The organism is Luteibacter sp. NPDC031894 (assembly GCF_050273135.1).
In the GTDB taxonomy this organism is placed as follows: domain Bacteria; phylum Pseudomonadota; class Gammaproteobacteria; order Xanthomonadales; family Rhodanobacteraceae; genus Luteibacter.
The window spans coordinates 793166-844447 of record NZ_JBNNMV010000002.1 but is presented as its reverse complement, the minus strand read 5'-3'; the positions used below and the strand labels follow the sequence as shown (position 1 = coordinate 844447).

The window sequence follows — 51282 nt, the reverse complement described above, 5'->3', positions numbered from 1 at the left end:
GCTGTCGCCCTCTGAACATTTCGTCCCGAGGTGAGCCGCCCATTCTATATCGTTTTTCCTGTCCGTCAACACCCTCGTGAAGCTTTTTTCGAGGTCGCCGACGGTGGCGATACAGCTGCCGTAGCGTTCGTCGTTCGACGTGGGCCGCTGCGGGAGCGCGAATAATACGGATTCCTAGGAGTCCCGCAAGACCTTTTGTGAAGTTTTTTTGAAACCGCCGTCAAATCAGGCGGATGCGGGCGAAGTTTCGCTTGCCCACCTGGAGCACGCCCTCGAATCCGGCGGTGAAGACGCGCGACGCGTCCTCGACGATCTCGCCGTCGATGCGTACCGCCCGCTCCTTGAGCTTGCGGTTCGCCTCGGAGTTGCTGGGCGTGACACCCGCGGCGGTCAGGAGCGCCGCCAGACGGAACCCGTCCCCTGGGGCCGGGATATCGGTCAACGGCAGGAGCGAGGTGTCTCCCTCCCCTCTCACCACCGCATGCCAGCCGGCGATCGCCTGCTCCGCCGCCGCCGCGTCGTGGAAGCGGGTGGCGAGCTCACGGGCCAGGCGCAGCTTCGCGTCGCGCGGATTGAGGACTCCCGAGGCGATATCCGCCTTCATGCGGGACAGTTCATCGAGCGACACCTCGAAGCTCAATAGCTCGAACCAGCGCCACATGAGCTCGTCGCCGATCTTCATGGTCTTCGTGACGATGTCGATCGCGGGCTCGTTGATACCTATGTAGTTGCCCAGCGACTTGGACATCTTGTGGACGCCGTCCAGGCCTTCCAGCAGCGGCATGGTCAGGACGATCTGCGGCGGCTGGCCGTGGTGCTCCTGCAGGGCACGGCCCATGAGCAGGTTGAACTTCTGGTCCGTGCCGCCGAGTTCGACGTCGGCCTCGAGCGCTACGGAGTCGTAGCCCTGGACCAGCGGATAAAGGAACTCATGGATGGCGATGGGCTGTTCGCCCTTGTAGCGCTTGGCGAAGTCGTCACGCTCGAGCATGCGCGCCACGGTGTGCTGCGCGGCGAGCCGGATCATATCGGCGGCGCCCATCTTGCCAAACCACTCCGAATTGAAGCGCAGCTCCGTCTTCTCGCGGTCGAGCACCTTATAGACCTGCTCGGCGTACGTTTCCGCGTTGGCCAGCACGTCCTCGCGGGTCAGGGGCTTGCGCGTGACGTTCTTGCCCGTCGGATCGCCGATCATCCCGGTGAAGTCGCCGATCAGGAAGATGACCCGGTGCCCCAGGTCCTGGAACTGGCGCATCTTGTTGAGCAGCACCGTATGGCCCAGGTGGAGATCGGGGGCGGTCGGATCGAAGCCGGCCTTGATACGCAACGGCCGGCCGAGCTTGAGGCGCGCCTCGAGGTCTTCCTTCTTGATGATCTCGTCGGCCCCTCGGGCGATCGAGGCCAGGGCGTGCTCCAGCTCGTTCATGCGTTCTCTCTATGGGTAGGGTCTTCCGACCTTCACAAATGTCTGTGAAGAGGCCGTGTCGGTTAATTGTGCGTTAACCGCAAGATGCGATGCAAAGCCTTGATGGGAAAGGCGTTGACGGCCTTTGCACAGGGCCGTTATGGTACGCGACAACACGGGGCGAGCGGGTACAAGAAAGACAATGAGTGAACAGAACAGAGGCGCGCACAGCGCCCGCAAGCAAGCGATCCGGCGCAAGGCGCAGCGCCGTCATTCACATTTCTACGACACCCGCGCCCACTGGTCCTTCAGCCGCAACGCTTCGTCCGAGCCCTTGAGCTGGACGCGCGAGCGCTGGATCCTCGCCGGTACCGCCTTCCTCCTCGTCATCCTTTCCGCGCTCGTCATTCCCGCCTGGGCGGGGGCGATGAAGAAGCAGTCACTGGTGCCCGTCAAGCCGACGGTGCATGCGGTGGTACCGCTCGCCGTGCCCCGGATGGATCCCGCCGCCGCCAAGCCGCTCCTTCCGGTCGAAGAGTGGCAGACCGTGCAGGTGCAGCCGGGTCAGACCCTCGCCGACATCTTCCTCGCCCAGGGCCTGTCGATGACCGACCTCCAGCACGTCATCGACGGCGCCGGCGGCACGAAGGCGTTCCACCGGATCAACCCCGGGCAGGAATTCCAGTTCCTCCTGGGCGGCGACCACGTGTTGAAGGGCGTCCGCTTCGATCAGGACGAAGCCAGCATCGCCACCCTTCGTCTCGATGGCCCGTCGCCGAAGCTCACCGTCCAGCAGCGCGACGTGCAGCGTCGCGAACACATCGCCCACGGACAGATCGACAGTTCGCTGTTCGGTGCGGCATCGAAGGCCGGCATGAGTAATGCGATGGTCCTGAAGCTCGCCGAGGTGTTCAAGTTCGACATCGACTTCGTGCAGGACCTCCGCGTAGGGGACAGCTTCACCGTCGTCTACGACGACGTCTACAGCGACGGCGCGTTCCTTCGCGAGGGCGACATCGTCGCCGCTGAATTCGTGAACCAGGGCAAGCGCTATACCGCCTACCGTTTCAAGAACACCGACGGCAAGGTCAGCTACTTCAGCGAGGAAGGCCGTCCGCTCACCGGTTCCTTCCTGCGTATTCCGGTCGACTTCACGCGCATCTCGTCGCAGTTCAGCGCCGGCCGCATGCACCCGATCCTCGGCAAGATGCGCGCGCACAAGGGCGTGGATTACGCCGCGCCGTCGGGCACACCCATCCATGCGGCGGGCGACGGTGTCGTCAAGTTCCGCGGCTGGATGAATGGCTACGGCAACTTCGTGGTCATCCAGCACAACGCGTCGATCAGCACGGCTTACGGTCATATGTCACGCTTCGCCAAGCTGCGCGTCGGCCAGCGCGTCAGCCAGGGCAGCACCATCGGCTACGTCGGCATGACCGGCCTCGCCACCGGCCCTCACCTGCACTACGAATTCCGCGTCAACAACGTGCAGCGCGATCCGCAGACGGTCACGCTGCCCAAGCCGGAGCCGCTGCCGGCCGCGCAGCTGGCGAAGTTCAAGAAGGAAGTCGTGGGCCCGCAGCTCGCGCGTCTCAATCAGGTAGACAGCAACGTCAAGCTCGCCCGGAACGACTCCGGCGCCAACGGCCGCGACTGAGTCGTGGCCGATACCAGGGACGGCCTCTACCTCGGCCTCATATCCGGAACCAGTGCCGACGGCATCGACGCAGCACTGGTTCGTTTCAGTGAAGGACGCCCCGCGCTCGTCGCGGGCCTGACCCATCCCTGGGATGACGCGCTACGCAACACGATCCTCGCCGTGGCCCAGGACGAGGTCCGCCTCGACCTCGACGCGTATGGCCGGCTCGATGTGGCGGTGGGTACCGCTTTCGCCGACGCCGCGCACGCCGTGCTCCGGAAAGCCGGCGTCGCCGCGGGCGACGTGACGGCGATCGGTTCGCATGGCCAGACGATCCGTCACCGGCCCTCGGGCGATCGCCCTTTCACATTGCAGATCGGCGATCCATCGGTCATCGCCGAGCGCACTCGCATCGATACCGTCGCCGACTTTCGTCGCGCCGACGTCGCCGCGGGTGGTCAGGGAGCGCCTCTGGTGCCCGCCTTCCACGCCACGGTGTTGCGCCCTGAACGCGGAGCGCGCGTGGTGCTCAACCTCGGGGGCATCGCCAACGTCACGCGGCTCACGGCGGACGGCGATGTCACCGGATTCGATACGGGTCCGGCGAACGGACTGATGGATGCCTGGTGCTTGCGCCACCGCGGCGAAGCCTTCGACCGCGACGGGCGTTTCGCGGCGTCCGGGCGCGTCGACGACGAACTGCTCGCGCAATTGCTGGACGACGCGTACTTCGCCTTGCCACCGCCGAAGAGCACGGGCCGGGAGCATTTCCACCTCGCGTGGCTCGACATGCATCCGCGGGTGGCGGACCTCACGCCAGACGATGTGCAAGCGACCCTGCTCGCCCTCAGCGCCCGGTCCGTGGCGGATGCCATCACGCGTTACGCCGCCGATGCGGTCGACGTCATCGCCTGCGGCGGTGGCGTGCACAATGCCGTGCTGATGCGCGCGATCGGCGCCTTGCTGGAAGGCCGGCCACTGCACGCCAGTTCGGCGTTCGGCATCGATCCGGACGGGATGGAGGCGATGGCCTTCGCCTGGCTCGCCTACCGGCGTCTTCGCGGCGAACAGGGGAACCTGCCGGCGGTGACCGGTGCCAGCGGATCAAGGTTGCTTGGCGCTGTCTACGCCGCGCCCTCCTCGCTGGAGCGGCTCCCCCTGAGGTAGGCGCGTCTTCTCAGAACGATTCGGACGTCTTCGCCGGGCGCAGCGCGGCGTCGGCCAGTGCCGAGGGCGATGCCTGGGCGAGGGCGGCGAGGGCTTCCTGGAACGCGGCCTGCTCTTCGGCATCCCATGCGCCCGTGAGGTGCGCGATGTCGCCGGGCTCGAGCAAAAGCTCGTTGAACACGTCGCCGGGACTCAGGCCGAGCCCATAGCGCAACGCGTGCAGGATCACTTCATTGATCGACCAACGGCGTTCGCGAGCGAGTGTCTTGATCCGCTCGGCCATCTGCTCGTCGATGTGTCTCACCACGATATCTGGCACGTGCGTGACCTCCTCGCGCATGCCCCCTGTGGCGGCGATCTTACACAGTTTTGGCAGATTGCAAAGATCGTCCGTCCGGCCTAGCCCTGTCATTACGTCATTCCGTGAGGGAGTCCACAGGGCGCGGCATGCGCCGCCACAGCAGGGCCAGGACGATCAGGGTCGGCACGATCGAAACGGTGCTCAGCACGAAGAGCGAGGGGTAGCCGGACTCCTTAACCAGGAACCCCGAAAAGCCGCCGATCAATTTGCCGGGCAGGTTTGCCAGGGCGCTTAGGAGGGCGTACTGCGTCGCGGTGAAGCTGCGATTGACGAGGCCCGACATGAAGGCGACCAGCACCGGACCGGCAAAGCCCTGCGCGAGGTTATCGCCCGACAGCGTCGCCACGAAGGCCCAGGTCTGCCCCGGGTTCACCGCCATGATCAGGTACAACATGTTGGACAGCGCAACGCCGATGGCGGAAACCACCAGCAAACGGCGCATCTCGAAACGGGTCACCGCCCAGCCGCCGAGCAGCGCACCGACGATGCCGACGACCACGCCATAGCCCTTCGACACTTCCGCGATCTGCAACTTGCTGAAGCCGGCGTCGAGGTAGAAGGGGTACGCCATCACCCCAAGCATCTGGTCGGGCAGGCGGAACAGCGCGACGAAGAGCAACAGGCCGAGCGCCAGCGCAAGGCCGTAGCGGGACAGGAAATCCTGGAAGGGACGAACGAAGCCTTCCGTCACGGCCTGCCGCAACGGCAACCGCTCGCGTACCCGGTGCTCCGGCTCTCGCGCCACCAGCACCGTGACGATGGGAATGGCCAACAGCGCACAGATGGCCACGTAGCCGCCTTGCCAGCCGAAGAGGTCGGCGACGATGAGGATGCCCGCCCCACCGGCGATGAGTCCCAGCCGATAGCCCAGCGTATAGGTGGCCGCGAGGGCGCCTTGCGCTTCCTGCGGCGCGATCTCCACGCGGTACGCGTCCACGACGATGTCGATGGTGGCGCCCGCCAGGGCGGCGACGAAGGTCACCGCCATGAAGCGAGGAAGCGACACCTCCGGCGGCATGGCGGCCATGCCGAGCAAGCCCGCCCCCAGCAGTAGCAGGGCGAACATCAGCCAGCCCCGGCGCAAGCCTAGGCGACCGAAGAGCGGGAGCCTGAACTTGTCGACCAGCGGCGCCCACAAGAACTTGAAGTTGTAGGAGAAGGTGACGTAGCTCGCGATGCCGATCGCCCCATAGTCCACGCCTGCTTCCTTCAGCCAGGCGGACAACGTGTTGCCGACCAGGAGGAAAGGCAGCCCGGAGGCGAGGCCGAAGAACAGCATGGTGACCGCGCCCGGCTGGGCGAAGGCCGCGACGATGCCGCGCCAGCCCTTGTACCGTGCGGGTTCCGCCGCTTCGCTCACTCGGCGTAGTCCACGGTGAAGGGCGCATGGTCGGAGAAGCGCTCGTCGCGGTAGATCGAGCAGTCACGCAGCCGCTCGCGCAGGCCCGGGGTGACGATCTGGTAGTCGATGCGCCAACCCACGTTGTTCGCGCGCGCCTGGCCGCGGTTCGACCACCAGGTGTACTCGACCGCGTCGGGCTTGATGGCGCGGAAGCTGTCCACCCAGCCGATCTCCTTGAACAGCAGGTCGAGCCACGCCCGCTCCTCGGGCAGACAGCCGGAATTCTTCTGGTTGGAGGTCCAGTTCTTGATGTCGTTCTTCGTGTGCACGATGTTCCAGTCGCCGCACAGCACGTAGTCGCGGCCGCTCGCCGCCCATTCGCGCAGGATGGGCGTCAGCCATTCCATGATGCGGAACTTGTACTGTTGGCGCTCGTCGCCGGATGACCCGGACGGGATGTAGAACGAAACGACGCTGAGGTTGCCGTAACGCGCCTCGATGTAGCGCCCCTCGCAGTCGAAGTCCTCTCGGCCCAGCGACACGCGCACCTCGTCCGGTTCGCGCCTGGAATAGATCGCCACGCCGCTGTAGCCCTTCTTGCTGCGCGCGTCGTGATAGAAGCAATGGTGTCCGTCCGGACGGAACATCGGATCGACCAGCTGCGATTCCTGGGCCTTGGTTTCCTGCAGGCAGACGATGTCGGCGTCCTGCTTGCGGAGCCATTCGAACACGCCCTTGGTGGCGGCGGAGCGGATACCGTTGGCGTTCAGGGAAATGATGCGCATGGGACCTTGCGATGGCGTTCGACGATCCGCCCATCATAACCCGCGCCTGCCGAGTGGCCGCCGGCGGCCTACAATGCGCGTGATGAATCCCTCCGTGCATGTCCGATCTGTCGACGACTCCCTCCGCGACGCCGTGCTCGCACTCGTCGTGCATCCCGAGCAATTGTCCTTCGTCGGCCACGTCAGCGATTCGCTGGCCGACGTGCACGTGTGCCCTGAGAGCGAGGCTTTGGCCCTGCTACACGAAGAGGCCGTCGTGGGGTACGTGCGGATCGACCGCCGGGCCACGGCCCTCGGCGACCACCCGCTGGCCGAAGGCGCGGTGGCCCTGCGCAGCTTCCTCATCGACGCGTCGCGGCAAGGCCAGGGGCTGGGCGGCGCGGCGCTGGAGGCGATTCGTCGCTACGTCACGGTCCGCCATCCCGACCGCAAGCGAATCCTCCTCACCGTGAACGTGCGCAACGCGCAAGCGGTGCGGTCGTATCTTCGTGCGGGATACCGCGACAGCGGCGAGTTGTACCATGGCGGCCGCGCGGGACCGCAGCACGTGCTCTGGTGCCCGCTTTCCCCTACGCATCCCTGAGAGACCGCCTGTGCACGATTACCAGCGCGAATTCATCGAACTGACCCTAGCCCGCGACGTCCTCCGCTTCGGCGACTTCACCCTGAAGTCCGGCCGCAGCAGTCCCTACTTCTTCAACATGGGCCGGATCGATTCGGGTGCGGCGCTGGCCCGGCTGGGGCGCTCGTACGCCGCCGCGGCGGCGCGGTCGGGCGTGCCCTTCGACATGCTCTTCGGTCCCGCCTATAAGGGCATCGCCCTTGCGGCGGCTACCGCCATCGCGCTCGCGGATGACCAGGGGCGCGATATCCCGTGGGCCTATAACCGCAAGGAAGCCAAGGACCATGGCGAAGGCGGGACGCTGGTCGGCGCCCCGCTGCGTGGCCGCGTACTTATCGTCGACGACGTGATGACCGCCGGCACGGCCGTGCGCGAATCGCTCGAGCTCATTCGCGCCCAGGGCGCGGAGCCCGCAGGCGTGCTGATCGCGCTCGACCGCCAGGAGCGGGGCCAGGGCGAGCTTTCGGCGGCCCAGGAGGTTTCGAGCCGGTACGGCATCCCCGTTATCGCCATCGCCAGCCTCGCCGACGTGCTTTCCTATGCGGGAGAGCGACCGGAGCTCGCCGCCGAGCACGACAGGCTCCTCGCCTACCGCGAGCAGTACGGCGTGAAGGCCTGAGGCAAAACAGCGACTGCGTCACGGGCCCGGCGCCGCTTACCGGACGGGCACAATACGAGCACGCGTGCTGGCTATACTCCGCCCACAGGAGGGGACAGCATGCGAGCAGCGCGATACATCCTGGCGGGGGCGGCCTTGTGCATCGGCACGGTCGCCTTAGCCCAGCACAATACCAACAACAACAACGCCTACCGCTATCGCTGGAAGGACGGGTCGGGACAGTCGTACTTCAGCGACAGTCTTACGCCCGAGGCGATGAAGGCGGGGTACGACGTGGTGAACGCCCACGGCCTGGTCGTCCGACACGTCGATCGCCAGCTGACGCCGGAAGAGCGAACGGCGGCGAAGAAAGTCGCCGAGCAGAAAGAAGCCGCCGAACGGGCGCGCCAGCAGCAGCAGCGCGAGGACGCGCAGATGCTCAATGCGTATCCCGACGAGGCCGCGTTCGCCGCCGCCAAGAATGCCGAGGTGGAGAACTTCGAGCAGGCGGCCCGCACCACGCGGCTAAACCTCCAGGGGCAGGAGAAGGCTCTGGCGGACCTGCTCAATCGCGCCGGAGACCTCGAGCGTGCGAAGCAGCCGGTTCCGAAATATCTTACCGACCGCATCACCGAGCAGCGCAACACCGTCGCCGCCCTCCGGGGCACGCTGCAGCGCCAGCAAGCAGCGAAGGAAGCGGCGCGGTCGAATACCGACGCGCAATTGCGCCACTACCGTGAGCTGAAAGCGGCAAACGACGCGCGCTGAAACGCCTGCTTCTCGGCAGGCGCTCCTCAGAACGGTAGCGCCAGGCTCCTGTCCACCGCCAGCAAGCGCTGGCGGAAGGCCTGCTTGATTCGTTCCAGCGATTTCGCACTGTCCGCGTCGAAGCGGAAGATCAGCGCCGGTGACGTATTCGACGGACGCACCAGGCCCCAGCCGTCATTCCAGTCGGCGCGGATGCCGTCGATGGTCGTGACCCGGGCATCCTCGAAAGTCGCGGAAGCACGGAAGGCCTCCATGAAGCGGAAATGCGCGCCTTCGGCCATCGGCAATTTGAGCTCCGGCGTCGACACGCTCTTCGGCAGCGCATCGAAAAGTTCCGCGACGCTGCGCTCCTCCGGGTCGCCGGCGACGATCTCCAGCAGGCGTGCCGCCGCATAGATGCCGTCGTCGAAGCCGTACCAACGATGGTTGTCGGCGAAGAAGAAATGGCCGCTCATCTCGCCCGCCAGCGCGGCGCCGGTCTCCCGCATCTTCGCCTTGATCAGCGAATGTCCCGTGCGCCACATCAACGGTACGCCCGCCGCTTCCTGGATCACGGGGCGCAGGTGGCCCGTGCATTTGACGTCGTAGATCACGGTTGCCCCGGGATTGCGCGCCAGCACGTCCTGTGCGAACAACATGAGCAAGCGGTCGGGGTAGACGATCTCGCCAGACTGCGTCACGACACCCAGGCGATCGCCGTCGCCATCGAAAGCGACGCCGAGGTCGGCACCGATCGTGTTCACGGCGGCGATCAGGTCCGCCAGGTTGCGCGGGTCGGACGGATCGGGATGGTGATTGGGAAAGCGCCCGTCCACGTCGCAGTACAACGGGATGACCTCGCATCCGATGTCCTCGAGGACGCGCGGCGCCACTTCGCCGGCGGCGCCGTTCCCGGCATCGACGACTACCTTGAGGCGCCGCTCCGCGGCGACGTCACCGGCGATGCGGGACACGTAGGCGTCCACCACCGGCTGCTCACGCCACGTGCCACCGCCATCCGACGGGAGGCGTCCTTCGGCGATGCGCCGATGCAGGTCGACGATCGCGTCTTCAGCAAGGGTCTCTCCGCCGATCACGATCTTGAAGCCGTTGTATTCCGCAGGGTTGTGGCTGCCGGTGACCGAAACGCCGCAGCCCGTTCCAAAGTGGTACGCGGCGAAATACACCAGCGGCGTCGGCACCATGCCGAGATCGATGACGTCGATGCCCGCGGCACGCAGGCCATCCGACAAGGCACCCGCCAGCTCCGGTCCGGAGAGGCGCCCGTCGCGCCCGACGACGATCTCGCGCAGATCGCGCTCCAGCATGCGCGCGCCGATCGCCTGGCCGATGCGGTGCGCGACGCCCGCGGTAAGCACCGTACCCGCGACGCCACGTATGTCATACGCGCGGAAGATCGACGGATCGACGGTTTCCGGCTCGCGCGGCGGCGGTGCCGGCGCGGGTGCCGCGCTCGCGGCCGCCGCGGGGAGGCGCGGCTTGCGGGCGACATCGGCGACAAGTATCTCTTCTTCCGGTTCGGCTTCGGGAAACACCACCGGTCGCCGGCGCATCGACCACAGGAGGGCTCCACCGCCGCCCAGTCCGACGAGGGTCAGCAGGATGGCCAGCGCTTCCGAATGGGGAATCACGATGAAGGCCTGCGGCAGGGCGGCGAACACATACAGCGACGTGCCGGCCACCTGCTGACCCTCGCCATCGAGCTCGGCCGAGCGCGACCCTCGCGAGAGCAGTGAAAGACTGTCGCGCCCATCGCCCTGGCGCAATTCGAGGCGGCCGCCGCCGGGCGATGCCGTGTCGAAACGCCTGGCGATGTCGTCGAAGGGATATTCCAGCCAGATCCAGGCGCGCACGCCGGTGCTGCCCGCCACCGGCTCGACCATCGTGAGGCGTCGTTCGCCGCGGTCCAGGGACGTGGAGGCGAGTGGCGCACCTTCACTGCCAAGGGCCGCCATCAACTGAGCCGCCTTCGCGTAGCCAAATTCGCGATAGTTCGCACGCACGACCTCGTCGAGGCTGCCGCTGTACGCCTCCACGGCGCGCGCCGCCGGCAGCGCCGCGCGCAGCTGCGCGGCAACGGCTGCATGGTCGTCGATCGCCGCCAACAGGCCACCATCCGACAACGCACGATGAACCGCCTGGCGTTTCGCCGCGACCAGTTCGCCGAGGTCGCGCACGGCCTGCCGTTGTGCGGCGCGCGTGCGCTCAGCCGCAGCGCCTTCGTCGGCGATCAGCCACGCCTGCCACGCGCAGAACGCGCCCGCGACGAGCAGCAACGTCGCGCCCGCCAGGGGCAGCAACCGTCGCGGATCGACCCCGGGCAAACGCCCCTCCCCTCCCTCTTTCCGAGCCATGGTGCCCCTTGTGTCCTCGGAGAATCAGCCTACACCGGTCGAACCGAATCCTCCTTCGCCCCGCTGCGAAGGAGTGAAGCCATCCACGACGCGCAGGCGCGCCCGTCCCACCGGTACCAGCAATAATTGCGCAATCCGGTCGCCCGGCGCGATGGTCACATTCCCGTTTCCGCGATTCCAGCATGAAATCATGAGCGGCCCCTGGTAGTCGGCGTCGATGACGCCGACCAGGTTGCCCATCACCAGGCCCTGCTTGTGACCCAGGCCGGAGCGGGGAACGATAAGGGCGCACCAGGCCGGGTCGCCGATGTGTATCGCCATCCCGGTCGGGACGAGCAGGCTGTCGCCGGGTGCGAGGACGACCGGCGCGTCCACCGCGGCGCGCAGGTCCATGCCGGCGCTGCCCCCCGTGGCGGGCTCGGGCAAGGGGATGCTGTCGCCCAGACGCGGGTCGAGGATCTTCAGTTCGATGTCGATCAAGGCGTGGTTCCGGAGGCGGAGAGGAAGCGTTGGGCGATGCGCGCGACGAGCCGCCGGGCCAGCTCCGTCTTCGGCATGTGGGGCAGCGATTCATCGCCGCCGGCCCAGTACAGGTGCAATGCGTTGTCCGCCACTTCGAACCCCTTCCCGTCACCGACCTCGTTGGCCGCGATCATGTCGATGCCCTTCCGGCGCAGTTTCTCGCCGGCGTAGCTGGCGAGTTCGCGTGTCTCGGCCGCGAAGCCGACCAGGTACGGCCGCTCGGATCCGGCCGCCAGTGCCGCGATGATGTCGGGATTCTCCGTGAGCTCGAGGCGAAGGGGCGTACCCTCGGCCTTCTTCAGCTTGTGCTCCGCCATCTCGTTCGGCCGGTAATCACCTACCGCCGCGGCGCCGATATAGATGTCGGCGCCGCGAGACGCGTGGACCACGGTGTCGTGCATCTGTCGCGCGCTGCGCACATCGATGCGCCGTACGCCGGGTGGCGACGGAAGCGTGACCGGCCCGGCCACCAGGGTCACGTCGGCGCCCGCATCGCGCGCCGCGGCGGCGACGGCGAAGCCCATCCGACCGGAGCTCCGGTTGCCGATAAAGCGCACCGGGTCGATGTCTTCGTAGGTCGGCCCGGCGCTCACCACCACGCGGCGGCCACGCAGGGGCTGGTCGCCGAAGGAGGCGACGAGGATGTCGCGCAGTTCGTGTGGCTCGAGCATTCGCCCGGAGCCGATGTCGCCGCAGGCCTGGTCGCCGTCGGCGGGGCCCAGGACGCCGATGCCGCGTACGCGGAGCGTGCCCACGTTGGCCTGCACGGCGAGGTTCGCCCACATCTGCTGGTTCATCGCCGGGGCGACATAGACCAGCGCGGCGGTGGCGAGCACCACCGTGGAAAGGAGGTCGTCGGCGAAGCCGTGGGCCAACCGCGCGATGGTGTCGGCGCTTGCGGGCGCGACAAGCACCCGCTCGGCCCAGCGGGCGAGTTCGATATGCCCCATGGCCGCTTCACCCTGCTCGTCCCACAGGCTCACGCGCACTGGCTGCCCGGAAAGGGCCTGGAACGTGGTGGGCGTGACGAAATGGGTGGCACCCTCGGTCATCACCACGCGCACGTCCGCCTCGAGGTCGCGCAGACGGCGCACGAGTTCGCAGACCTTGTAAGCGGCGATACCTCCGGTAACGCCGATGAGGATGCGACGCTGGCGTAGGCTCATGACGTGAACGGCGCTCGTTGGGAGGCTGGTTAGCTTAGCGGATTCCTTGGGGCCACTTCGTCCGCGTTTTCAGAATCGTTCTATCGTCAGGCACCCCACTGCAACCCTAACTTGTGTGTTGCGCCGCGATCCGCCAGCGGCACCGACAAGGCAAGCCGATGAAGTCCGGGCCCGACGATCCCTCCGCCGTCCGTGAAGCGCCGTTGGCGCCTCCGGCCTATGGTTCACAGCCCATCCGCAGCTGGGCTGCGCACGAGCGACCGCGCGAGCGCCTTTATTCCCATGGGCCTGCCGCGCTGTCCGACGCCGAGCTCCTCGCGGTGCTCCTCGGCAGCGGAAGCGCCGGCCGCGACGCCGTAAGTACCGGCCGCGCCCTGCTCGCCCGCGCAGGCAGTCTCGGGCGCCTGTTGGCCGAGGCCAAGGAGTTGCCGCCCATCAGCGGCTTCGGTCCGGTAAAGCGGGCACGCCTCATCGTCACGCTCGAATTGGCGCGCCGCGCGCTGGGCGAGGGCCTGGTCGACCTGCCACGTATCGACAGCCCGCGTGACAGCGCCCAGTATCTGCGTGCCCGCATGGTGCACCTGCGCCACGAGGTCTTCGCCTGCCTCTTCCTCGACACCCGGCACCGCGTGCTGGCCTATGAAGAGCTGTTCCGCGGCACGATCGACGGCGCCAGCGTCTATCCGCGCGAGGTCGTCCGGGCGTGCCTGCGCCACCACGCCAGTGCCGTCATCCTAAGATTTTATGTCGGCTTAGCCCGAGCGTTTCATCTATTCATCTGATGTCCATGGCTTTTTTTCTGCGACGGGACCAAGCCGACCAGAACTACAGTGTTACATAACCTGGGCAATGTGGCTCGACCCGCTTCCATAGGCGAAAGCTATGCCCTATATCTTTCGTCGATCCTTACGAGAGGGGAGTCGGCGCCAAGATCTTGTGCCGTCGACCGTCACACGGTTCACGGCGGGCACCGTCTCTTCGCCTCTTGCCTTACCACCGACTTTAGTTAGCGATAGGGGGAATCATGTGGCCGCGTAACCAGTACACAGGGGTGGGTGGAGGCCGATACACGGGGGTTGGTGGGGGCCTTTACACCGGTGTCGGAGGTGGCGCCTATACCGGCGTAGGCGGTGGTATGTATACGGGAGTCGGAGGCGGTATGTACACCGGAGTAGGCGGTGGACTGTATACCGGGGTAGGCGGCGGCCTTTATACAGGCGTGGGCGGGGGGCTCTACACAGGCGTAGGCGGAGGCCTATACACAGGCCCTGGCGGCGGGCTCTACACGGGCCCCGGGGGTGGGATGTATAGCGGTGCCGACGCAAGGCCGTACACCAGCAATATTCCTCCCTGGCCGGTATTTGTCCGGTATCTACTGGATAACGGGTATGAACGACAGGCAGAACTCATATTGAGGTACCTGCGCCCGTTCCTTAAGTAGCGTCGTCGAGTTGTCATCCATCCTGTCGGACGGTCGACATCACCAAAGCAGACAGTGGGCGACTTCCGATGTGCCGAAAATGCGCACGTCACCGGCGAACGAAGATTCGGTGAGTGATTAAGCTCTACGCGACAAGCGGCGAAAAGCGTAGTGCCAAGACAGGGTGAGCCATGTCTACGTTAAACTCGCCACCAACAGCCCGCATGGATGCGACACGGCCGTCGCGGCGCGGGCAAAAGGACACAGTATGATTGCCTTCCCGGTATGCGAGCTCTTGAGGATAAATGGCTATCCATCAGACTTATCCATCACTTCGTGGCATGCAGTGATGACTGCGGAAACGCCCTGGATCGCGCCGTCGAGCATGCGCGCGTAAGGTCCAGTGATGTCACCCGACGCTGCATCCTTCACATCTAAGATGTGCGCCTTCGCGGTCGCGTGATCTGCTTGAGCGTATGGCCGAAAGCGTGAGCAGGAGTAGCACGTTACAGTCGGCCAGTAAGTGCAGTCTTCGACCTGCAAACATACTCCTAGATCCAGTATCGGCCTGCCCTTCCGTCTGCTGGCGTCAGCGGCGTCCCGTTGGATTATCCTACCTCGCCATCTCTCAGCTGCCAGTTCAATCTCAGCTGTGCTAAATCCGTCGGAGCGCACCATGTCCTCGACGTCCTTGCTGTATAGAAAATAGCTCTTTAGGGAAGCTGTGGACTTGTGGTCCATAGCTTCTGCTATCTCTTCCGCGGAGCAGCCCTGCATCACCAATGACGTCGCCTTCGTCCTGCGCATGCGTGTGGCGGATATTTTGAGTCGCGCCTCGCGACCGCCTCGATCATCCGCGACCGCCAACTGAACGGTGGTATGGCCTATCTCTAGTGATATTTCACCACCGGTCGAATGAAGAAGATATGGAGCAAGGCTCTCATGACCTGACAGTTCAATGGTTCGGAGACTCTCTCTCGCATGTGGAAAAATTGGACGATTGACCTCATTGATGTTGACTATCCGGAGGGTGATCTGCGCGCGATACAGCAGCCTATTAGCCTCGGATTCGCTCTCGCACCTGTACTCTTCCAGCGCGGAATGCGCTGCGTTTGATAAGTATCTCCTACGAAAATTTCCAACTGCTCGTCGTCGCTTAGACCGCACCTTCCCTTTCACGCTCGGAACGTCGAGGTATGGACCGAGCTCGTCTGTTCGTAGATCGCTCCATATAAGAAGCGCCATTTGGATAGGTCTGATGCCGGTATCTCTGGCTACGAGCAGCAGCGCCCGCTCCCTTGACGTTAGTGCGTCCGAAGTTCGTATGGCTTCGTCAATAGCGGCAACCTCAGATACCGTAAATGGGGCATCTCCAGGCCGACGTAGAACCCTAACGAGGCTATATGCACATCTAAGCGAACTTCTCGCGAAGCGGAGGGCCCTCGCGTCGAACCCAGGAAAACCCATGGCCACGCCGTACTCGAGGAGCCCTATCATCCCCTCTCTCAGGTCTGGTCCAGCTGCGGTAGCCGCCTCGGAGTCCACCATCGCGGTCCATTCATGAATGGCATCACCGCCGCAGTCACCATCGAGTCGCACCGGTATAAGTGCGGCCGCTCGCAGGACCATTATTAAAGGTCTGACACGTATCGCTCTTTGGATCCGCCATATTGCAAATGCACGGATAACCCATTCTATGTACACATCGTCGGTAAAACGGTGGCCCCACGGAACCACCTGTGCCCCGATGCATATATCTTCTATTCTGAGCTCAGCCACCCATTCTCCAGACGGCTGTATAAGGGTTACGATTTGCCCATGAGGCGTCCTGACTTCGGATGGAAATGGAGGTATCGAGAATCCGCATCGTGCTGCGACGATTTTCTGAACCGCTTGGTCGTTTGCATCGCTCATAGCTAGTCCACGTTGGAGTCGGGACGACGAATTCTGTGGCCGAGTCGCTCCACCATCGCGTCCCGCGCATAGTGAGTCGCCATACTCCCAGTGGGTGACCAGCCCGCCAGGTAATTCATTGCCTCGATCACCTCCCGCAGATCTTTTGCACCTGCGAAGGACCGAATGAAGGAATTGGCTGCAGCCTTCCGGAATGCGTGAGGGTGGATACGTATGCTGGGGGTGCCCCTGGCGGCCAGCGCGACCCTCAGAGATCCAAACACTGCATTGATCGATTTGACAGATAGCCGCTGGCCGTCTCTAGAGCTTATGAATAGGAAAGCGGATGGATTATCTCTGCGCGCTAAAATTGGTCTGTATAGTTCGAGATAGACCGAAATTGCCATTGCTAGTCGCGCGTCGATTGGCACCGCTCTCCCTGCTGACTTGATTGCGGCACCGTCATGACGCTCCATGCCTCCGACTCGCCCGGCTTGAATCGTAATGGCTGCCGCTTCGGTTAGGTCAACATCATTAACCCTTAGAAGAGCAATTTCTGCGCGCCTCGCCCAGCAGGCAAAGGCTGTTAAACATATGCAGTAGTTCCGCCACTTGATCGCCAGTCGGCTGGATGCTTCGAGAGAGTCCGGCCGGGATGATTCCAATATCGCGTCGATGGTTGCTTTGGACAGATTCTCGGTAGGCCTGCCACGGGCAGGCTCGCGGTCGATTTTAAGTCGCCGCAGAAAACGAAGGTGTCGCGCAGCGCGCATCTCGAAATCCTTGACCAGAGATCGGTCAACGCTTCCGAGGTCAGCAAACAGCGAAAATCCGTACTCCACGAAGGACGTGAAGGAAGCTATGCGACGCTCGAACGTGGCCAGCGTTACGGTCTCGCCATGGCACGTCGTCGACATGAGCCGAATCAGGACAGCCACGGCGTTAGGTTGCACCGCCACGCCTGTCCGCAACCTGCGCACCAGATCTACGGACTCAATTTCTTCGCAAGCCAGTATACGCATGAAGTCGAAAAGATATGACCTCACCGTGTTGTATCGGTGTGTTTGACTGAGTCGATGCGACCACAGGTTGACGAGGATGATCAACGGTCCCAACGAATCTGTGCCGCTTGGAAAGATCTGCGGCACGAGTGAACCATCTGACAAACGAAGGTCATCAACACGCAGGTGACGAGGGCTCATAGCTATACTCATGGTCCATCGATCTGCCTGCACCGTACTCCTGCGTGCCCCCTAAACAACTGCATTGGATTCGCTGAAACCGACGCGTTTTCGGTGCTGTCATAACTGACTATATTTGCAGTTCAGACTTGCATTAAGAGCATGCATATATGCACAGCTTTGCTTTAGGGCGTAATAGTTCGATGACGAAACAGGCGATCATCTCAACCTGCTCAGCATCGGATGTCTGTGCTTCGATCCGATGAGGTACAGATGCCCGGTTGAAGCTAGCTCCCCGGTTGTGCTTAGCTGATCACTCTGACGTCGGAGGGTCTCGACGATGACTGAGGCTACTTTGGGGCGGCAGATATGAAAGTAGGTGAACATGCTGATGGATCTAAACAGCCAACGAACAAACTTGTAGATGGCGCATCATCCATCACGTGTGCCACCCATGAAGGTGGCGCTGAGGCGGACGCAATTTATCGCGAGCCAATTGGTGATTTGGCCGTCATCATTGGGCGTGCACTGCCAGGACCATACAGCCTTCCCTACATACGAATTTCGCAGCAGTCCTTGCACGAGATCTCTACGCTCGCGAAAACTCGCATCTCGTTTCACTTCGTCGCGCTGTTAGCGAAAGATCTTAACGTTGAGAGGGATGCGCTCGCCCGCTATCTAGATATATGCCCCCGGGCAGCGCAGCGTCACAACGGTCATCCCACGAAACTGAGTGTGGGTGAGAGCGAACGCGCGATTGGGTGCGCTGTTGTGATTGGGCAGGTAATGAAAATGGTAGGCGTGGACAAAAGCCCGATGTCGCCCGATATCCTAAGGTGGCTGGGAGGTTGGTTAACTAGTCCGCTCCCAGCACTCGGCTCGCGTAAACCGATATCGTTCTTCGACACCATGGCGGGGCAAAGTTTGGTCACGGGCCTACTGGCATGCATCGAATCAGGCTCCTTCGCTTGACCGAGGCTCTTTCTCGCCGGCAAGTGCTGCGTCCGGCTCGGTCAGCCCAAGGAATGCCTCCGCATCACCCCGAAATCGGAGTACCTCTGCGGATAGCGACAGGTTGCGGTCCTGCGCAATGACGGTCGCGAGCTTCAATTGCGCGGTGGTGGGAGCTTTGAGGTCCGGATCCAAACTTCGCTCTATTGCTGCTGCGACTGATTCGGACAGCCGCTTGAGCGCCGGTGAACCGCGAGGGGTGCTGGCTATGCGCTCGAGTTGTTTGGCGAGCGCAGCATTAAGTCGACTGTTCAAGTCGATTGAAACTACCCAACGTCCATTAAGTGTTATCTCAAAAGCGCGCCGCATTAATACCGCCCCGGTGGATGATACTTAAAGATAGCCTACTTTTAAGAGCGTAGAGATAGAAGTAGCACCGACGTACGGTCGCGGGCATGGAATCCCCGACCCCAACGGCCAGACTCGGAAAAGCTATTCGCCGCCATAGGCAGGCTCTCGGCATGAGCCAAGACGCCTTCGCCGACGGTATCGAGATGCACCGCGCCTACTTCGGGGCAATCGAACGCGGGTCAAAAAATGTGACGATCGCGACACTCATACGTGTTGCGGAGGGCCTCGGCGTATCGATGTCAGACCTGATGCGCGACGCCAAACTCTGATGAAACGCTCTCACGTGCGGACATAAGGCCCATAACCACCCCTCGGGCATAGCCGAACCAAGCGCGGCCGACCTGGACATCACACGAACGCTGGTGGATGCCCTGGCCCTGATGGATATCCGCGTGCTCGATCACCTGATCGTCGGTCACGACCAGCCCGTGTCCCTCGCTGAGCGAGGCCTGCTGCACCGGGCATAAAAAAGTGACGGCGCGAGTGCCGCTCGCGCCGTCGTGGGTCACCATTCGAGGGAGGGGGCTGGTAACCCGCCGTGCCGCTGGCCGGGGAGACACCGGGCACGTGGGGAATGATGACAACCCGCCATGACAGCAGAATGACGCGCTGCCGCAATGCGAATGTTCGCGCCCGCCAGCGACTTATGCACATTGGCCGGTTTTCACACTTGGACGTCACAGTTCCTGTCCACGCGCAGATCACGCCCCTAACTCGTTGAATTGGAAGACTACTGATCGTTACGAGGTGATGTCAGTCGGCCAGCCTACTGACGCGGCGCCTGAAGGGGGCGTATTGCCCACAGAGTTATCCACAGGCTGGAGACGATGGCCCGGGATGTCGGACCGGCCCCATCTGATAAGATTGCCGGTTCCATCGCCGCATCGCGCATCCCGTGAAACAAGAGCTGAAACAATTGGTACTGCAGGCCATCGGCGTCCTGCGCGAGTCCGGCAAGCTGCCGTCCGACTTCGTGGCGCCTGTCTTCGTGGTCGAGCGTACCCGCAGCCGTGACCACGGGGACTTCGCGACCAATGCCGCGATGATGATGGCCAAGGCAGCGGGCCGTAAGCCCCGCGACATCGCCGCGGACCTGATCGAGGCGATCCCGGCCTCCCCCTTGATCGCCAAGGCCGAGATGGCGGGCCCCGGCTTCATCAACTTTTTCCTGGCACCGGCCGCCTTCCATGCGGAAGTCGAACGCGCGCTGGGCGAGGGTGACCGCTACGGGCACAACCGGGACGGAGCCGGCCGGACGGCCGGGGTGGAATTTGTCTCGGCCAACCCCACCGGCCCCCTGCACGTCGGCCATGGCCGGGCCGCTGCCATCGGCGACAGTCTCGCCCGACTGCTCCAGGCTGCCGGCTGGAAAGTCTTTCGCGAGTTTTACTACAACGACGCTGGCGTGCAGATCGCCAACCTGGCGCTGTCCACCCAGGCCCGTGCCAAGGGGATCGCCCCGGATGGTGCGGGCTGGCCCGAGGGCGGCTATCGGGGCGACTACATCGCCCAGGTGGCGCGCGCGTTCCTCGCGAAGGAGTCGGTGGAAGCGGATGGCGAAACCTTCGTCGCCAGCGGCGACGCCGACAATCTCGACGACGTGCGCCGCTTCGCCGTGGCGTCCTTGCGCCACGAACAGGACCTCGACCTCCAGGCGTTCGGCGTGACGTTCGACGTCCATTACCTCGAGTCGTCGCTCTACACCGAAGGCAAGGTGGACGAGACCGTGCGCGAACTCGTCGCCCACGGGCACACCTATGAGGAAGGCGGCGCGCTCTGGCTGCGCTCCACGGATTTCGGTGACGACAAGGACCGCGTCATGCGCAAGTCCGACGGCACCTACACCTATTTCGTGCCGGACGTCGCCTATCACCGGACCAAGTGGCTCCGCGGCTACGAGCGCGCCATCACGGAACTCGGCTCGGACCACCATGGCTCGCTTGCCCGTGTGAAGGCGGGCCTCCAGGCGCTGGACACCGGCATCCCGTCGAACTGGCCGGAATACGTGCTGCACCAGATGGTGACGGTGATGCGCGGCGGCGAGGAGGTGAAGATCTCGAAGCGCGCCGGTTCCTACGTCACCTTGCGCGACCTCATCGACGAAGCCGGGCGGGACGCCACGCGCTACTTCCTGATCGCGCGCAAGGCCGATTCGCAGCTGGTGTTCGACATCGACCTGGCTCGCTCGCAGAGCAACGACAATCCGGTCTACTACATCCAGTACGCGCACGCCCGCGCCTGCCGCGTCTTCCGTGAGCTGGCCGATCGCGGCCTGGCCACCGACCGTGGCAATGGCCTCGCGCAGCTCGGTCGTCTCGACACCGAACACGAGTCGATCCTGATGGTCGAGCTCTCGCGCTACCCGGAGATGGTCGAATCGGCGGCGGCGAACCTGGAACCGCACCTGATCGCGCAATACCTGCGTGAACTCGCGGGCGCGCTTCACAGTTACTATCACGAGCACAAGTGGATCGTCGACGACGCCGACCTGCGTGACGCGCGCCTCGCCCTCGTGGCGGCGACGCAGCAAGTGTTGAAGAATGGTCTGGATCTGCTGGGCATTTCCGCCCCGGAGAGCATGTAATGGCAACACGTAAGAAGGGCAAAGGCCGCCAGGCCGTCCGCAATGGCTCGAGCGGCATGCCGGGTTGGAGCTGGGCGCTGATCGGTATCCTCGCCGGCGCCCTGCTCATGGCATTCGCGATGCGCGGCACCTGGATGCCGATGATGCGCCAGCACGAAGGCCCCGAACCGAATCCACAGGCCACCGCGCAGAAGGGCAGCGATCCAGGCGTGGTCGACCAGACGGAAGCGGAGAAGCCGAAGAAGCCGTCGTACGACTTCTATTCGGTGCTGTCGGAGAAGGAAGTCCGTATTCCGGACGCCGAGATCCGCGCGCAGGCGAGCGCCGAGGCCCAGCAGAAGCAACAGCAGCAGCAAGCGGCACAGCAGCAGGCAGCGCAGCAGGCCGCTCTGGCGCAGCAGCAGGCCCAGGCCAACGCCGCCGCGGCGAACCTGCCGAAGGCCACCACGCAGACGGTCACGGCCGTGCCGGCGCAGCCCGCACCGGCCGCCGCGTCGGGCAGCCCCGGTTACCTGCTGCAGGTAGGTGCCTTCCCGAGTGCCGCCGATGCCGAAGCGCTCAAGGCCAAGCTGGCCTTGCAGGGTTTCGTCGCCAACGTGCAGTCGGTGAAGGTCGGCGCGCAGACATACAACCGCGTCCGCCTCGGGCCGTTCAAGTCCGCCACCGAGCTGGAAGGCACGAAGCAGCGCCTCCAGTCGGCCGGCATCAGCGCGATTGCGCTGAAAGAAGGCGGCTGATTTGTGTAGGAGCCGCTATAGCGGCTCCTACAGGAAAACAGTTAGCTACTGCTTTCGCTTCAGGCGGATGAGCGCCGAGATGTCGTCGTCGCCGTAGCCGCGCGACATCAGTTCGCCGAAGTCGGCCAGCGACTGTTCGATGATGGTCCGGTCGGTACCCGCCTCGCTCGCGATGCCTCGCACGATGCCGAGATCCTTGTGCAGCAGGGCTAGCTTGAAGCCCACCGAAAACTCGTTGCGCAGCATCGTGGCGCCGCGTTTGTCGAGGAACCAGTTGCCCGCGGCGCCAGCCGCGAGCGTCGGAATGAGGCGTTCCGGTTCCAGACCGAGGGCTTCGCCCAGGGCGAGCCCTTCCGTGACCGCGTGAGCGATGCCGGCAACCAGCACCTGGTTCACGGCTTTCGTGGCCTGCCCACTGCCGACGCCACCCATGTGCGTCACACGCGCCGCATACGCCTCCAGCACCGGCCGTGCGCGTTCAAGCACGGCGGCATCGCCGCCGACCATGACGGAGAGCTTTCCGTTCTTCGCGCCTTCGACGCCGCCCGACACCGGCGCATCGAGGAAGTCGGCGCCGACCTCGGCGAGGATCCGCGTGGCTTTCGTCGCCGTGGCGGGCGCCACGGTGGAATGGTCGACGACGATGGCGCCCTTCTTCAGCGCCGGCGCCAGTGCCTCCACCACGCCGATCACGTCGGCGTCCGCACTGACGCAGAGCGCAATGATGTCGCATGACGCCGCGATGGCGGCGTAGCCCGGCGCCTCGACGCCCAGTTCCGCGGCCAGTGCGTCGGCCTTGCCCTGGCTGCGGTTGCCCACCGAGGACAGCAGGCCCCTGGCCTTGAGGTGTCCGGCCATCGGCGCGCCCATCGCGCCAAGTCCAATGAAAGCGGTCTTCAGAGTCATCGTCATTCCTTGATGTGTGTGGTCACCGCCCCCGCGGTTTCCGCGAGGTAGGTGTAGCCAGTGAGGCCCTTGTCGAGGGCCGCCGAAAGCGTCTCCGCTTCCGCGCCGTCGATACCGGCGGCGGCGATGCGGTCGCTATAGGACTGGCGCAGGGCCTTCACGTCGTAACCGACGTAGTCGAGCATGAGGTCGGTCGTGTCGCCGCGACGGATATGCGCGAACTCATAGCCGTCCGCGGTGGCGCGCACGTTCACGGCATCGGTGTCGCCGAACAGGTTGTGGATGTCGCCCAGCGTCTCCTGGTATGCGCCGACCATGAAGATGCCGAGACGGTAGGACTCATCGTCCTTCAACCCATGCAAGGGCAGGCTCACGTCCACGCCTTCCGCGTCCACGTAATGGTCGATGCGGCCATCGGAATCGCAGGTGAGGTCGGCGATCACGCCGCGCCGCACGGGCTCTTCATCCAGGCGCGCGATCGGCACGATGGGGAAGATCTGGTCGATGGCCCAGATGTCGGGCACCGACTCGAACACAGAGAAGTTCACGAAGTACTTGTCGACGAGCTTCTCGTCGAGATCGTCCAGCGCCTGGCGATGCGCGCGCTCGGCGGGCAGCAGGCGGGGCCGCACCGCGTTCGCGATGGCGTAGAACAATTCGTCGAGCCGCGCGCGATCGCGCAGGTCGAGCTGGCCCAGCGCATACAGGGCCTGGCCTTCCGCGAAGTGGTGTTGCGCCTCGTGGAACAGCTCGAGCGCCGGCCGATGGTCCAGCTCCGCGTGCGTTTCGCGCAGGTGGCGCAGCACCGAAGGCTCTCCGGCGCGTTCGGGAGGGATGGCGCCGAGCGGCACCGGCTCGACCTCGCTGACGTTGACCACCATCACGGCGTGGTGCGCGGTCATCGCGCGGCCGGACTCCGTGAAGATGGTCGGCGCCTGCATGCCCTGCTCCGCCACCGCTTCGGCGAGGGGCTGCACGATGCTCGCCGCGTACTGCTCGAGGCTGTAGTTGATCGAGTTGTAGCTGCGCGACCGCGTGCCCTCGTAATCCACGCCGAGGCCACCGCCCACATCGACCACATCGATCGGCACGCCGAGGCGGTGCAGCTCCACGAAGTAGCGAACGGCCTCGCGCATGCCCGCCGCGATGTCGCGCACGTTCGAAATCTGCGAGCCCATGTGGAAGTGCTGGAGGCGCAGCGTGTGCTTGAGGCCGGCTCCATCCAGGCGGTCGATCAGCTCCAGCACCTGGCCCGGACTGAGGCCGAACTTACCCTTGTCGCCGCCGGTGTTCTGCCACTTGCCGGCGCCGATGGACGCCAGGCGAACGCGCACGCCGAGCAGCGGTTCGACGTCCAGCGCCTTCGCCTCGGCGAACACGTGGTCGAGTTCCGAGAGTTTCTCGATGACGATGTGCACGCGCAGGCCGAGCTTGCGCCCGATGAGCGCCAGGCGGACGTACTCGCGGTCCTTGTAGCCGTTGCACACCACCATGCTGCCCGGGCGCGCATGGGCCAGGACCGCCATCAGCTCCGGCTTGGAACCGGCTTCCAGGCCGAAGCCCTGCTCGCCGGCGGCCACCAGCTCGCTGACGACGCCGCGCTGCTGGTTCACCTTGATGGGGTAGATGGCCGTATAGGAGCCGGCGTAGCTGGCATCCGCGATGGCCTTGCCGAAGGCCCGCTGCAAGTGGGCGAGCCGGTCGGCCAGGATGTCGGGAAAGCGAACCAGCAGGGGCAGGCGCAGGCCTTCCGCGGTCGCCTTGTCGACGATCGCCGGCAGGTCGAGGGCCGGGCCCTCGTCGCCGCGGGGGCGGATAAGCAGGTGGCCGTCGGCGGCTACGTCGACGTAGCCGTTGCTCCAGTGCGGGATCGCGTAGGTCAGTTTGGCGCGATCGGTGGTCCAGTTCGTCATGGGGGTGACGATCTCCATTGATTGTGTCGAGTCCCCCACGGGGAGGGGCGCGGAACAGTCGCAGCGGCGAACCTTGACCTGAAGCTGGCCTGGCGGCCGGGAGCCTCGCACGCCGCGGGGCCGACCAGACGGGGTCTGCGCTTCCCGACCAGGCGGGCGGCAGACCGTCTATTGTAGCGGTCCCTCATGACATCCGGGTATCGGCCGGCACGAGCCAGCCAGACCCTACGCCCCGACGGGACAAGGACTTGGCCGCGATCCGGCCGGGGGCGGTACAATCCACCGTTTGGCCCCCTACCCGTTTCAGGAAAGCGTCATGTCGCAGCAGCAGCTCAGCTGGTTCACCGAAGCCCACCAGGCGTCGGGCTCCTCCATCGGTTTCCGCGTCGAGCGCCTGTTGCACGCCGAGAAGACCCCGTTCCAGACCATCGAGATCTACCAGACCACCGACTGGGGCAACCTGATGGTGATCGACGGCTGCGTGATGCTCACCGGCCGCGACAATTTCCTCTATCACGAGATGATGACCCACCCGGCGCTGTTCACCCACGCCCGGGCCAAGCGCGTCGTAATCATCGGCGGCGGCGACTGCGGCACGCTTCGCGAGGTGCTGAAGCACGAGGAAGTGGAGACCGCGACCCAGGTCGAGATCGACGAGCGCGTCACCCGCCTGGCCGAACAGTATTTCCCGGAACTGTGCGACGCCAATAACGACCCGCGCGCCGAGCTGCTCTTCATCGACGGCATCAAGTACATGGCGGAAGCTGAGCCGGAGTCCATCGACCTCATCATCGTGGACTCCACCGACCCGGTCGGTCCGGCGGAAGGCCTGTTCAACGCCGCGTTCTACACCAGCTGCTACAAGGCGCTCCGCCACGGCGGCATCCTCGTGCAGCAGTCGGAGTCGCCGCTGGCGCACATCGAGCTGATCAAGGCTATGCGCTCCGCCATGCGTACGTCGGGCTTCAAGGCCGTGCGCACGCTACCGTTCCCGCAGCCGTGCTATCCGACCGGCTGGTGGAGCTGCACGATGGCGCGCAAGGATGGCGACCTCTCCGGTTTCCGCGAGCGCGGTGCCATCAGCAAGAACTTCCCCACGAAGTACTACAACGCCGACGTGCACAAGGGCGCCCTGGCGCAGCCGGAATTCATGCGCGAGCAGCTGGGCGACTGAGCCATTCCGACGAGATGTCGAAAATGGAAGGGGCGCCTTGGCGCCCCTTCTTTATTTCTCGACCTTGGCCGGCTCCCAACCCACCGGGGCCTCCGGCGGCATGCCGTAAGCACGTAGCGCCGCCAGGATCACGCTCATTTCCGTGCCGCCGCTGCGCGCCAGCGACAGGAGTTTCTGCGCCGTGGCCTTGTCGCCCTGCGCCTGGATGTTGAGCTGCGCGAAGCGCTGCATCTGCCAGACAAGGTTGAGCCGGGCATGCTTCGCTTCCTGTTGATCGGCCTCGTTCGCGGACAGGGTCTCGCGCAGGTGCAGGCCGAGCGAACGGCCCAGCGGGCTGCTCCCCCACTCGAGCACCTTCGCCAGCTTCAGGCAGTCGCCGACGATCGCGGCATCCGCCTTGTTGTCCTCGCAGTACTTCGCGGTGGCCTGGAAGCCAGGCACCGGCTGTGCGCTGGCGAGGCCGAACACGATCACCATCTGCACGCCGGCCGCGCCGGAGCCCTGCAGGGCGTTGAACGTATCGGCGGGAGGCGGCAACTGGCTGACCGACCTGGCGAGCGCCTTCAGGCTGGCGCCCAGGTAGTCGTCGTAGAGCTTGGCATTGGCGGCCCGGCCGAGGTCGGCGCGGACGGCGTCGCTGGCATTTGCGTGCTCGTCCATCCCCAGCTTCAGGAGCCAGACGGCAGCGTTGTCAGGCGCCTGCTTCTGCAGCTCGGCGAGCGCGTCCGCGTTCGGACAGGTGCCACCCTTCGCGTCGCAATCGGCCAGGCGCGCCCACGTCACCTGCGGGCCGGCGTCGGCGTTTCGTGCCGCACGCTCGAGCAGGGAGTGGTAAGTCAGCACCTCCGGCGGATTGGCCAGGGGGCGCGCAAGGAGGGCGGCGCCGAGCAGCGGCTCCGCCTCTGTCCGCAGGGCGAGGACGCTGGCCAGGTCCTTCTGGAACTGCAACAAAGCCTTGGTCTGGTCCTTCTGCACGACGGGACCCTTGGCCGGACCCTTCGCGGCACCCGGCCAGGGATCGGCGGCCAGGGCAGGCAGGGATAGCAGGCTCGCGAGGGCCAGGACTGCGATGCAGCGTCCGCGCATGGGCCATCTCCATTAAGAAAACCGCAAGGATACGGTTCGACCATGAACGGAAGCTGCGCTGGAACGGTGCGTTGTCCAGCGAGGTTGTTACTATCGGAAGTGCACGCGGGGGGCACCAGGCTTGCTCAGATCTACCGCACCGATCAATCCTGCGACAGAACAGGAGTTTACCGTGGACCAATTCGCCCTCTTCGCCAGCGAGCGCGCCGGCTTCTTCGTCGGCTGGGGCACGCTCACGCTGATCAACGCCGGCCTTGCCCAGGGCAAGAACCGTAGCGGCCTGCTCTGGTGGCTCCTTTCCCTGTTCCTCGGCCCCCTCGCCACCCTGATCCTCGTCGTGATGCCCAAGGTGCGCGCCAAGCTGTTCTAGGCGACGGGCTTGGCCCCGCGCGCCGCGGGTGTGTAGGCTAGGGCCACTCCCAAGGCAGGTGCGCGCGAATGCTTACGACGCTCGTGGCAAGCAGCAAGGGCGGTTGCGGAAAGACCACGCTGGTGACCCAGCTCGCAACCCATTGGGCGCAGGCGGGAAAGCAGACGGCCGTGATCGACGCGGACCGACAGCACTCCAGCCTCCGCTGGGTCGGGCGCCGACCCGAGAACGCCCCGGCCATCACCGCCATCGAAGGCAGCCGTCGCGCCTTCGATCGCCTGCCGGGCGACGTCGAGAGGGTCATCGTGGATACGCCCGCGGGCGTGGACGAAAAGGACCTCGAGCCCTACCTCGAGCGCGCCGACGTAATCGTCGTGCCGGTCCTGCCCTCGCACTTCGACCTGGATGCCACGCTCGATTTCCTGAAGGTGCTCAAGGGCTTCAGTCGGGTGAAGCGCGGCAAGTTGCCGGTGGGCCTGGTGGGGAATCGCCTCAAGCCGTGGACCAACGCCAGCCAGGCCGCCCTGGCCGAACTCGGTGAGCGCGCGCCCTTTCCCGTGGTTGCGGAACTTCGCGACTCGCAAGCGTACGTATTGCTCACGGCGCTCGGTAAGGGCATCTTCGATTACCACTCGGAAAACGTACGCGGGCATCAGGACGACTGGGCGAAATTGCTGCGCTGGATCAAGCGCAGTACCTAGGGCCGTCATGGGGCGCGTCATCGATCACGCCACCTGAGGTGGCCCAGCGGAGAGACGACCCATGCACGAACTCATCCTGTTACGCCACGCCGAGGCCACTCCGCATGGCAAGGACGGCAAGGACGACCGCGAGCGACGCCTGACCGAACACGGTCAGAGAGAAGCCCGGGCCGCCGGTGCATGGCTGTCCGAACACCACGTCACCTACGACCTCGTCCTCTGCTCGCCTTCCGAACGGACGAAAGAGACCGCGGCACTCGCCCTTGGTCAGAAGGAACCCACCTACGAGGACGGCATCTTCGACGCCACCGTCGGCGAGCTCTATGACATTCTCGACCGGCATGGGGACGCGGAGCGCGTCGTGCTCGTCGGTCACAATCCCGGCCTGGAACAACTGGTAGCCTTCCTCGTCGACGGTCGCTCCGAGGACCATCGGGGCATGCCCCCGGCAGGCATCGCGCGGATCACGTTCGACGGCCCGTTGGAGCCCGGCAAGGGCAAACTCACGGATTTCTGGTCTCCTCCGAACTGAGCCTGCTCGAATGCACCACCTGCTGACGGCGATCGTCGTGCTCCTGGCGGCGGCGCCCGTGTCCGCCGCCGACCTGCGCATCGATGCGGTGCGCTCGCGCGCCGAATTCAGCGTGCGCCTGCTTTGGGTCAGCACCGTCACCGGCAGCTTCGAAGGCATCCGCGGGCAGTTAGCCATCGACCCGGCGGCGCATACCGCCGTGGTCAGCGCCGATATAGACACCGAAAGCGTGCGCATGGATTCGGCGCGATTTCGGCGCTGGGTCCTTGCGCCGGAGTTCTTCGACGCCGAACGCCACCCCCAGATCCACTTCGAGTCGTCCCCCCTGCCGCTGCCCCTGCTGAGCGAGGGCGGCGACGTGGCAGGCAGGTTGACGCTGCGCGGGGTGACCCGGCCGGTGACCTTCCACCTCGAGGCGAACGACTGCCGCACGCAGGCCCTGGCGGGATGCGTGCTCCAGCTGAAGGGCAGCATCGACCGCACCGACTTCGACATGCGTGGCCGGCGCGGCGCGCTGTCGGACCGCGTCAACCTGGGCATGGCGATCGTCCTGACATCGCCCTGAGGGCACGGATCCGGCCCGGACTCACGTGCCGTTGCGACTCGTCGCCTATCATCGCCGGCATGCGCCGCTCCTTCATGATCCTGATACTCGCCGCCACGCTCGCCGCAGGCGGCTGTTCCTTGCCCCCCGCGCGCATCCAGAAAGCCGAGGCGGTGGTGACTCTCACCGTGGACCGGCAGGACACCTGCGACCCCTCCGACTCGAGCCACTGCGCCACCCCTTCGCCGCTCATCGACGCGGCGCTCGAGGCAGACGCGGCCTCGACGGATACGAAGCCGGTGCACGTGGCCACCCTGCTCGAGGATGGCGAGACCGCCATGGCCGCGCGAATCAACCTGATCCGTGCCGCGCGGAAGAGCATCGACGTCCAGACCTACATCTGGGAACAGGACGACGCCGGCAAGCTGGTCCTCGACGAGCTCATCCGGGCGGCACGGCGTGGCGTCCACGTGCGCATCCTCGCCGACCAGCTGTTCTCCTTCCGCGATCCGGGCCTGCTTGCCGCGCTGGCGCGCGCCAGCGACCGCATGGCCATTCGCCTGTACAACCCGACGTTCCACAGCGCGCGCACGCCACCGCTGGAGTTCGCGGCCGGCGTGCTTTGCTGCTTCTACAAGTTCAACCAGCGCATGCACAACAAGCTGCTGGTGGTGGACGACCTCATCGGCATCACCGGCGGGCGCAATTACGAGGATCGCTACTTCGACTGGGACGCGACATTCGACTACATCGACCGGGACGTGATGGTGGGCGGCCCGGCGGCGCAGCAGATGGGCGCGAGCTTCGAGCAGTTCTGGACGCATAAGCGGTCCGCGCCGCTCACCCACCTGCGTGACGTCAATCGGGAGCTGCTCGCCGATACCGACGACCCGCGACACTGGAATCCGCCGCGTTACGAGCAGCCGGAGCGCGTCGCCCAGATGATCGCCGACGCGACGGACCCTGCGTGGATCGACGAGCACCTGATGCGCAACAGCTTGCGCATGAACCGCGTGGAATACCTCTCTGACCTTCCCGGCAAGACCGACGAGCCCAAGCGTCGCGAGGTACGCGCGCTCACCCGCCATATCATCGGCCTGCTGCGCAACGCGAAGAGCGAGATCGTCCTGCAGACGCCCTACCTCGTCATGAGCAAGCCGGCGCAGAAGATCTTCAGCGGGCTGCGCCTCCGTCCGGACCCGCCGCGCGTCGTGGTGTCCACCAACTCCCTGGCCTCCACCGATGCGTTCGCGGTGTATGCCCTCTCGTACAAGCACCGCAAGCGCTACCTCACGGATTATGGCTTCGAGATTTACGAGCTGAAGCCACATCCGTTCAATGCCGATCCGGACGCCCTGGAAAGCAACACGAGCGTCGCCACGCCATCGCTGGAAGGGTCGATCGCGGGCTCCCCGGCGGATGGCGGGCGCGCTGGCGGACGCGGCCGACGCTCCGGCCGCGGCGCCGGCCCGGACAGTTCCGGACCGCCCTCGGAATCCTCCAGCTTCCTCGGCATCGGCAGCCGCGCCAGCCGCGGCGCGCGCAATCGTCCCGCGCCGCTGCTGACGGCAGGCGTGCGTTTTGGTCTGCATGCGAAGTCCATCGTCGTCGACGACACGTTCGCCATGGTCGGCACGCACAACTTCGACCCGCGTTCGGACCACTACAACACGGAGTCGGGCGTCATCGTGTACGACAAGCGTTTCGCCGACCGGCTGCGCGATTCGATCATGCAGGACACGGAGCCCGGTAACGCATGGGTCATCGCGCCACGACAGAAGACGATCCCCGTGCTGTCGTCCATCAATGAATTCGTCGGTGACGTATCGGAGCGCCTGCCGTTCTTCGACCTTTGGCCGTTCCGCTACGCCACCAGCTACGACTTGAAGCCGGGCTGCATACCGATGCGCTGGACGGATCCGCGCTTCTTCGAATGCTACGAGGCGAAGGGCGACTTCCCCGAGGTGGACGTGTCGCTGAAACTGATCTACACGCGGATGATCACGGCCTTCGGCAGCTCGGCCGCGGGGATCTTGTAGGGCGGATCAGTTGTTGCGCGTCAGCTGGAAATTCACCGGCAAATCGGCGGTATAGCGTTCCGGCCGATCGTCGGCCGCGGCGAAGCGCCAGCCGCGGACGGCTTCTTCCGCCGCGCGGTCGAGTGACTCGTCGCCGCTGGAGCGCCCGACAGCGACACTCGTGACATCGCCGTCCGGCGTCACCGTCACGCTCAAAACCACCCTGCCCTCGCGCTGCGCGCGCAGCGCGGCCATCGGGTAACGCGGCGACGGCATGTATACCGGGACGAGCGGGTCGGAGGTCGCGACATCGCGCGCGCTCGAAGGATCGGCCTTGCGAGACACGGCATGTACCGGCCGCACGCTGGGCGCCACGTTGCTGGCCAGGCGAACGGACGGAGGTGCGACGCTGGCCGGCCGTACGGCCGGCGGCGCCACGTTCGATACCGTCTTTGAAACCAGCGCCGGCGCCGCCGTAGGCAGCGTGACTTCGGCCAGGCCACGCGTCTTCGGCGCGCGCTCGTACGTGAGCGCGGTCAACCAACTCGTGCCGGCGATGCCGACGAGGAGCGCGAGCCCGCTGAGGGAGGTACTGGTGCGCAGAGCAAGCATTCAGGGGCGTTCGAGGATGGCCGTGACGCCCATGCCACCAGCCGTGCAGATGGAGATCAGCCCGCGGCCCGAGCCTTTCTGCTCGAGCATCTTCGCCAGCGTCGCGACGATGCGCGCACCGGTCGCCGCGAACGGATGTCCAGTCGCCAGACTGGAGCCGTTGACGTTGAGCCTGGCCGGGTCGATCGATCCCAGCGGGGCGTCGAGGCCCAGGCGCTGACGGCAATAATCCTCGCTCTCCCAGGCCCGAAGCGTGCACAGGACCTGGGCGCCGAAAGCCTCATGGATTTCGTAGTAATCGAAGTCCTGCAAGGTAAGGCCCGCCTGCTTCAGCATGCGCGGCACAGCCACGGTCGGCGCCATGAGCAGCCCTTCTCCGTGGACGAAATCCACGGCCGCCACCTGCGCGTAGGTGAGGTACGCCTGGATCGACAGGCCACGCGCCGCCGCCCATTCGTCGCTGCCGAGCAGCACCGCGGCGGCGCCGTCGGACAAGCCCGTCGAATTGCCGGCCGTGAGCGTGCCCTGGCCGGACGTTTTGTCGAAGGCAGGCTTCAGCGTGCCCAGCTTCTCCAGGGTGGAATCCGGACGGAGGAAGCCGTCGCGCTTCAGACCGCGGAATGGCACGACCAGGTCGCCGAAGAAGCCGGCCTCGTAGGCCGCCGCGAGTTTGCGATGGCTGGCGAGGGCCAGTTCGTCCTGTTCGAGCCGGCCGATCTTCCATTCCTTCGCCATGAGCTCGCAATGGTCGCCCATCGATTTGCCCGTGCGCGGTTCGGCGACGCCAGGAAACGACGGCTTCAGTTCCTTGAGGGCGAAGCCGCGGGTGGCGACCTGGAGCTTCTCCTTCAGTGTCTTCGCGCGGTTCAGCGCCAGCAGGCGCTTGCGCAGCTTCTGACCGTAGACGATGGGCACGTCGCTGGTGGTGTCGGAGCCACCCGCGATGCCGGCCTCGATCTGGCCCGTGGCGATCTTGTTCGCGATGAGGATGGCGTTGTCGAGCGAGGTGCCGCAGGCGCGCGCCGTGGTGATGCCCGGCGTCGTGGGCGCCAGCCCCGAGGAAAGCACGGCCTCGCGGGCCAGGTTCCAGTCCGAGGAGTGGCGGATGACGGCGCCCATGGCGACCTCGCCCAGCTCGGCGCCATGCAGCCCGAACTTTTCCACCAGTGCCCCGAGCACCTTCACCGACATCCCGAAGTTGCCGACGTCGGCATAGGCGGTGTTGTTGCGGCAGAAGGGGATGCGGACGCCGCCGACCACACCCACGCGCTTTTGCGACTTTTCCATGCTTGAGAAACTGTCCAGACCGAGGGGCGCCCGCGGGCAGCCGAGTGCGAAGAAGGGATCGCGGACGCCGACGATCGCCGACGAACGCGTATCGGCAAGGCTAACCCGCATCCCCGCCCGGCGAAAGCCCGCCGGGGCCGGATGGTAGAATCGCATTCCTTTGCCGTTCGGAAAAACCTGCCGTGAACGAGTCGCTGATCGCCTGCCCCGCCGTCCTGGCGCTGGAATTGGCCGGGGGCGGATCGCCCGACCGGCTCGAGCTGACCCGGGACGAGGCCCAGACGCTCGCGGCCCTGATGGCGGACGACCTGCACACCCTGCTCCCTGGTGTCGAGACCGCCCGGCTGGCCGTGGCGGGTGCCCTGTTCGACGGCGTGGAACTCCTGCGCCCGGGGTTCCCGGTGTACGCCACCCTGGAAGAGCTGGCCCGGCGCATCCCGCGCGTGACCGGTGCCAGCGGCGTGGTCGCCTTCGGCACGCACGAAGGTCACATGCCGGCCGAGCCGCTGGTGCCCGATCCCGCCTATGTCGGCGGGCCCATGCGCCTCATGCCCTGGATACTGCTTGTCCCCGCCGACGAGGCCGAAGAGATGGGCAGCCGCATGGAGGTGGAGCTCGTGGGACGCGGCGAAGCCGGCACGGCCACGGCGGATTTCCTCATGCGTACCTTGGGCATGCGGTTGGAGCATGCGCGTTACCTCAGCCGGAACGACCTCATCGCCCTCACTTGCGTGCAATACGAGCACGTGAACCTGGCGCCGCTGTGGACCGTGCTCGAGGCCGCCTTGCTCACGCCTTACAAGGACGAGACCGCCCTCGGCTCTCGCGGCTTGCCGTTGCATTACGCCGAAGGCCGGGTCGGTATTCCCGGGCCGGCGGCGTGGTTCGCCCAGGCTGGCAGCAAGCAGGGGGACGCCGCCCATGAGTTCGCGGGCACGCTCTTCGAACTACGCCAATACGCGGCCCTGCTGGCCGCCCATCACGTTCCCCTGCACCTGGAAGACCAGTCGGCGCAGACGGCTGGCTACCTCGTCGAGCCGATGGCGGAGGCCGATTCCGCGCTGCCGCCGCCCAAACTGTACGCCCACGAGGCGGCGGGCCTCGGCATGGCCGCGATCACCGTGGCGCAACCGGCGCCGGGCAAGGCTCGCATCCTGGCCCACGGCTACCCGCTGGCTCCCGACGCGCTGGCGCCCTTGCTCGACACGCTGGTCGGGCGTTACGGCGCCACGGCGGAGATCCACGCCCTGGGCCGGGTGCTGCTGGACGCCGACGGGGCCCTGTCCGCTCCCGCCCCCGTCGTGCACTGAGACGCTTTTCACGAATCGTTCCATGTACGCGGAAGGATTGAAGAACTAGAGTGGGCCGACGTCACCCCGGCGGCTCAATGCGTTCCACCACCACCCCCTCGAACGACTCATCTTCCGACTGGTCCGCTTATCTCCTCGAGCGCGCGCCGGCGATGATCGCGTACGTCGATACGGCCATGCGTTATCGCTATGCGAGTCCGGCCTACCTCGCCTGGATGAATGTCGGCGACGTCGACGTGGTCGGGCGGCGCATGGCCGAGGTCATCGATCCCACCCTCTACGCCCGTATCGAGCCGGATATACGCGCGGCGCTCGGCGGCACGGCCATGGTCGCCGACCGCACCATCCGCAACAGTGCCGGCGATTATTACGCCCAGGCCACGTTCTCCCCCGATGTCGATGACGAGGGCGCCGTGCGCGGCATCGCCATCCTCCTGGCCGACATCTCGAGCCGGCGCGTGTTGGAGGCCCGCCTGAGGGAAAGCGAGCGGCGCTTCTCGCAGGCGTTCCGCTATGCGGCGATCGGCATGGCACTCGTCCTGCCCGACGGCCGCTGGTTGCAGGTGAACGAGGCCCTCTGCGCCATGCTCGGCTACAACGAGGAGGCCCTCATGGCCACCTCGTTCCAGCACGTCACGCATCCTGACGACCTGGCCGCCGACCTCGGCTTCGTCGAGAAACTGCTTTCCGGCGACACGCTGTCCTACCAGATGGAAAAGCGCTACCTGCACCGCGACGGCCGCATCGTCCACGTGCAGTTGAGTGTCTCGTTGGTGCGCGACGAGCACGGCGAGCCGCTTTACTTCATTTCGCAGGTGCAGGACATCAGCGAGCGCAAGGCCTTCGAGGACGCCCTCTTCCGCGAGCGCGAACTCGCCGAGGTCACCCTCAAGTCCATCGGGGACGCGGTGATCACCACCGACACGGACCTCGTCGTCACGTCGCTCAATCCCATCGCCGAGGCGATGACCGGATGGAACAGCCACGAGGCCGTGGGCCGGCCCATGGACGATATCTTCCAGCTGCGTGACCCGCTCACGCGCCAGCCGATCCCCAATCCGTTGATCATGGCGGTGAGCAAGAACAGCATCGTTGGCCTCACCACCGATGCGATCCTCATCCACCGCAACGGCTTCGACAGCCCCATCGAGGATTCCGCCGCGCCGATCCACGACCACGCCGGCAACGTGGTCGGTGGCGTCGTGGTGTTCCACGACGTCAGCGAGACACGCGCGCTGGCATTGAAGATGGCGCACCTCGCGCACCACGACACGCTCACGGGCCTGCCGAACCGCGCGCTTCTCACGTCGCGCATGGAGTTCGCGGTGACGGTGGCGGCGCGGCGCAACCAGCGCGCGGCCCTGCTCTTCGTGGACGTGGACCACTTCAAGCAAATCAACGATTCGCTGGGCCACGCGGCGGGCGATGCGCTGCTGCAGGAAGTAGCCCGGCGTATTCGGGGCGCGGTGCGTTCCGACGACACCGTCAGCCGCCTCGGCGGCGACGAGTTCGTGGTGCTGATGCCGCATATCGAAGGACCGGGCGATGCCATCGCCGTGGCCGAGAAGGTGCTGGCCGCATGCAGCCAGGCCGTGGGCCTGGGTATCGACGCCTCCGCGCTGACCATCAGTTTCAGCATCGGCATCAGCGTTTACCCGGACGATGCCGAGGACGCGGAATCGCTGCTGCGCAACGCCGACACCGCCATGTACGAAGCGAAGATGCAGGGCCGCAACGGCTACCGCTTCTTCAACCCGAGCATGAACGAGCGCAACACCGCGCGCGTACGCATCGAAGTGGAACTGCGCAAGGCCCTCGCACGCAATGAGCTAAGCCTGCACTACCAGCCGAAGGTCGACGTCGAACTCGGGGCGATCGTCGGCGCGGAGGCGCTGTTGCGCTGGCAGGTGGACGGCGAGGACGTCTACACCCCCGAGCAGTTCATCCCCGTGGCCGAGGATTGCGGGCTCATCGTGCCCATCGGCGAATGGGCGCTGCGCGAGGCATGCCGACAAGCCGAGACATGGACGCGCCTTTACCGGCCGCTGTCCGTCTCGGTCAACGTATCCGCCCTGCAGTTCCAGCACACGCGGTTCTACGAGTCGCTACGCGCCATCCTCATCGAGACGGGCCTGCATCCGACGCTGCTCGAACTGGAGCTTACGGAGCGTACGGTGATGGAGGGTGGCGACCATATCGCCGACCTGCTGCGCAAGATCAAGTCGCTGGGCGTGGTGCTCAGCCTCGACGACTTCGGTACCGGCTATTGCAGCCTTTCGTACCTGAAGCACTTCCCCATCGACGTCCTGAAGATCGACCGCGCCTTCATCCGCGACGTTGCCTGGGACAACGACAGCGCCGCTATCGTCAGCGCCATCGTCACCATGGGCAAGGGCATGAACAAACAGGTGCTGGCCGAAGGCGTCGAGAGCCTGGAGCAGGCGACCTTCCTTGGGTCCACGGGCTGCTCGCAGATGCAGGGTTTCCTTTTCGGCAAGCCGATGCCCGCACGGGACTTCGAGGAGCGCATCTCGGTCGTGGACATGGGTGACCCCACCGTCGCCGTGGACTGAGTTTCCCGCCGTTCCTCTCTGGGAGCCGCTTCAGCGGCGGCGTCGTTCCAACGGTGCCTCGTACATGTAGTAATGGCACCGCTCCATCCCCAGCCCGGCGTACGTCGTCTGCGCGCGCTCGTTCTCCAGCTCCACATAAAGCCGCAGCCCCACCGCGCCGGCACCTTCCGCCATCGCCTTCACGTGCGCGTACATTGCGCGGAAGACGCCGGCGCGGCGCGCCTCGGGGGCAACGTACACGCTCTGCACCCACCAGAAGTCGCCGCACCGCCAGTCACTCCATTCGTAGGTGACAAGCAGACAACCCACGGCGATGCCATCCAGCTCTGCCACCAGGTAGAAGCCGCGTCGCGGCTCGTCGAAGACGGCACGAACGCCGCGTCCGATGGTCTCGGGGTCCAGTCGCTTCTGCTCGGTTTCCCAAGCCATGGCGATGTTCCAGCGAGCGATGGCGTCGGCATCTTCCGAGGCCGCGCGGCGAATTTCCAAGGACATGGCGTTATCCATTCGGTGGGCGCCGCTTCCGCGAGGCGCCGAGCTTTCGGGTAAGGGTGTTGCGGCCGACACCGAGGGCGGCGGCGGCGTTCTGCCGGTGGCCGTCGTTCGCGATCAGCGCGACTTGCAGCAGGGTCTTGTCCAGCGCCTCGCGGGCGCGCGTGTGGATGTCCGGCGCACCTTGGGCCAGCGCATCCTGCGCCCAGAGGCGCAGCGCCTCGGTCCATTCGGTACCGCGCGCCTGGCCGGACGACACGCCGCCAAGGTCGCTGGCCTGGATCTCGACGCCGGGCGCGATGACCGCGAGTCGGCGGCAGAGGTTCTCCAGTTCGCGCACATTGCCGGGATACTCGCGCTGCTCGACCAACTTCATCGCACCGCGCGAGAAGCGCTTGGGGGGCAGGTTCAACTCGGCCGCCGCCTGGGCGAGGAAGTCCTTCGCCAGCAGGGGGATGTCGGCGCGACGGTCGCGCAGGGATGGGAGTTCGATGCGCACCACGTCGAGTCGGTGCTTCAGGTCGGCGCGGAAAAGACCGGCGGCGACGCGCGCATCGAGGTCCTGGTGCGTCGCGGCGATGATCCGCACGTTGCCGCGCATGAGCTCGCGCCCACCGACGCGATAGAACTCACCACCCGCGAGCACGCGAAGGAGGCGTGTCTGCAAGGCCAACGGCATGTCGCCGATCTCGTCGAGGAAAAGCGTCCCGCCCTCGGCCTGCTCGAAACGCCCGGCGTGTCGTCGCGTGGCGCCCGTGAAGGCGCCTGCCTCGTGGCCGAAGAGTTCGCTTTCCAACAGCTCCGACGGAATGGCTGCCGTATTGAGGGCCACGTAAGGCTTGCCGCGTCGCGCGCTTTCATCGTGCAGCGCCCGCGCAACGAGTTCTTTCCCGGTACCGGTTTCGCCGGTGATCAGTACGTTGAGGTCGCTTGCAGCCACGCGTCCGATCAGTCGAAAGACCTCGCGCATGGCCGCGCTCTCGCCGAGCAGCGCATGGGTCTCCACCCGTGTCGCCGGCACGACGACGACTTCCCGCGCAGCCTCAAGGGCGCGCTCCACGGCTTCGACCGCCAGGTCGAGGTCGAACGGCTTCGCGATGTAATCGGCGGCGCCCGCGCGATACGCCGCGGCAGTGGTCGCGACGTCGGTGAAGGCACTCATGACGATCACCGGCCCGATGTTGCGGCGGGTCAGGTCTTCCAGCAGGCGCAGCCCGTCCTCGCCCGGCATGCGCACATCCGTGACGAGGAGGTCCGGACGGCCCTCCGCCAGCGCCGCGCGCACGGCGTCGCCCGTGCTGAACTCGCGCACCGCGTGGCCCGCGTCGCGCAAGGCCTCGGCGAGCACGAAGCGCACGCCCCGATCGTCGTCGGCGATCCAGATCTCGCTCATGGGCGCTCCATCGGCAGGTAGAGCGAGAACGTCGTCTCGCCGGGGTGGCTGGTGTAGCGCAGGTCGCCGCCGTGTTCGAGGGCGATTTCACGCGAGAGGGCGAGGCCCAATCCGGTGCCATCGGCGCGACCGGACACGAGGGGCTGAAAGAGCGTGTCGCGAAGTTCGTCCGCCACACCGGGACCGTCGTCGGTGACGTCGACACGCAGTGCGGCGCGCACGACACGGTCGCCAAGCCGCACACCATGCTCCACGCGCGTGCGCAGGGTCAGGCCACGCGCGCCCGCCTGCGTGGCGTTCCGCGTCAAGTTCAACACGACCTGGAGGAGGCGGTCGGCGTCGCCGAGGACGTCTGGCAGGCTCGGGTCGTAGTCGTGACGAATAGCCGGTGCGTTCGGTTCGGCGGCGACGAGTCCTTCCAGGCGCTCGAGGAGTTCGTGCACGTTGACCGGCGCGATCCGCGCGGCGCCGCCGTGGCGCAGGAGCCCGTCGGCCAGGGCCGCAAGGCGATCGGCTTCGGCGATGACCATGGCTGCCAGTTGGCGGAGGTCATCGTCGCCCACCCGTCGTTGGAGCAACTGCGCCGCTCCGCGGAGGCCGGCGAGCGGATTTTTCACTTCGTGGGCGAAGCCGCGCAGCGTGGCGGAGAGCGGCGTGGCGGCGCGGGACGGCTCGGAAGCCAGCGGATGGACCTCGACGAGGATGCGCTGGTCATCGAGGGGTTGGATGGTGAGGTCGGCGACCAGCTCACGACCGCGGCCTATCCCGAAGCTGTCGCCTCGCAGGTTGAAGGCGCGTCGCTCCGCGAGGGTGCGATCGAGGTGGGGACCCAGCGTGGCGTTGCGCATCAAGGACGTCAGGGGCTGGCCTGTCGCGGTTCGCGGGCCGGTGTCTAGCATTTCGCCCAGGGCCGGGTTGAGCCAGAGGATCCGGCCAGACTCGTCGAGCAGGGCGAGGCCCGTGCTTACCAGCGTCAGGAGGTCGGCTTGTTCGGGTGCGGGCATTGCACCAATTTAGGGAATTGGGCTTGGCAGCGCAACGGCAGGGCCGCCGGGATCGGCGTCTGTCCAGAGGCGCGGATGGGGACAATCTGGCGGGGCGCGGCCCAATATCTTGTGTTTTTGCCTGGAGAAATCCCTAGAGCCGCTCCGTTGCTTCTTTCCGCGTGGAGACTACCCGCGTTGTCTCTACGAAATGCCCAAATGTTGGACACAAAATCGATAGGTTCTGTATGGTGGAACCATGAAACCATGGATTCCCGACAACCTCCCCGTGGCGCTGGACGCCGGACGCCTGATCAGCCCTCTCGGGCAGGCGACGGATGCTCTAGGTCGGTACGACGGCCTGCTTAGGGGCATGGTCAATGCCGAGTTGATGCTCTCGCCACTGACGAACCAGGAGGCAGTCCTGTCTTCCCGGATTGAGGGAACCCAGGCAACGCTTGGTGATGTCCTCGAAAGCGACGCGGGCGAAGAGTTCGACGAGGCGAAGAACGCGGACGTGGAAGAGGTCCTCAACTATCGGCAAGCCTTGCGCATGGCGCAAGAGATGCTCGCTGACAGGCCAATAACGCTGCAGCTGATTCGGCAAATGCACCAGATGCTAATGAATGGGGTGCGTGGTCAAGACAAAGAACCGGGGAATTTTCGGGTCGCGCAAAACTGGATTGGTCCGAAGGGCTGCCTCATGGAGAAGGCCAACTTTGTTCCGCCAAATCCTATGCTAGTCGCCGAGCACCTGGAAAGATTAGAAGCGTACATTGCTGGCGAGCATATCGACCCTCTCATCCAGGCGGCTGTGGTGCATGCCCAATTCGAAATCATTCATCCGTTCATCGACGGCAATGGCCGCATTGGTCGGCTGTTGATACCGCTCTTTCTCTATTCCAAGGGACGCATCCATCGCCCGACGTTTTACCTGTCCGGGTACTTGGAGAACCATCGTGATGAGTACTACCAGCGTCTACGAGCGATCACGGAAAGAGGCGAGTGGAATGAATGGGTCGCTTTCTTTCTCGGAGCAGTGACCGCGCAGGCGCGGACCAATGAGAAAGCTGCCACTGATATCCATGCGTTCTATGACGAAATGAAGGTTGCGATTCCTGCGGCGACCAAGTCGCAATACGCGGCTCAGATCACCGACACCCTTTTCAAACAACCCATCTTTAGAATCTCTTCCATCGAAGCGGGCGCTCACATTCCAACCGCCTCTGCGCATAAGGCCGTTCAGCAGCTCGTAGACGCGGGAATTGTGAGGCAAGTGCGTCGCGGAAGCGGTCGACGCCCAGCGCTTTACGTCCTCCCAAGGCTCATGAACCTAGCCGAGGGACGAAACATGTTCTGAGGAATCCATGAGCAAATGATGCGCCCAGAGTTCAGCCGCGCAATACCGGAGGCCGCTTCATTCGCAACAGCTCCATCACATCCTCCCGATCGCTCACTGAGCCAACCGCCATCTTCAGCCACTTCCCATCGGGATAGTCGCGCGCCTCGTCGTATACCTTCACCACCGGCGGACGCCAGGCGTACCGCCGCGCCTCGAAAGCTTCGCGCTCCGCGCGCCCCAGGACCACCTGGACAGAGAACTGCCGGTCTCCGGCCGAGAGGAATACGAGGGCTCATGCATGTTGGCTTTCCAGAGGTCCACAGAAGGCACCCAGTCCCGTGAGCCGCAAGCGGATGGCCCGAGCCACGTCCGGTTCGCTGGCATGCACCTCGATTCTCGCGTTGTCGAGAAGTCGGACCATCGTCCGACGGTCGGTCAGATAGATCGACGCCGCCCAACCGCGTTCAACGGCCAGCGAGAGAACCAGGGAAAGATCGTCGCCATCGTCGGGTGGGAACACCCAACCGGGCACCGCGGATAACGGCCGCGTCTCGCCCTGAGCCAGCCGGAAACCGGCGAGGGGATCCGTTTCGTATTCGTCGTCCCATATCCAGGCGGTGAAGAGCACCATCGCGGGCGTCAGCGAGGTGCGGTCCGGACCGAGGATGCTCGAGACGAGCAAGGTCGGCGCGATGGAGGCCACGTCGGCGGCGAAACTGGTGCCGCCATCCTCGAGTACATCCGGCTCTTGCTCTCCGTTGAGGTCATACGCGATCGACCACGCCGCGGCCTGCTCCGCGGTAAGGAATCGCAGGCGGCCCTGCTGCAGGGTCGGCCCGCCGATCGCATAGCCCTTGATGCGACCCAGGTAGTTCGTCTTGCCCACGTCGACGCGCCTGTTTCGCAATATCGCGTGCGCAACCGCGATGTGGAAATAGAAATTCGGCAGCACATACGCGTCGACATAGTCGTGGGCGCGCATCGCGTAGTGCGCGCCGCGGAACCCCTGGTCGTACATGAAGTGGTCGGACGCCTCCAATTCGGAAGCATCGACGGAACGGAGGAATGCCATCGTCCTCACGAGCCTGACCTGCAATGCCTCCACGGTGCCCTCGGTGTCGGGCAGCCAAAGAGGCGAGATGCCCGCCAGTCGCGCGACGGCGCCTTTAGCGGTGTCGGTGGCACGCTGGACCTGAGCCGTGAACGGCAGCATGTCATCGGCGAGCCGCGCATCGAGGAAGTCCCATTCACTCGCGCCGGTCGCCGCAGCGGTGGCTTCGATCTTGTTGAGATACTCCCGGAGCACGCAGAGCCCCCGATGCAATGAAGGCAAGAGGCGCTCAGCGAAAGAAGTGGTCATGGGTCACCGCAACGATAGGTTTCGCGTCCATAGTGCTGTCCCATTCGTGACCGAGCATCCGGCATACCGATCCATTCGTCCGCGGCGAAAGCTTGCGTTCATTGTTCGGATCATTGGGCACGCTTGCTGGACCCGAAAGAGCGCGGGCCTTCGTAGAGTGCGCTCCATGAATGCAGCCTCCGATGTATTGAAGAAGGATCCTTCGCCGCGAAGGACGCGTATGGCCGCCAGAACGTCGAAGGTCGAGTCGATCGTCACGACCGGCCCCGGCCCGGAGTCGGTCCACATGAGCGAGGGAAAGTACGGGCCGTACCAGGTTGTCGTGCGTTCGGCCTCGTCCACGCTGATCGTCGACGAACCGTTCGGTGCGGGCGGATTGGGCTCGGGACCCACGCCATTCGACCTGCTCAGCGCGGCGCTGGGTTCGTGCGCCCTCATGACCATGCGCCGCTATGCCACCGATCGCGGATGGGCGCTAGACCGCTCGGTGGTGCGCGTCAGCCACGAGCGATCGGCATTGGCCTCGCGGGATCGCTTTCTGATGGAGGTCCAGGTCGTTGGATGCCTGACCGCCCGCCAGCTCCACGCCCTCGTCGATGTCGCCACGAGATGTCCCCTCCATGTCACGCTCGCGCGCGGCTCGGACATCGAGACGCGCTTGATACAGCCAGGCGACCTGCCTGACATGGCCATCGGAAAGACCGCCCATATGCGGGCCATGAAGGAGGCCTGCGACAACTAAGCCTCGATCGCGGCGCCTCGTGCGCCGCGTCCGCTCGGGGAGTCCATTAGTCCACGGCGAGAGTGAGACCCTAGAATCCGTGGACAGGCGGCCGCGACAGGCCGATGATCAGGGTGCCAATGCCGACATTGCGACTGTTCCGCCCACTCGAGGGAGACAGACCGGCTGCGGCTGCCTGCACTCCAATGGTTCTCGATCTATTTTGGGTGACGCAGTGGTGACAGGACCCGCCGTACGAATTTCGCCACAAGACCTCAATCGCCTCCTGGGAAGCCTCGAGGTGAGCTTCGTCGCTTTGACCGAATGCCTCGTCAGCGAAGGCTATTGCCTCGAGATGGGGGGGACCAATGCCCCGGGCATCCACTACAACATCCAGGGTCGGGGCAAGCTGATCATCAAGGGATGCGCGCCGGTCGAACTGATGCCGCATACCCTGGTCATCGTGCCGCCCAATGCACCGTTCCGCATCGAGGCCGACGGCTTCCACCGGGGGTTGCAGAACCTGCGCACGGTGGACGGCATGCTGGTCGCCGTGTCGAAGGACTCGATCAATTACATCGTCGCCGGCGACGGTGATCCCGAGGTCATCCTCATCTGCGGATTCTTCGACGCCTGCTACGGCTCCGCCGTGGATCTGTTCAGCACGCTGACAACGCCCATCGTCGAGCAGTTTTCCGAAGCCGAACGCCTGGACACGACGCTCAAGAACGCCATAGCGGAACTGGTCACCCAGGAAGTCGGCTCCGGCGCGATGAGTTCCGCCCTCCTCAAGCTGGTCATCGTGCACATTCTTCGCCGATCCCTGCATTCGAACAACACATGGGTGGAGAGGTTCTCGCTGCTCAGGGATCCCCAGATTGCTCGCGCCTTCGCGGAGATGGCGAGTAATCCCGGCGGCCCCCATACAGTCAACTCACTGGCGCAGACGGCATACCTTGGGCGGTCCGCGTTCATGTCGCGGTTCACCGAGATCGTCGGTCAGCCGCCGATGAACGTCTTGCGCGACCTGAGGATGCGTCTGGCGGCAGAGCAACTCGGAACAGGACAGGTCCCCATCGAACAAGTGGTCCGCAATACGGGGTACGAAAGTCGCAGCAGCTTCGCTCGCGCCTTCCGCAAAGTATTCGGCATGGACCCTTCCGAGTATCGCGCCGCTTCGGCGAAGCCAAAGGATGCGCCGACGGGTGTCATGCCCGATCACGTGGCGGCGTGCCGCTCTCCTGCCACGGGTGTTCAGCGCTCCTGACGAGGGGAGCATCGCGGACGGGTGGATTCCACGGACGGATCTTCTGCACGGACTTCGAGCGGAAACTCATTCCTAGCCAACGCCGAACGACGAGACTTCCATGAAAGCGATTGTGGTGACTGACCAGGGTGCGGGAACCGCCGGCATGAAACGGGTGGACCGGCCCGACCCGCGCGCGGCGATCAACGACGTGGTCGTCCAGGTGCATGCGGCGGGATACGTCAACACGGAACTCGAATGGCCGTCCACGTGGACCGACCGCACGGACCGGGATCGCACGCCGACCATCCCCGGACACGAATTGGCCGGCATCGTCACGGCACTCGGTTACGGCACCGCCGGGTTGTCGGTCGGACAACGGGTCTTCGGCCTTGCCGACTGGTATCGCGATGGGTCCCTCGCGGAGTACGTGGCCATCGAAGCGCGCAATCTCGCGCCGTTGCCGGACGATGTCGATTTCACCGTCGCGGCGAGCCTGCCCATCTCCGGTCTGACCGCATGGCAGGGATTGTTCGTTCACGGCGACCTGCAGGCCGGGCAGCGAGTGATCGCCCACGGCGCGGCCGGTGCGGTGGGCTCAGTCGTCACGCAGCTTGCCCGCGAGGCCGGCGCTTACGTGATCGGCACGGGACGCACCGCCGACCGCCGTGCCGCACTCGACTTCGGAGCGAACGAGTTCGTGGACCTCGAAGGCGACGCCCTGGAATCCGTCGGAAAGGTGGACCTCGTGTTCGACGTCATCGGTGGCGACATCGGGACGCGTTCCGCCCGCCTTGTTCGCGCCGGCGGAACGCTCGTCTCCGTAACCGGCCCTTACGACACGACGTTCGACGGAATACGAGTGATCGACTTCGTCGTCGAAGCCGATCGTGCCCAACTGAGCGAGATCGTCGAACGCGTGCGCGACGGAAGACTGCGCCCGAACATCGGTGCCGTCTCGTCCCTCGACGACGCGATCGACGCGATCGGTTCAAAGGCACGGCACAAAGGGAAAACGGTCATTCGCGTTCGCCCGTGACGATTCCCTAGCGCCCGTAGCCCCCCGTTTACTTCGTAGCACTGGCCCCGGACCGGCGGCCGGCAGCGGGTGCCTGCGTGCAAGCCAGATACCCAGCAAGACGCCCCTCCTGTTGCGCCACCCACCCTTGACCCACCGGATACCCTCATGAGCAACCCCGTCATTGAAACGATCCTGAGCCGCACGGCCGCCAAGTACTACGATCCCAAGGCGACCTTGAGCGACGAACAAATTCGTGAGCTCGTGCGCATCGGCACCACAGCGCCGACGTCATTCCACTTGCAGAACTGGCGCTTCATCGCCGTGCGCTCATCCGAGGCGAAGGCGCGACTGAGCCCTATCGCCTGGAGCCAGCCGGCGATCACCGATGCCGCCGTCACCTTCATCGTCTGCGGGCAGTTGGCCGATTCCAGCGTGATTCCCGATCGTCTCGCACCGCTGGTCGCGTCCGGCGTCATGCCGCAGACGATGGTGCCCGAGTGGGAAATCCCGGCGCGCGACCTGTACATGGCGTTTCCGCAGCGCCAGCGTGACGAAGCGGTACGCACGGCCACGTTCGGTGCAGCGGCAATGATCTACGCCGCCCGCTCGCTGGGTCTGGGGTCGACACCGATGATCGGTTTCGACGACGTGGCCGTGCATCGCGAGTTCGGGCTCACCAAGGACGAAGTGCCGGTCATGCTGCTGTCGATCGGTGCCGAGCGCCCCGGAAACTGGGCGCAAAAGCCGCGCCGTCCGGTGGCTGAAGTGCTCGACCTCGTCTGATCAAACCCCGCCGATACACTGAGGAACATACGATGCCAAGAACCATTGCGCTGGATCCGGAACAGGTGCCTGCGGAATCGAAAGCGACGCTCGCCGCCTTCACGAAGAACATCGGTTTCACGCCAAACATGATGGCCGCTTTCGCGCAGAGCCCACTCGCGTTCAATGCATGGGCCAACTTGCTCGGCTCACTGAGCAAGGCGCTCGACGTGAAGACGCGTGACAGCATCGGTCTCGCCGTCTCTGAAGTGAACGCATGCAACTACTGCCTGACGGTCCACAGCTTTACGGCCGAAAACCTGGCGAAGCTGTCGGCCGACGACATCATCCTGGCTCGTAAAGGTCATGCTACCGAACCGAAGCGCGACGCCGCGGTCCAGTTCGCGCGCAAGGTCATCGAGACACGTGGTCAGGTCGTCGACGCCGACCTGAAAGCGGTCCGCGACGCGGGTTACACGGACGCGAACATCATGGAGATCATCGCCCTGGTGGCGATGTACTCGCTGACGAATTTCTTCAACAACGTGTTCGACCATGACAAGGATTTTCCCGCCGTACCGCCGGCAGGTTCGATCTGATTGGCATGAACATCCTCCATATCGATTGCAGTCCGCGTCCGGGATCGCATAGCCGCGCGTTGTCCGCGGCCATTGTCGAGAGGCTGGTGGAGGGTGCCCCCGGCGCGAGCATCAGTCGGCGAGACCTCGCGTTCCATCCGGTCCCGCACCCATGGCCTGACTATGCGACGGCTTTGTCGTCACCGGCGACCCTCGCCGCCCCTCCTCCGCGTTCGCTGGACGTCTCGGAGTTCCTCATCCAGGAGGTCGAGGCGGCGGATGTGATCGTCATCGGCACGCCGATGAATAACCTGACTGTGCCATCGGTCCTCAAGGCATGGATCGATCAGGTACTTCGTGCGGGCCGCACGTTCACCTCGACGCCCGCGGGGAAGGTGGGGATGCTCCAGGATCGACCCGTCTTCGTCGGCATCGCGTCCGGTGGCATCTTCGCGGGCGACCGCGCCAACCAGCCCGATTTCCTCAGGCCTTACCTTTCGGCGGTGCTCGGCAGCACCGGGCTCAAGACGCTCCACTTCCTCGCCGTGCAGGCCACGGCGTTCCTCGATCCCGTGCAGGCCGTCGCCGCAAGGGAACAGGCGCTTTCGACGATCGATTTCAAGCGCTTCGCGGGGGTTCCGTGCCTGTGATCGCGGGACCGACACCTCACTCCATCCCGAAGGAAACAACGATGATTTCCAAACTGTGTATCGCCACGACGTCGCTCGCCCTGGCGATGGCGATCGCCTCGATGCCCGCGAACGCCAAGGACAAACCCGTCAAGGCACCGCTGTCCATTGCGGATGCCACCGGTGCCATGCATGTTCCCGACGGCTATCGAACGTCGTACGACTACCTCGGCACCTGGTCGATCGCGGCCCCCAAGGGGAAGGACGGCGCGGCGGAAATGCACGTGGTTTACGCGTCGCCGAAAGCGGTGGAAGGGTACAAGAAGAACGGGAAGTTCTCCGACGGCGATGTCCTCGTGAAGGAGGTTTACGCAACCGAGACGATGCCGATGACCACCGGTATCGTCAGCCACACGGAAAAGCTGAAAGGCTGGTTCGTGATGGTCAAGGACGACAAGAACAGCCATCCGGGAAATAAACTTTGGGGAGACGGCTGGGGATGGTCTTGGTTCGATGCGGGCGATGCGAAGAAGACCACGTCCACCGATTACCACAGCGACTGCCAGGGGTGCCACGTTCCGGCAAAGGACACCGACTGGATTTATGTCCAGGGGTATCCTGTGTTGAAGAAGTAGGCGTAGCCAACGCGAGCGGATTAGTAATCTTCTTCCGCCGCCTCGCGACCCTGCTGCCGAATGAGCGCCTCTTCCCGGGCGTCATTGATGGACTGCCGGATGCTGTCGAGATCGACCTCGGTTTCATCCGGCTCGAAATGACCTGTCAGTTCCGAATCCGTACGGAGTTCACCAGCCTGGAACAAGGACCACATTTCTTCGCCGTACCACGTTTCAAGCAGGTCGGGCGCCGATCGTCCAAGGTATGCGGTGAGATTGTTGACGTCACGCAGCAGCATGGTGCGGGCCGCATTGTTTCCCGCCGCGCTGACCACCTGCGGAAAGTCGATCACGACGGGGCCTTCCTGGCCGATAAGGACGTTGTATGGCGAGAGGTCGCCATGGATCAGTCCGGCACACAGCATCAGCACGACCTGCCGCACAAGGACCCGGTGGTATTGCCGGGCGTCGTCGGCGCTGAGATCCACCTCGCCGAGACGGGGTGCGGAGAGCCCATCGGCGTCCGTCACCAGTTCCATCACCAGCACGCCATGGAAATAGCCGTACGGCTCGGGCACGCGAACGCCCGCGTCGCGCAGCTGGTAAAGCGCGTCGACCTCGGCATTCTTCCAGGCGACCTCCTGCTGCTTGCGCCCGTACTTGCTGCCCTTGCCGATGGCGCGCGCCTCGCGGCTGCTGCTTACCTTGCGGCCTTCCTGGTACTGCACGCGTTGCTGGAAGCTACGCTGCGCCATGTCCTTGTAGACCTTGGCGCAACGTATGTCGTCGCCGCTACGGACGACGTACACCGCCGCCTCCTTGCCACTCTTGAGTGGCCGGAGCACGTCGTCGATGATGCCGTCATCGATCAACGGCTGCAGGCCTTGCGGGGTCTTCAAGGTATCTCTTGGGTCAGCGGCACGGCGAACGCGGCCATCAACCGCGAATTTTCACATTTCCTTGCTCATAGCGCCAATTTCGGCCCAGGCGCTCGATTCATCCCCCCGCAAGGAACCCAAAGGCACACTCCGGGTGGCAGTGATCCCCCGGCCTCGTGCCTCGTACGGAGATAGTCCCATGCGCCATTCCGCCCTGCTCCTGGCCACTTCGCTCGGCCTCGCCCTGACCTCCCAGGCCTTCGCTTCCGACCGTCCCGATCCGGGCAAGCTGACCACCCGCTGCCTGGATGAAGCCGCCGACAAGTTCGACGTGAAGAACGATTACATCCAGCTCCAAGGCGTCAAAGCCGCCGAGTCCGGTGCCGGCTACACCATCGAAGGCACCGCCGACGCGGGCATCGATGGCAAGAAGAATTTCACTTGCCAATTCGACAAGAAGGGCAAGCTGGCGAATATCGTTCCCGAGAGCAAGTAACGCCCAAGGATCGCTGGCCGCGCGGGACGTGTGGCCAGCGATCAGGCACCCCGATGCGCACATTGGTGCCGCTCGATCACCACCATGGTTCGCCGCGCACGACTAGCGAGCCTGTGCAATTCGTTTGATCGTTCTTACCTGAAATCATCCGCCTCCTGCCGTCATGAGCGTGCGTAACGTTCGCGTCGGCATCGAGTGTCCCGATCGGATGACACGGAGCGTAAGAATGAACAAGTCGATATCCCGACTCCTTTTGGTCGCCGCGCTGAGTGTCGGCATGGCAGGCGAACCCGCGCTCGCGCAAACGACAGCAAAGCCAACGATCATCCTCGTGCACGGCGCCTGGGTGACAGGCAACGGCTGGCGGCCTGTCCATGACCAGCTGGTGCGCGATGGATACCGGGTAGTCATCGCGCAACATCCGCTGACGTCATTCCAGGCGGATGTGACGGCCGTGCAACGGATATTGGCCCTGCAGACGGGTCCGGTGGTGCTGGTCGGCCATTGCTACGGGGGTGCCGTCGTCACGCATGCCGGTAACGATCCGAAGGTGAAAGCACTGGTCTACATCGCGGCGCATGCCCCCGACGAAGGCGAGACGCCGATCGGGAACGATCGGAAGTTCGTGAATCCGGCCAGCCATGCCGGTAAGGACGTGCGCAGGAGCAGCGATGGATTCCTCACTTTCGATCCGACGATGTACCGCGAGGATTACGCTGCCGATCTCGATCCAGTCACCGCGCGCTTCGAGGCCGATGCCCAAGTGCCGACTGCGTTAAGCGTCTTCGAGACCCCTGCAGGGCACCCGGCCTGGAAGGACAAGCCAAGTTGGTACATGGTCGCGGGCAGGGACAGGATCCTGAGTCCTGAGCTGGAGCGGATGTATGCCAGGCGCGCCCATAGCAGCACTGTTGAGGTCGCCGGGGCCAGCCATTCCGTGTACCAATCCCATCCGGTCGAGGTCGCGGCGCTCATCGAGAAGGCGGCGGGCGCCGTAGCCCAGGGTCCTTGATCGTGCCAGGGGTACCGACCGACTCGCCGGACCCCGCCGATCAGTGCACGAATGGACAATCCGCGGGAAGGCCCCAGGCGTAGCTTGCGGAAGTTCAGGGGCTCAACGAGGTGCTTCCATGAAGATCCTGATGGTGATCACGTCCCACGACACGCTTGGCAATACCGGCAAGAAGACCGGGTTCTGGCTCGAGGAATTCGCCGCTCCGTATTACATATTCAAGGAAGCGGGCGTCGACCTGGTGCTGTCGTCCCCGAAGGGCGGGCAGCCGCCTTTCGACCCGAAGAGCGACGAGAAGGAATTCCAGACTGAACTGACCGCCCGCTACAAACAGGACAAGGACGCACAGAACGAGCTCGCCCACACGGTGAAATTGTCGACCGTGAAGCACGACGATTTCGACGCCGTCTTCTATCCCGGCGGACACGGACCGATGTGGGACCTGGCCGAAGACAAGGATTCCATCGCGTTGCTCGAGGCGTTTTACGCCGCCGGCAAGCCCCTCGCCCTCGTCTGCCACGCGCCAGGCGTCCTGCGCCACGTGAAGCGCCCGGATGGCGAGTGGCTGGTCAAGGACAAGAAGGTGACCGGCTTCGCGAACAGTGAAGAAGAAGCGGTCCAGCTCACGAAGGTCGTACCGTTCCTCGTCGAGGACGAGCTGAAAGCAAAGGGCGGCAAGTTCTCGAAAGGGCCCGACTGGAAGCCTTACGTACTCATCGACGGACTGCTTACCACCGGACAGAACCCCGCCTCGTCAGGACCAGGCGCCACCGTCTTACTCGCGCTCCTCCGCTCGCGGGAACCTTGAGCGTTTTTTTCTGGC

At 64.9% G+C, this 51282-nt stretch carries 48 protein-coding genes and 2 pseudogenes; 30 read left to right on the top strand and 20 right to left on the bottom strand.

Going from position 1 to position 51282, the window contains the following annotated elements; translation table 11 throughout:
- Nucleotides 1-220 precede the first annotated feature (220 nt).
- On the bottom strand, nucleotides 221-1426 hold the full coding sequence (tyrS, locus tag ACQKIE_RS09760; RefSeq protein WP_427458382.1) for a tyrosine--tRNA ligase: 1206 nt from the start codon (nucleotides 1424-1426) through the stop codon (nucleotides 221-223).
- A 181-nt stretch (nucleotides 1427-1607) separates the two neighbouring features.
- Between tyrS and ACQKIE_RS09755 the strand changes: the two genes are divergently transcribed.
- The gene (locus ACQKIE_RS09755; RefSeq protein ID WP_427458380.1) at nucleotides 1608-3062 is read left to right on the top strand and encodes an OapA family protein; all 1455 of its coding nucleotides are present in this window, start codon (nucleotides 1608-1610) and stop codon (nucleotides 3060-3062) included.
- 3 nt (nucleotides 3063-3065) lie between these two features.
- Nucleotides 3066-4211: an anhydro-N-acetylmuramic acid kinase gene (locus ACQKIE_RS09750; protein ID WP_427458378.1), complete on the top strand. Its 1146-nt coding sequence runs from the start codon at nucleotides 3066-3068 to the stop codon at nucleotides 4209-4211.
- Nucleotides 4212-4221: 10 nt separating this feature from the next.
- Here ACQKIE_RS09750 and ACQKIE_RS09745 read toward each other — a convergent pair whose 3' ends face one another.
- The 3 genes from ACQKIE_RS09745 to ACQKIE_RS09735 all read right to left on the bottom strand — a co-directional run bounded on the left by ACQKIE_RS09745 (nucleotide 4222) and on the right by ACQKIE_RS09735 (nucleotide 6699).
- Nucleotides 4222-4530 carry a hypothetical protein gene (locus ACQKIE_RS09745; RefSeq protein WP_427458376.1) on the bottom strand — a complete coding sequence of 103 codons (309 nt, stop codon included), beginning with the start codon at nucleotides 4528-4530 and terminating at the stop codon, nucleotides 4222-4224.
- Between the two features lie 97 nt (nucleotides 4531-4627).
- The gene (locus ACQKIE_RS09740; protein ID WP_427458374.1) at nucleotides 4628-5932 is read right to left on the bottom strand and encodes an AmpG family muropeptide MFS transporter; all 1305 of its coding nucleotides are present in this window, start codon (nucleotides 5930-5932) and stop codon (nucleotides 4628-4630) included.
- On the bottom strand, nucleotides 5929-6699 hold the full coding sequence (locus ACQKIE_RS09735) for an exodeoxyribonuclease III (protein WP_427458373.1): 771 nt from the start codon (nucleotides 6697-6699) through the stop codon (nucleotides 5929-5931). Before ACQKIE_RS09735 ends, ACQKIE_RS09740 begins: the two co-directional genes overlap by 4 nt.
- A gap of 94 nt (nucleotides 6700-6793) precedes the next feature.
- Between ACQKIE_RS09735 and ACQKIE_RS09730 the strand changes: the two genes are divergently transcribed.
- The 3 genes from ACQKIE_RS09730 (at nucleotide 6794) to ACQKIE_RS09720 (ending at nucleotide 8687) form a co-directional block, all read left to right on the top strand.
- The gene (locus ACQKIE_RS09730) at nucleotides 6794-7282 is read left to right on the top strand and encodes a GNAT family N-acetyltransferase (protein WP_427458371.1); all 489 of its coding nucleotides are present in this window, start codon (nucleotides 6794-6796) and stop codon (nucleotides 7280-7282) included.
- 10 nt (nucleotides 7283-7292) lie between these two features.
- A complete protein-coding gene (gene pyrE / locus ACQKIE_RS09725; RefSeq protein ID WP_427458369.1) occupies nucleotides 7293-7940 on the top strand; it encodes an orotate phosphoribosyltransferase in 648 nt (215 codons plus the stop codon).
- A gap of 99 nt (nucleotides 7941-8039) precedes the next feature.
- Nucleotides 8040-8687, top strand: coding sequence for a DUF4124 domain-containing protein (locus tag ACQKIE_RS09720; protein ID WP_427458367.1), 648 nt, complete (start codon nucleotides 8040-8042; stop codon nucleotides 8685-8687).
- A gap of 26 nt (nucleotides 8688-8713) precedes the next feature.
- On the opposite strand, the gene ACQKIE_RS09715 is transcribed toward ACQKIE_RS09720, so the two are convergent.
- Genes ACQKIE_RS09715 through coaBC form a run of 3 tightly spaced genes read right to left on the bottom strand, consistent with a single transcriptional unit; the run spans nucleotide 8714 to nucleotide 12729 of the window.
- On the bottom strand, nucleotides 8714-11041 hold the full coding sequence (locus ACQKIE_RS09715) for a phosphomannomutase/phosphoglucomutase (protein WP_427458365.1): 2328 nt from the start codon (nucleotides 11039-11041) through the stop codon (nucleotides 8714-8716).
- Between the two features lie 24 nt (nucleotides 11042-11065).
- Nucleotides 11066-11521: a dUTP diphosphatase gene (gene dut, locus ACQKIE_RS09710; RefSeq protein ID WP_427458363.1), complete on the bottom strand. Its 456-nt coding sequence runs from the start codon at nucleotides 11519-11521 to the stop codon at nucleotides 11066-11068.
- Nucleotides 11518-12729, bottom strand: coding sequence for a bifunctional phosphopantothenoylcysteine decarboxylase/phosphopantothenate--cysteine ligase CoaBC (gene coaBC, locus ACQKIE_RS09705; RefSeq protein WP_427458361.1), 1212 nt, complete (start codon nucleotides 12727-12729; stop codon nucleotides 11518-11520). The genes dut and coaBC overlap by 4 nt, the downstream gene beginning before the upstream one ends.
- Nucleotides 12730-12887: 158 nt before the next feature.
- On the opposite strand from coaBC, the gene ACQKIE_RS09700 reads away from it, so the two are divergent.
- On the top strand, nucleotides 12888-13511 hold the full coding sequence (locus ACQKIE_RS09700) for a JAB domain-containing protein (RefSeq protein ID WP_427458359.1): 624 nt from the start codon (nucleotides 12888-12890) through the stop codon (nucleotides 13509-13511).
- Nucleotides 13512-14458: 947 nt separating this feature from the next.
- Here ACQKIE_RS09700 and ACQKIE_RS09695 read toward each other — a convergent pair.
- Both ACQKIE_RS09695 and ACQKIE_RS09690 read right to left on the bottom strand, forming a co-directional pair.
- Nucleotides 14459-16063 (bottom strand): site-specific integrase, encoded by a 1605-nt coding sequence (locus ACQKIE_RS09695; protein WP_427458357.1) that lies wholly within the window; start codon nucleotides 16061-16063, stop codon nucleotides 14459-14461.
- Nucleotides 16064-16065: 2 nt separating this feature from the next.
- Entirely contained in the window at nucleotides 16066-17244 is a 1179-nt protein-coding gene (locus ACQKIE_RS09690; RefSeq protein ID WP_427458355.1) for a tyrosine-type recombinase/integrase, read from the bottom strand.
- A gap of 348 nt (nucleotides 17245-17592) precedes the next feature.
- On the opposite strand from ACQKIE_RS09690, the gene ACQKIE_RS09685 reads away from it, so the two are divergent.
- The 5 genes and pseudogenes from ACQKIE_RS09685 to ACQKIE_RS09665 all read left to right on the top strand — a co-directional run bounded on the left by ACQKIE_RS09685 (nucleotide 17593) and on the right by ACQKIE_RS09665 (nucleotide 21906).
- Nucleotides 17593-18195, top strand: coding sequence for an antitoxin Xre/MbcA/ParS toxin-binding domain-containing protein (locus ACQKIE_RS09685; RefSeq protein WP_427458353.1), 603 nt, complete (start codon nucleotides 17593-17595; stop codon nucleotides 18193-18195).
- 434 nt (nucleotides 18196-18629) lie between these two features.
- Entirely contained in the window at nucleotides 18630-18854 is a 225-nt protein-coding gene (locus ACQKIE_RS09680) for a helix-turn-helix domain-containing protein (RefSeq protein ID WP_427458351.1), read from the top strand.
- Between the two features lie 39 nt (nucleotides 18855-18893).
- Nucleotides 18894-19052 (top strand): annotated as a pseudogene (locus tag ACQKIE_RS09675) (JAB domain-containing protein); the annotation flags it as partial.
- A 428-nt stretch (nucleotides 19053-19480) separates the two neighbouring features.
- Complete coding sequence (argS, locus tag ACQKIE_RS09670) at nucleotides 19481-21169, top strand: arginine--tRNA ligase (protein ID WP_427458349.1); 1689 nt, start codon at nucleotides 19481-19483, stop codon at nucleotides 21167-21169.
- Nucleotides 21169-21906: an SPOR domain-containing protein gene (locus ACQKIE_RS09665; RefSeq protein WP_427458347.1), complete on the top strand. Its 738-nt coding sequence runs from the start codon at nucleotides 21169-21171 to the stop codon at nucleotides 21904-21906. The genes argS and ACQKIE_RS09665 overlap by 1 nt, the downstream gene beginning before the upstream one ends.
- 45 nt (nucleotides 21907-21951) lie before the next feature.
- Here ACQKIE_RS09665 and ACQKIE_RS09660 read toward each other — a convergent pair whose 3' ends face one another.
- Complete coding sequence (locus ACQKIE_RS09660) at nucleotides 21952-22812, bottom strand: NAD(P)-dependent oxidoreductase (RefSeq protein ID WP_427458345.1); 861 nt, start codon at nucleotides 22810-22812, stop codon at nucleotides 21952-21954.
- 2 nt (nucleotides 22813-22814) lie between these two features.
- Nucleotides 22815-24725, bottom strand: coding sequence for an arginine decarboxylase (gene speA, locus ACQKIE_RS09655; protein ID WP_427458343.1), 1911 nt, complete (start codon nucleotides 24723-24725; stop codon nucleotides 22815-22817).
- 316 nt (nucleotides 24726-25041) lie between these two features.
- Here speA and speE point away from each other — a divergent pair, with 316 nt between their 5' ends.
- Nucleotides 25042-25899, top strand: coding sequence for a polyamine aminopropyltransferase (gene speE, locus ACQKIE_RS09650; protein ID WP_427458341.1), 858 nt, complete (start codon nucleotides 25042-25044; stop codon nucleotides 25897-25899).
- 51 nt (nucleotides 25900-25950) lie between these two features.
- Here speE and ACQKIE_RS09645 read toward each other — a convergent pair whose 3' ends face one another.
- A complete protein-coding gene (locus tag ACQKIE_RS09645; protein ID WP_427458339.1) occupies nucleotides 25951-26985 on the bottom strand; it encodes a hypothetical protein in 1035 nt (344 codons plus the stop codon).
- Between the two features lie 172 nt (nucleotides 26986-27157).
- Between ACQKIE_RS09645 and ACQKIE_RS09640 the strand changes: the two genes are divergently transcribed.
- From ACQKIE_RS09640 to ACQKIE_RS09620, 5 genes are all read left to right on the top strand, one after another.
- Entirely contained in the window at nucleotides 27158-27355 is a 198-nt protein-coding gene (locus ACQKIE_RS09640) for an antitermination protein NusB (RefSeq protein WP_427458337.1), read from the top strand.
- A 68-nt stretch (nucleotides 27356-27423) separates the two neighbouring features.
- Nucleotides 27424-28056: a division plane positioning ATPase MipZ gene (locus tag ACQKIE_RS09635; RefSeq protein WP_427458335.1), complete on the top strand. Its 633-nt coding sequence runs from the start codon at nucleotides 27424-27426 to the stop codon at nucleotides 28054-28056.
- Between the two features lie 61 nt (nucleotides 28057-28117).
- On the top strand, nucleotides 28118-28588 hold the full coding sequence (locus ACQKIE_RS09630; RefSeq protein WP_427458333.1) for a SixA phosphatase family protein: 471 nt from the start codon (nucleotides 28118-28120) through the stop codon (nucleotides 28586-28588).
- A gap of 10 nt (nucleotides 28589-28598) precedes the next feature.
- Entirely contained in the window at nucleotides 28599-29153 is a 555-nt protein-coding gene (locus ACQKIE_RS09625; RefSeq protein WP_427458331.1) for a YceI family protein, read from the top strand.
- A gap of 59 nt (nucleotides 29154-29212) precedes the next feature.
- Nucleotides 29213-31171 carry a phospholipase D-like domain-containing protein gene (locus ACQKIE_RS09620; protein ID WP_427458329.1) on the top strand — a complete coding sequence of 653 codons (1959 nt, stop codon included), beginning with the start codon at nucleotides 29213-29215 and terminating at the stop codon, nucleotides 31169-31171.
- A gap of 6 nt (nucleotides 31172-31177) precedes the next feature.
- Here the strand turns inward: ACQKIE_RS09620 and ACQKIE_RS09615 are convergent, their stop codons facing one another.
- Nucleotides 31178-31762 carry an energy transducer TonB gene (locus ACQKIE_RS09615; protein WP_427458327.1) on the bottom strand — a complete coding sequence of 195 codons (585 nt, stop codon included), beginning with the start codon at nucleotides 31760-31762 and terminating at the stop codon, nucleotides 31178-31180.
- Nucleotides 31763-33049: an acetyl-CoA C-acetyltransferase gene (locus tag ACQKIE_RS09610; protein WP_427458325.1), complete on the bottom strand. Its 1287-nt coding sequence runs from the start codon at nucleotides 33047-33049 to the stop codon at nucleotides 31763-31765.
- A gap of 182 nt (nucleotides 33050-33231) precedes the next feature.
- On the opposite strand from ACQKIE_RS09610, the gene ACQKIE_RS09605 reads away from it, so the two are divergent.
- Together ACQKIE_RS09605 and ACQKIE_RS09600 are read left to right on the top strand one after the other, a co-directional pair.
- Entirely contained in the window at nucleotides 33232-34359 is a 1128-nt protein-coding gene (locus ACQKIE_RS09605; protein ID WP_427458323.1) for a hypothetical protein, read from the top strand.
- A gap of 77 nt (nucleotides 34360-34436) precedes the next feature.
- On the top strand, nucleotides 34437-36932 hold the full coding sequence (locus ACQKIE_RS09600) for an EAL domain-containing protein (protein WP_427458321.1): 2496 nt from the start codon (nucleotides 34437-34439) through the stop codon (nucleotides 36930-36932).
- Between the two features lie 30 nt (nucleotides 36933-36962).
- On the opposite strand, the gene ACQKIE_RS09595 is transcribed toward ACQKIE_RS09600, so the two are convergent.
- Genes ACQKIE_RS09595 through ACQKIE_RS09585 form a run of 3 tightly spaced genes read right to left on the bottom strand, consistent with a single transcriptional unit; the run spans nucleotide 36963 to nucleotide 39821 of the window.
- Nucleotides 36963-37427, bottom strand: coding sequence for an N-acetyltransferase family protein (locus ACQKIE_RS09595; RefSeq protein WP_427458319.1), 465 nt, complete (start codon nucleotides 37425-37427; stop codon nucleotides 36963-36965).
- Between the two features lie 4 nt (nucleotides 37428-37431).
- Nucleotides 37432-38817: a nitrogen regulation protein NR(I) gene (gene ntrC / locus ACQKIE_RS09590; RefSeq protein ID WP_427458317.1), complete on the bottom strand. Its 1386-nt coding sequence runs from the start codon at nucleotides 38815-38817 to the stop codon at nucleotides 37432-37434.
- Nucleotides 38814-39821 carry a two-component system sensor histidine kinase NtrB gene (locus tag ACQKIE_RS09585; protein ID WP_427458315.1) on the bottom strand — a complete coding sequence of 336 codons (1008 nt, stop codon included), beginning with the start codon at nucleotides 39819-39821 and terminating at the stop codon, nucleotides 38814-38816. The genes ntrC and ACQKIE_RS09585 overlap by 4 nt, the downstream gene beginning before the upstream one ends.
- Nucleotides 39822-40059: 238 nt before the next feature.
- Here ACQKIE_RS09585 and ACQKIE_RS09580 point away from each other — a divergent pair, with 238 nt between their 5' ends.
- Nucleotides 40060-41160 carry a Fic family protein gene (locus ACQKIE_RS09580; protein WP_427458313.1) on the top strand — a complete coding sequence of 367 codons (1101 nt, stop codon included), beginning with the start codon at nucleotides 40060-40062 and terminating at the stop codon, nucleotides 41158-41160.
- 31 nt (nucleotides 41161-41191) lie between these two features.
- On the opposite strand, the pseudogene ACQKIE_RS09575 reads toward ACQKIE_RS09580, so the two are convergent.
- Both ACQKIE_RS09575 and ACQKIE_RS09570 read right to left on the bottom strand, forming a co-directional pair.
- Nucleotides 41192-41419 (bottom strand): annotated as a pseudogene (locus ACQKIE_RS09575) (DUF3788 family protein); the annotation flags it as partial.
- A 15-nt stretch (nucleotides 41420-41434) separates the two neighbouring features.
- Complete coding sequence (locus ACQKIE_RS09570; protein WP_427458311.1) at nucleotides 41435-42502, bottom strand: DUF1993 domain-containing protein; 1068 nt, start codon at nucleotides 42500-42502, stop codon at nucleotides 41435-41437.
- 220 nt (nucleotides 42503-42722) lie between these two features.
- Between ACQKIE_RS09570 and ACQKIE_RS09565 the strand changes: the two genes are divergently transcribed.
- The 7 genes from ACQKIE_RS09565 (at nucleotide 42723) to ACQKIE_RS09535 (ending at nucleotide 48094) form a co-directional block, all read left to right on the top strand.
- Nucleotides 42723-43244: an OsmC family protein gene (locus ACQKIE_RS09565; protein ID WP_427458309.1), complete on the top strand. Its 522-nt coding sequence runs from the start codon at nucleotides 42723-42725 to the stop codon at nucleotides 43242-43244.
- 19 nt (nucleotides 43245-43263) lie between these two features.
- Complete coding sequence (locus tag ACQKIE_RS09560) at nucleotides 43264-44490, top strand: AraC family transcriptional regulator (RefSeq protein ID WP_427458306.1); 1227 nt, start codon at nucleotides 43264-43266, stop codon at nucleotides 44488-44490.
- 100 nt (nucleotides 44491-44590) lie between these two features.
- Nucleotides 44591-45508 carry an NADP-dependent oxidoreductase gene (locus tag ACQKIE_RS09555; protein ID WP_427458304.1) on the top strand — a complete coding sequence of 306 codons (918 nt, stop codon included), beginning with the start codon at nucleotides 44591-44593 and terminating at the stop codon, nucleotides 45506-45508.
- A gap of 147 nt (nucleotides 45509-45655) precedes the next feature.
- On the top strand, nucleotides 45656-46273 hold the full coding sequence (locus tag ACQKIE_RS09550) for a nitroreductase family protein (protein WP_427458302.1): 618 nt from the start codon (nucleotides 45656-45658) through the stop codon (nucleotides 46271-46273).
- Between the two features lie 32 nt (nucleotides 46274-46305).
- Complete coding sequence (locus ACQKIE_RS09545) at nucleotides 46306-46851, top strand: carboxymuconolactone decarboxylase family protein (RefSeq protein ID WP_427458300.1); 546 nt, start codon at nucleotides 46306-46308, stop codon at nucleotides 46849-46851.
- Between the two features lie 5 nt (nucleotides 46852-46856).
- Nucleotides 46857-47480, top strand: a complete 624-nt coding sequence (locus ACQKIE_RS09540; RefSeq protein WP_427458298.1) for an FMN-dependent NADH-azoreductase — start codon at nucleotides 46857-46859, stop codon at nucleotides 47478-47480.
- 41 nt (nucleotides 47481-47521) lie between these two features.
- On the top strand, nucleotides 47522-48094 hold the full coding sequence (locus ACQKIE_RS09535; RefSeq protein ID WP_427458296.1) for a cytochrome P460 family protein: 573 nt from the start codon (nucleotides 47522-47524) through the stop codon (nucleotides 48092-48094).
- A gap of 20 nt (nucleotides 48095-48114) precedes the next feature.
- On the opposite strand, the gene ACQKIE_RS09530 is transcribed toward ACQKIE_RS09535, so the two are convergent.
- Nucleotides 48115-48972 (bottom strand): PA4780 family RIO1-like protein kinase, encoded by an 858-nt coding sequence (locus tag ACQKIE_RS09530; RefSeq protein WP_427458294.1) that lies wholly within the window; start codon nucleotides 48970-48972, stop codon nucleotides 48115-48117.
- Nucleotides 48973-49150: 178 nt separating this feature from the next.
- Here ACQKIE_RS09530 and ACQKIE_RS09525 point away from each other — a divergent pair, with 178 nt between their 5' ends.
- The 3 genes from ACQKIE_RS09525 (at nucleotide 49151) to ACQKIE_RS09515 (ending at nucleotide 51267) form a co-directional block, all read left to right on the top strand.
- Nucleotides 49151-49447, top strand: coding sequence for a hypothetical protein (locus ACQKIE_RS09525; protein ID WP_427458292.1), 297 nt, complete (start codon nucleotides 49151-49153; stop codon nucleotides 49445-49447).
- A 163-nt stretch (nucleotides 49448-49610) separates the two neighbouring features.
- A complete protein-coding gene (locus tag ACQKIE_RS09520) occupies nucleotides 49611-50459 on the top strand; it encodes an alpha/beta hydrolase (protein WP_427458290.1) in 849 nt (282 codons plus the stop codon).
- A 118-nt stretch (nucleotides 50460-50577) separates the two neighbouring features.
- Nucleotides 50578-51267: a type 1 glutamine amidotransferase domain-containing protein gene (locus tag ACQKIE_RS09515; protein ID WP_427458288.1), complete on the top strand. Its 690-nt coding sequence runs from the start codon at nucleotides 50578-50580 to the stop codon at nucleotides 51265-51267.
- The last annotated feature ends 15 nt before the right edge of the window (nucleotides 51268-51282 follow it).

Bases quoted from the DNA above. Each gene is read 5' to 3' on its own strand.
- tyrS (WP_427458382.1), bottom strand. From the start codon at position 1,426: ATGAACGAGCTGGAGCACGCCCTGGCCTCGATCGCCCGAGGGGCCGAC.
- ACQKIE_RS09755 (WP_427458380.1), top strand. From the start codon at position 1,608: ATGAGTGAACAGAACAGAGGCGCGCACAGCGCCCGCAAGCAAGCGATC.
- ACQKIE_RS09735 (WP_427458373.1), bottom strand. From the start codon at position 6,699: ATGCGCATCATTTCCCTGAACGCCAACGGTATCCGCTCCGCCGCCACC.
- ACQKIE_RS09720 (WP_427458367.1), top strand. From the start codon at position 8,040: ATGCGAGCAGCGCGATACATCCTGGCGGGGGCGGCCTTGTGCATCGGC.
- ACQKIE_RS09715 (WP_427458365.1), bottom strand. From the start codon at position 11,041: ATGGCTCGGAAAGAGGGAGGGGAGGGGCGTTTGCCCGGGGTCGATCCG.
- coaBC (WP_427458361.1), bottom strand. From the start codon at position 12,729: ATGAGCCTACGCCAGCGTCGCATCCTCATCGGCGTTACCGGAGGTATC.
- ACQKIE_RS09700 (WP_427458359.1), top strand. From the start codon at position 12,888: ATGAAGTCCGGGCCCGACGATCCCTCCGCCGTCCGTGAAGCGCCGTTG.
- ACQKIE_RS09695 (WP_427458357.1), bottom strand. From the start codon at position 16,063: ATGAGCGATGCAAACGACCAAGCGGTTCAGAAAATCGTCGCAGCACGA.
- ACQKIE_RS09690 (WP_427458355.1), bottom strand. From the start codon at position 17,244: ATGAGCCCTCGTCACCTGCGTGTTGATGACCTTCGTTTGTCAGATGGT.
- ACQKIE_RS09685 (WP_427458353.1), top strand. From the start codon at position 17,593: ATGAAAGTAGGTGAACATGCTGATGGATCTAAACAGCCAACGAACAAA.
- ACQKIE_RS09680 (WP_427458351.1), top strand. From the start codon at position 18,630: ATGGAATCCCCGACCCCAACGGCCAGACTCGGAAAAGCTATTCGCCGC.
- ACQKIE_RS09665 (WP_427458347.1), top strand. From the start codon at position 21,169: ATGGCAACACGTAAGAAGGGCAAAGGCCGCCAGGCCGTCCGCAATGGC.
- ACQKIE_RS09660 (WP_427458345.1), bottom strand. From the start codon at position 22,812: ATGACTCTGAAGACCGCTTTCATTGGACTTGGCGCGATGGGCGCGCCG.
- speA (WP_427458343.1), bottom strand. From the start codon at position 24,725: ATGACGAACTGGACCACCGATCGCGCCAAACTGACCTACGCGATCCCG.
- speE (WP_427458341.1), top strand. From the start codon at position 25,042: ATGTCGCAGCAGCAGCTCAGCTGGTTCACCGAAGCCCACCAGGCGTCG.
- ACQKIE_RS09645 (WP_427458339.1), bottom strand. From the start codon at position 26,985: ATGCGCGGACGCTGCATCGCAGTCCTGGCCCTCGCGAGCCTGCTATCC.
- ACQKIE_RS09635 (WP_427458335.1), top strand. From the start codon at position 27,424: ATGCTTACGACGCTCGTGGCAAGCAGCAAGGGCGGTTGCGGAAAGACC.
- ACQKIE_RS09630 (WP_427458333.1), top strand. From the start codon at position 28,118: ATGCACGAACTCATCCTGTTACGCCACGCCGAGGCCACTCCGCATGGC.
- ACQKIE_RS09625 (WP_427458331.1), top strand. From the start codon at position 28,599: ATGCACCACCTGCTGACGGCGATCGTCGTGCTCCTGGCGGCGGCGCCC.
- ACQKIE_RS09620 (WP_427458329.1), top strand. From the start codon at position 29,213: ATGCGCCGCTCCTTCATGATCCTGATACTCGCCGCCACGCTCGCCGCA.
- ACQKIE_RS09615 (WP_427458327.1), bottom strand. From the start codon at position 31,762: ATGCTTGCTCTGCGCACCAGTACCTCCCTCAGCGGGCTCGCGCTCCTC.
- ACQKIE_RS09610 (WP_427458325.1), bottom strand. From the start codon at position 33,049: ATGGAAAAGTCGCAAAAGCGCGTGGGTGTGGTCGGCGGCGTCCGCATC.
- ACQKIE_RS09600 (WP_427458321.1), top strand. From the start codon at position 34,437: ATGCGTTCCACCACCACCCCCTCGAACGACTCATCTTCCGACTGGTCC.
- ACQKIE_RS09595 (WP_427458319.1), bottom strand. From the start codon at position 37,427: ATGTCCTTGGAAATTCGCCGCGCGGCCTCGGAAGATGCCGACGCCATC.
- ntrC (WP_427458317.1), bottom strand. From the start codon at position 38,817: ATGAGCGAGATCTGGATCGCCGACGACGATCGGGGCGTGCGCTTCGTG.
- ACQKIE_RS09585 (WP_427458315.1), bottom strand. From the start codon at position 39,821: ATGCCCGCACCCGAACAAGCCGACCTCCTGACGCTGGTAAGCACGGGC.
- ACQKIE_RS09580 (WP_427458313.1), top strand. From the start codon at position 40,060: ATGAAACCATGGATTCCCGACAACCTCCCCGTGGCGCTGGACGCCGGA.
- ACQKIE_RS09570 (WP_427458311.1), bottom strand. From the start codon at position 42,502: ATGACCACTTCTTTCGCTGAGCGCCTCTTGCCTTCATTGCATCGGGGG.
- ACQKIE_RS09565 (WP_427458309.1), top strand. From the start codon at position 42,723: ATGGCCGCCAGAACGTCGAAGGTCGAGTCGATCGTCACGACCGGCCCC.
- ACQKIE_RS09555 (WP_427458304.1), top strand. From the start codon at position 44,591: ATGAAAGCGATTGTGGTGACTGACCAGGGTGCGGGAACCGCCGGCATG.
- ACQKIE_RS09550 (WP_427458302.1), top strand. From the start codon at position 45,656: ATGAGCAACCCCGTCATTGAAACGATCCTGAGCCGCACGGCCGCCAAG.
- ACQKIE_RS09545 (WP_427458300.1), top strand. From the start codon at position 46,306: ATGCCAAGAACCATTGCGCTGGATCCGGAACAGGTGCCTGCGGAATCG.
- ACQKIE_RS09540 (WP_427458298.1), top strand. From the start codon at position 46,857: ATGAACATCCTCCATATCGATTGCAGTCCGCGTCCGGGATCGCATAGC.
- ACQKIE_RS09535 (WP_427458296.1), top strand. From the start codon at position 47,522: ATGATTTCCAAACTGTGTATCGCCACGACGTCGCTCGCCCTGGCGATG.
- ACQKIE_RS09525 (WP_427458292.1), top strand. From the start codon at position 49,151: ATGCGCCATTCCGCCCTGCTCCTGGCCACTTCGCTCGGCCTCGCCCTG.
- ACQKIE_RS09520 (WP_427458290.1), top strand. From the start codon at position 49,611: ATGAGCGTGCGTAACGTTCGCGTCGGCATCGAGTGTCCCGATCGGATG.
- ACQKIE_RS09515 (WP_427458288.1), top strand. From the start codon at position 50,578: ATGAAGATCCTGATGGTGATCACGTCCCACGACACGCTTGGCAATACC.